General features: G+C 73.3%; 48 protein-coding genes. 28 read left to right on the plus strand and 20 right to left on the minus strand.

From position 1 onward, the window contains the following. Positions 1 to 775: 775 nt before the first annotated feature. Positions 776 to 1,168, minus strand: a complete 393-nt coding sequence (locus CHF16_RS30520) for a hypothetical protein (protein WP_089329618.1) — start codon at positions 1,166 to 1,168, stop codon at positions 776 to 778. 146 nt (positions 1,169 to 1,314) lie between these two features. Between CHF16_RS30520 and CHF16_RS30525 the strand changes: the two genes are divergently transcribed. The 3 genes from CHF16_RS30525 (at position 1,315) to CHF16_RS30535 (ending at position 3,816) form a co-directional block, all read left to right on the plus strand. Further along, positions 1,315 to 2,550 (plus strand): sensor histidine kinase, encoded by a 1,236-nt coding sequence (locus CHF16_RS30525; RefSeq protein WP_089329619.1) that lies wholly within the window; start codon positions 1,315 to 1,317, stop codon positions 2,548 to 2,550. Next, positions 2,535 to 3,197 (plus strand): response regulator transcription factor, encoded by a 663-nt coding sequence (locus tag CHF16_RS30530; protein WP_089329620.1) that lies wholly within the window; start codon positions 2,535 to 2,537, stop codon positions 3,195 to 3,197. Before CHF16_RS30525 ends, CHF16_RS30530 begins: the two co-directional genes overlap by 16 nt. Positions 3,198 to 3,288: 91 nt before the next feature. Continuing rightward, positions 3,289 to 3,816 carry a DedA family protein gene (locus CHF16_RS30535; RefSeq protein ID WP_218826917.1) on the plus strand — a complete coding sequence of 176 codons (528 nt, stop codon included), beginning with the start codon at positions 3,289 to 3,291 and terminating at the stop codon, positions 3,814 to 3,816. A gap of 111 nt (positions 3,817 to 3,927) precedes the next feature. Here CHF16_RS30535 and CHF16_RS30540 read toward each other — a convergent pair whose 3' ends face one another. Further along, entirely contained in the window at positions 3,928 to 5,457 is a 1,530-nt protein-coding gene (locus tag CHF16_RS30540) for a PucR family transcriptional regulator (RefSeq protein ID WP_089329621.1), read from the minus strand. 158 nt (positions 5,458 to 5,615) lie between these two features. Here CHF16_RS30540 and CHF16_RS30545 point away from each other — a divergent pair, with 158 nt between their 5' ends. Genes CHF16_RS30545 through CHF16_RS30555 form a run of 3 tightly spaced genes read left to right on the plus strand, consistent with a single transcriptional unit; the run spans position 5,616 to position 8,592 of the window. After that, on the plus strand, positions 5,616 to 6,869 hold the full coding sequence (locus CHF16_RS30545; RefSeq protein WP_089329622.1) for an NAD(P)/FAD-dependent oxidoreductase: 1,254 nt from the start codon (positions 5,616 to 5,618) through the stop codon (positions 6,867 to 6,869). Between the two features lie 52 nt (positions 6,870 to 6,921). Then, the gene (locus tag CHF16_RS30550) at positions 6,922 to 7,926 is read left to right on the plus strand and encodes a DUF2637 domain-containing protein (protein WP_179271767.1); all 1,005 of its coding nucleotides are present in this window, start codon (positions 6,922 to 6,924) and stop codon (positions 7,924 to 7,926) included. Positions 7,927 to 7,983: 57 nt separating this feature from the next. Further along, positions 7,984 to 8,592 (plus strand): hemerythrin domain-containing protein, encoded by a 609-nt coding sequence (locus CHF16_RS30555; protein WP_245869553.1) that lies wholly within the window; start codon positions 7,984 to 7,986, stop codon positions 8,590 to 8,592. Between the two features lie 111 nt (positions 8,593 to 8,703). On the opposite strand, the gene lpdA is transcribed toward CHF16_RS30555, so the two are convergent. Continuing rightward, entirely contained in the window at positions 8,704 to 10,107 is a 1,404-nt protein-coding gene (gene lpdA, locus CHF16_RS30560; RefSeq protein ID WP_089329624.1) for a dihydrolipoyl dehydrogenase, read from the minus strand. Positions 10,108 to 10,400: 293 nt separating this feature from the next. Here lpdA and CHF16_RS30565 point away from each other — a divergent pair, with 293 nt between their 5' ends. Further along, a complete protein-coding gene (locus CHF16_RS30565) occupies positions 10,401 to 11,054 on the plus strand; it encodes a hypothetical protein (RefSeq protein ID WP_089329625.1) in 654 nt (217 codons plus the stop codon). A 110-nt stretch (positions 11,055 to 11,164) separates the two neighbouring features. Continuing rightward, positions 11,165 to 12,562 (plus strand): MFS transporter, encoded by a 1,398-nt coding sequence (locus CHF16_RS30570; RefSeq protein WP_245869554.1) that lies wholly within the window; start codon positions 11,165 to 11,167, stop codon positions 12,560 to 12,562. Between the two features lie 358 nt (positions 12,563 to 12,920). Here the strand turns inward: CHF16_RS30570 and CHF16_RS41025 are convergent, their stop codons facing one another. Beyond that, complete coding sequence (locus tag CHF16_RS41025) at positions 12,921 to 13,802, minus strand: hypothetical protein (protein ID WP_218826918.1); 882 nt, start codon at positions 13,800 to 13,802, stop codon at positions 12,921 to 12,923. A 181-nt stretch (positions 13,803 to 13,983) separates the two neighbouring features. Between CHF16_RS41025 and CHF16_RS30580 the strand changes: the two genes are divergently transcribed. The 4 genes from CHF16_RS30580 to CHF16_RS30595 are packed head-to-tail and all read left to right on the plus strand — an operon-like array spanning position 13,984 to position 19,730. Beyond that, entirely contained in the window at positions 13,984 to 15,429 is a 1,446-nt protein-coding gene (locus CHF16_RS30580) for a family 2B encapsulin nanocompartment shell protein (RefSeq protein ID WP_089329626.1), read from the plus strand. Further along, the gene (locus tag CHF16_RS30585) at positions 15,426 to 16,940 is read left to right on the plus strand and encodes a family 2B encapsulin nanocompartment shell protein (protein WP_245869557.1); all 1,515 of its coding nucleotides are present in this window, start codon (positions 15,426 to 15,428) and stop codon (positions 16,938 to 16,940) included. Before CHF16_RS30580 ends, CHF16_RS30585 begins: the two co-directional genes overlap by 4 nt. A gap of 17 nt (positions 16,941 to 16,957) precedes the next feature. Further along, a complete protein-coding gene (locus tag CHF16_RS30590) occupies positions 16,958 to 18,052 on the plus strand; it encodes a family 2 encapsulin nanocompartment cargo protein polyprenyl transferase (RefSeq protein ID WP_245869559.1) in 1,095 nt (364 codons plus the stop codon). A gap of 19 nt (positions 18,053 to 18,071) precedes the next feature. Beyond that, positions 18,072 to 19,730, plus strand: a complete 1,659-nt coding sequence (locus tag CHF16_RS30595; RefSeq protein WP_089329627.1) for a serine/threonine protein kinase — start codon at positions 18,072 to 18,074, stop codon at positions 19,728 to 19,730. A 49-nt stretch (positions 19,731 to 19,779) separates the two neighbouring features. Here the strand turns inward: CHF16_RS30595 and CHF16_RS30600 are convergent, their stop codons facing one another. Next, a complete protein-coding gene (locus CHF16_RS30600) occupies positions 19,780 to 20,937 on the minus strand; it encodes an ABC transporter substrate-binding protein (protein ID WP_218826919.1) in 1,158 nt (385 codons plus the stop codon). Positions 20,938 to 21,347: 410 nt separating this feature from the next. On the opposite strand from CHF16_RS30600, the gene CHF16_RS30605 reads away from it, so the two are divergent. The 5 genes from CHF16_RS30605 (at position 21,348) to CHF16_RS30625 (ending at position 27,055) form a co-directional block, all read left to right on the plus strand. After that, entirely contained in the window at positions 21,348 to 23,936 is a 2,589-nt protein-coding gene (locus CHF16_RS30605; protein ID WP_179271768.1) for a sensor histidine kinase, read from the plus strand. A gap of 6 nt (positions 23,937 to 23,942) precedes the next feature. Beyond that, the gene (locus tag CHF16_RS30610; protein WP_089329630.1) at positions 23,943 to 24,320 is read left to right on the plus strand and encodes a DUF742 domain-containing protein; all 378 of its coding nucleotides are present in this window, start codon (positions 23,943 to 23,945) and stop codon (positions 24,318 to 24,320) included. After that, complete coding sequence (locus CHF16_RS30615) at positions 24,301 to 24,948, plus strand: GTP-binding protein (RefSeq protein ID WP_089329631.1); 648 nt, start codon at positions 24,301 to 24,303, stop codon at positions 24,946 to 24,948. The genes CHF16_RS30610 and CHF16_RS30615 overlap by 20 nt, the downstream gene beginning before the upstream one ends. A gap of 55 nt (positions 24,949 to 25,003) precedes the next feature. Then, positions 25,004 to 26,044 carry a galactose-1-phosphate uridylyltransferase gene (gene galT / locus CHF16_RS30620; RefSeq protein ID WP_089329632.1) on the plus strand — a complete coding sequence of 347 codons (1,041 nt, stop codon included), beginning with the start codon at positions 25,004 to 25,006 and terminating at the stop codon, positions 26,042 to 26,044. A 102-nt stretch (positions 26,045 to 26,146) separates the two neighbouring features. Next, complete coding sequence (locus CHF16_RS30625; protein ID WP_089329633.1) at positions 26,147 to 27,055, plus strand: WD40 repeat domain-containing protein; 909 nt, start codon at positions 26,147 to 26,149, stop codon at positions 27,053 to 27,055. Between the two features lie 16 nt (positions 27,056 to 27,071). Here CHF16_RS30625 and CHF16_RS30630 read toward each other — a convergent pair whose 3' ends face one another. Continuing rightward, the gene (locus CHF16_RS30630) at positions 27,072 to 27,968 is read right to left on the minus strand and encodes an aldo/keto reductase (protein ID WP_089329634.1); all 897 of its coding nucleotides are present in this window, start codon (positions 27,966 to 27,968) and stop codon (positions 27,072 to 27,074) included. A gap of 103 nt (positions 27,969 to 28,071) precedes the next feature. Here CHF16_RS30630 and CHF16_RS30635 point away from each other — a divergent pair, with 103 nt between their 5' ends. After that, on the plus strand, positions 28,072 to 28,971 hold the full coding sequence (locus tag CHF16_RS30635) for a helix-turn-helix transcriptional regulator (protein WP_089329635.1): 900 nt from the start codon (positions 28,072 to 28,074) through the stop codon (positions 28,969 to 28,971). A 48-nt stretch (positions 28,972 to 29,019) separates the two neighbouring features. Here CHF16_RS30635 and CHF16_RS30640 read toward each other — a convergent pair whose 3' ends face one another. The 9 genes from CHF16_RS30640 to CHF16_RS30680 all read right to left on the minus strand — a co-directional run bounded on the left by CHF16_RS30640 (position 29,020) and on the right by CHF16_RS30680 (position 39,390). Then, a complete protein-coding gene (locus tag CHF16_RS30640) occupies positions 29,020 to 29,955 on the minus strand; it encodes a LamG-like jellyroll fold domain-containing protein (protein WP_089329636.1) in 936 nt (311 codons plus the stop codon). Between the two features lie 61 nt (positions 29,956 to 30,016). After that, positions 30,017 to 32,110 (minus strand): PQQ-dependent sugar dehydrogenase, encoded by a 2,094-nt coding sequence (locus tag CHF16_RS30645; RefSeq protein WP_179271769.1) that lies wholly within the window; start codon positions 32,108 to 32,110, stop codon positions 30,017 to 30,019. Between the two features lie 126 nt (positions 32,111 to 32,236). Next, a complete protein-coding gene (locus CHF16_RS30650) occupies positions 32,237 to 33,499 on the minus strand; it encodes a purine-cytosine permease family protein (protein ID WP_089329637.1) in 1,263 nt (420 codons plus the stop codon). Then, a complete protein-coding gene (locus CHF16_RS30655) occupies positions 33,496 to 34,299 on the minus strand; it encodes a sugar phosphate isomerase/epimerase family protein (protein ID WP_245869561.1) in 804 nt (267 codons plus the stop codon). The genes CHF16_RS30650 and CHF16_RS30655 overlap by 4 nt, the downstream gene beginning before the upstream one ends. Before the next feature lie 32 nt (positions 34,300 to 34,331). Next, positions 34,332 to 35,417, minus strand: a complete 1,086-nt coding sequence (locus CHF16_RS30660) for a dihydrodipicolinate synthase family protein (RefSeq protein WP_245869578.1) — start codon at positions 35,415 to 35,417, stop codon at positions 34,332 to 34,334. A gap of 35 nt (positions 35,418 to 35,452) precedes the next feature. Then, the gene (locus CHF16_RS30665) at positions 35,453 to 36,598 is read right to left on the minus strand and encodes a Gfo/Idh/MocA family protein (protein WP_089329640.1); all 1,146 of its coding nucleotides are present in this window, start codon (positions 36,596 to 36,598) and stop codon (positions 35,453 to 35,455) included. A 29-nt stretch (positions 36,599 to 36,627) separates the two neighbouring features. Then, positions 36,628 to 37,434: an ABC transporter ATP-binding protein gene (locus CHF16_RS30670; RefSeq protein WP_245869563.1), complete on the minus strand. Its 807-nt coding sequence runs from the start codon at positions 37,432 to 37,434 to the stop codon at positions 36,628 to 36,630. A 20-nt stretch (positions 37,435 to 37,454) separates the two neighbouring features. Continuing rightward, positions 37,455 to 38,477 (minus strand): ABC transporter substrate-binding protein, encoded by a 1,023-nt coding sequence (locus tag CHF16_RS30675; RefSeq protein ID WP_089329642.1) that lies wholly within the window; start codon positions 38,475 to 38,477, stop codon positions 37,455 to 37,457. Between the two features lie 43 nt (positions 38,478 to 38,520). Beyond that, the gene (locus CHF16_RS30680; RefSeq protein WP_179271770.1) at positions 38,521 to 39,390 is read right to left on the minus strand and encodes an ABC transporter permease; all 870 of its coding nucleotides are present in this window, start codon (positions 39,388 to 39,390) and stop codon (positions 38,521 to 38,523) included. Between the two features lie 140 nt (positions 39,391 to 39,530). Between CHF16_RS30680 and CHF16_RS30685 the strand changes: the two genes are divergently transcribed. Beyond that, positions 39,531 to 40,586 carry a LacI family DNA-binding transcriptional regulator gene (locus tag CHF16_RS30685; protein ID WP_089329643.1) on the plus strand — a complete coding sequence of 352 codons (1,056 nt, stop codon included), beginning with the start codon at positions 39,531 to 39,533 and terminating at the stop codon, positions 40,584 to 40,586. 74 nt (positions 40,587 to 40,660) lie between these two features. Here the strand turns inward: CHF16_RS30685 and CHF16_RS41975 are convergent, their stop codons facing one another. Continuing rightward, positions 40,661 to 40,786 carry a hypothetical protein gene (locus CHF16_RS41975; protein WP_281259416.1) on the minus strand — a complete coding sequence of 42 codons (126 nt, stop codon included), beginning with the start codon at positions 40,784 to 40,786 and terminating at the stop codon, positions 40,661 to 40,663. A gap of 203 nt (positions 40,787 to 40,989) precedes the next feature. On the opposite strand from CHF16_RS41975, the gene CHF16_RS30690 reads away from it, so the two are divergent. Together CHF16_RS30690 and CHF16_RS30695 are read left to right on the plus strand one after the other, a co-directional pair. Beyond that, the gene (locus CHF16_RS30690; RefSeq protein WP_089329644.1) at positions 40,990 to 41,523 is read left to right on the plus strand and encodes a riboflavin biosynthesis intermediates N-glycosidase; all 534 of its coding nucleotides are present in this window, start codon (positions 40,990 to 40,992) and stop codon (positions 41,521 to 41,523) included. A 56-nt stretch (positions 41,524 to 41,579) separates the two neighbouring features. Next, a complete protein-coding gene (locus CHF16_RS30695; protein ID WP_089329645.1) occupies positions 41,580 to 41,942 on the plus strand; it encodes a hypothetical protein in 363 nt (120 codons plus the stop codon). A 4-nt stretch (positions 41,943 to 41,946) separates the two neighbouring features. Here the strand turns inward: CHF16_RS30695 and CHF16_RS30700 are convergent, their stop codons facing one another. Both CHF16_RS30700 and CHF16_RS30705 read right to left on the minus strand, forming a co-directional pair. Next, positions 41,947 to 42,900, minus strand: a complete 954-nt coding sequence (locus CHF16_RS30700) for a hypothetical protein (RefSeq protein WP_089329646.1) — start codon at positions 42,898 to 42,900, stop codon at positions 41,947 to 41,949. Further along, a complete protein-coding gene (locus tag CHF16_RS30705; RefSeq protein WP_245869565.1) occupies positions 42,897 to 43,508 on the minus strand; it encodes an RNA polymerase sigma factor in 612 nt (203 codons plus the stop codon). The genes CHF16_RS30700 and CHF16_RS30705 overlap by 4 nt, the downstream gene beginning before the upstream one ends. 219 nt (positions 43,509 to 43,727) lie before the next feature. Here CHF16_RS30705 and CHF16_RS30710 point away from each other — a divergent pair, with 219 nt between their 5' ends. Then, the gene (locus CHF16_RS30710; RefSeq protein WP_179271772.1) at positions 43,728 to 47,258 is read left to right on the plus strand and encodes an nSTAND1 domain-containing NTPase; all 3,531 of its coding nucleotides are present in this window, start codon (positions 43,728 to 43,730) and stop codon (positions 47,256 to 47,258) included. Positions 47,259 to 47,324: 66 nt separating this feature from the next. Here the strand turns inward: CHF16_RS30710 and CHF16_RS30715 are convergent, their stop codons facing one another. Continuing rightward, the gene (locus CHF16_RS30715; RefSeq protein WP_089329649.1) at positions 47,325 to 49,484 is read right to left on the minus strand and encodes a terpene synthase family protein; all 2,160 of its coding nucleotides are present in this window, start codon (positions 49,482 to 49,484) and stop codon (positions 47,325 to 47,327) included. 125 nt (positions 49,485 to 49,609) lie between these two features. Here CHF16_RS30715 and CHF16_RS30720 point away from each other — a divergent pair, with 125 nt between their 5' ends. The 5 genes from CHF16_RS30720 to CHF16_RS30740 all read left to right on the plus strand — a co-directional run bounded on the left by CHF16_RS30720 (position 49,610) and on the right by CHF16_RS30740 (position 55,515). Next, positions 49,610 to 49,984: a phage holin family protein gene (locus CHF16_RS30720; protein WP_089329650.1), complete on the plus strand. Its 375-nt coding sequence runs from the start codon at positions 49,610 to 49,612 to the stop codon at positions 49,982 to 49,984. A 96-nt stretch (positions 49,985 to 50,080) separates the two neighbouring features. Further along, entirely contained in the window at positions 50,081 to 50,623 is a 543-nt protein-coding gene (locus CHF16_RS30725; protein ID WP_245869567.1) for a 2Fe-2S iron-sulfur cluster-binding protein, read from the plus strand. Further along, positions 50,620 to 51,600: an FAD binding domain-containing protein gene (locus CHF16_RS30730; RefSeq protein ID WP_089329652.1), complete on the plus strand. Its 981-nt coding sequence runs from the start codon at positions 50,620 to 50,622 to the stop codon at positions 51,598 to 51,600. Before CHF16_RS30725 ends, CHF16_RS30730 begins: the two co-directional genes overlap by 4 nt. Next, on the plus strand, positions 51,597 to 53,702 hold the full coding sequence (locus CHF16_RS30735) for a xanthine dehydrogenase family protein molybdopterin-binding subunit (RefSeq protein WP_089329653.1): 2,106 nt from the start codon (positions 51,597 to 51,599) through the stop codon (positions 53,700 to 53,702). Before CHF16_RS30730 ends, CHF16_RS30735 begins: the two co-directional genes overlap by 4 nt. A gap of 100 nt (positions 53,703 to 53,802) precedes the next feature. Next, positions 53,803 to 55,515 carry an L-lactate permease gene (locus tag CHF16_RS30740; RefSeq protein ID WP_245869569.1) on the plus strand — a complete coding sequence of 571 codons (1,713 nt, stop codon included), beginning with the start codon at positions 53,803 to 53,805 and terminating at the stop codon, positions 55,513 to 55,515. Positions 55,516 to 55,563: 48 nt separating this feature from the next. On the opposite strand, the gene CHF16_RS30745 is transcribed toward CHF16_RS30740, so the two are convergent. Then, positions 55,564 to 55,809 carry a DUF2630 family protein gene (locus CHF16_RS30745; protein WP_089329654.1) on the minus strand — a complete coding sequence of 82 codons (246 nt, stop codon included), beginning with the start codon at positions 55,807 to 55,809 and terminating at the stop codon, positions 55,564 to 55,566. An 85-nt stretch (positions 55,810 to 55,894) separates the two neighbouring features. On the opposite strand from CHF16_RS30745, the gene CHF16_RS30750 reads away from it, so the two are divergent. Next, positions 55,895 to 56,347, plus strand: a complete 453-nt coding sequence (locus CHF16_RS30750) for an STAS domain-containing protein (RefSeq protein ID WP_089329655.1) — start codon at positions 55,895 to 55,897, stop codon at positions 56,345 to 56,347. Positions 56,348 to 56,591 lie beyond the last annotated feature (244 nt).

Genomic DNA, 56,591 nt, shown 5'->3' on the forward strand with positions numbered 1-56,591 from the left:
GAGGCTTCAATCGCTTTCACGAACTCCACATGGACCTGCGACGCCTGTGGATATGTGGATAACACCCTGACGGTCAGGCTAATTTAACGGCATTGTTCCATGGTGGACGCGGCATCAGGATCACCCGCAATCAAACTCATGCATCTATCATATCTGGCCGGACGCTGTGTTGCGCTTTCGAGGCGAAATTCGACCATGATTCTTTCTGGATTCAGTGATCGCCATCGACTGTTCTCGCACATGCCTTATTTCGGGCATTTAGCTCCTCTGTCCTGTGGGCTGCGGATCGCCGGTTGTGCATTCCCCTATGGGTTGATCGAGCGAAGGGAAGTCGGAGCAGGCGGTGTGGACAACGCCCAGCTGCTCGCAAGTCAGGCTCTCCTAGGCGGCGAATGCGCGATCGCCCAGCTCGAGAACACTCGAGAACTGGCGAATCCTCCGCAACCCTGCGGCGGCCCCAGCCGGCCCGGCGGATTCGTCCAAGGCCATCGCCGTCCAACAGGACTACGAAGCCACCCCCTGACGATATGCAGCCCCAGATCCCCGCCCACCGCTCCGCCGACAGCCGCCGCCCCGGCAACTGATCCGACTTTCTCGAATGGCCCGCGCCACTCCGGCGTCAGATCGCTTGCCTCAGAGAGCGCGGCGACGAGCCGGGCCGACAACTCCACCGCATCGGCCACGGCAGTGCTCCCTTCTCGAAGGCGTCGCTCCTCATCGAAGTCGAGTAGTGACGGCACGGACAAGGCGGCGATGGGGACACGTGCGGGGCGGGTCAGTGCTCGCTGGAGAAGGCGGCGCGGGTTGCCGGGCGGTGGAGGGTCAGGGCGGTGTGCAGGACGGGCAGCATGCAGGCGGTCTGCATCGCCGCGTACCAGGGTGGGCAGACGCCGGGGATCAGATCCACGCCGATGATGGCCATCGGCGTGACCACCGCGATGGTGCGGAGGCGGTCGAAGGCGCGGTGCGAGCCGGACGACGCGGAGACGGCCATCCGGTAGACGGGCACGGCGACCACCGGCAGCAGCACCGCCCGGACCCACATGAACGTGTTCACCGTGTGGCCCGTGCTCGCCGCCACGATGACCGCTGCAAGGGCAACGATGCTGAGGGCGCCGTAGACCTTGATGCCTTTTCCGAAGGCCGGGATGCGCGTGTTCGTTTCCATGCTCGGTGACGCTACGAAGCGCCTGGTCCGGACGGTATCTGGCTAGACGCACGGGTGGGTGGGGCTAGACCCACTCCTTGGGGGTCGGACGCATCGCACTGCTCTTTTCGGTGCACGCTGGAACCGTCCAAAGAGAGGGGTGAGTCATGCGGCAACCGGGTGCCTGGGCATCGCGCGTCGGCGTGGGGTTCGTCCGGGCCTGCCTGGCGGCGGGCGTCACCATGCTGGTTCCCGCCGTGTGGGCCCTGGCCGCGGCGTGGGCGATCTGGTGGGGACCCGCCAACCCGTGGTCGTGGCTGGGGCCGATCGTGCTGGTGTGCGTCGGCACGCTCGGGCTGGCCCGGCCCGTCTGCCGCATGGTGCGCTTCCTTGTCGCGCGGTGGACGGGCACCGTGATCCCGGACGGCTACCGCGAGGCCGGGCCGGTGGTGCGGATGTCCACCGGGTACTGGTGGAACGGCTTCTCCTACGAGCGCACCCGCCGCGACGCCCTCATGGACCAGAAGTGGCGGATCCGGTGGCGCGACCCCGCCAACTGGCGTGACCTGCGGTTCGTCGCGATCGCGCCGTTCGCGGCGGGTCTGCCGGCGTGCGTTCCGCTGGCCGGGGTGGGCGCGGCGGCCGTGTTCTGGCCCGCCGGGGTCGCCGGCCTGGTCGTGGCCGTCGCCGCCGCCCCCTACGCCTGGCGACCCCTCCTGCCCGCGGCCGTCCGGTACCTGGGGCCGTCGCGGGCGATGGCGCTGGCCGACCGCGTCGAGGAGCTGGCGGGCCAGCGCGCGGACGTGACGATCTCCCAGGCCGCCGAGCTCCGCCGGATCGAGCGGGACCTGCACGACGGCGCCCAGGCCCGGCTCGTCTCGCTCGGGCTGTCGCTGGCCACCGCGGAAAAGCTCATGGAGACCGACCCGGCGCGGGCCAAGGCGCTGATGCGGGAGGCGCGCGGTGGCGCGGCGGCGTCGCTGGCCGAGCTCCGCGAGCTGGTCAGGGGGATCAACCCGCCGGTGCTGAACGAGCGGGGCCTCGTGGACGCCGTCCGCGCGCTGGCCCTGGACACTCCACTGGACGTGACCGTCAGCGCCGCCGCCGGGCTGCGCCTGGAGCCGCCGATCGAGTCCGCCGTCTACTTCGGCGTCGCCGAGCTGCTCGCCAACGCGGTCAAGCACGCCAGGGCGAGCGCCGTGCAGATCACTCTCGGACGGGACGAGACGGGAGTCGTCGTCCAGGTCGAGGACGACGGCGCGGGCGGGGCCGGGGCCGTCTCCGGCGGCGGGCTGGACGGCCTGCGCCGCCGCATGGCCGTCTTCGACGGCACGCTGGACATCGCCAGCCCCGCCGGCGGCCCGACCCGTGTGCGGATGGCGGTGCCATGCGAATCCTCGTAGCCGAAGACCTCTACCTGCTGCGCGACGGCATGATCCGGCTGATCGAGGCGTACGGGCACGAGGTGGTGGCGACGGCGGCCACCGGGCCCGAGACGCTGGAGGCGCTGCTCGCCCAGCGTCCCGACGTGTCGGTCATCGACGTCCGCATGCCGCCGAAGCAGTCGGACGAGGGCCTGCGCGCCGCGCTCGCCGCGCGGGCCGAGGTGCCGGGGCTGCCGGTGCTGATCCTGTCGCAGCACGTCGAGCAGCTCTACGCCCGGGAACTGCTCGCCGACGGCTCCGGCGGCGTCGGCTACCTGCTGAAGGAGAGCGTGTTCGACGGCGACCAGTTCATCGACGCCCTGGAACGCGTCGCGGGCGGCGGCACCGCGATGGACCCGGCCGTGATCGCCCGGCTGCTGTCCGGCACGTCCCCGAGCCGGGGCCTGGAGCGGCTCACCGAGCGCGAGCACGCGGTACTGGCCCTCATGGCCGAGGGACTGTCCAACCAGGCCATCGGCCGCCGTCTCTTCCTCAGCGACAGCGCCATCGGCAAGTACACGACGTCCATGTTCGGCAAGCTCGGCATCGGCGACGACGATGACACCAACCGCCGCGTCCGCGCCGTCCTCGCCTATCTGAACCAGGCCCATCTGAACGACCAGTAGCCGCCTGGTGAGCGCCGGATTGGCGCGTGTGTGCAGGGTACGTGTGCGCGGGGTAGAGGAGCACCAGGCTTCGGGTTGGGGGCGCGGAGTGGTGTTCGACTCGGTCACGTCCTGGTTGGGGAACCTGTCCGGGCCGGTCGTGTACGGGGTCGTCGGCGGCCTGGTGTTCTGCGAGGACGCCCTGTTCTTCGGTTTCGTGCTGCCCGGCGAGACGGCCGTCGTCCTCGGCGGGGTCCTCGCGGGCCAGGGCCGCGTCTCGATCGTCTGGCTGTGCGCGACCGTCGTCGTCGCGGCGATCGTCGGGGACTTCGTCGGCTACATGATCGGCCGCCGGGCCGGTCCGGCGATCCTGGGCTCCCGCCCGCTCCGTCGGCACCGCGACCGCGTCGACAAGGCCCGGGACCTGATCCGGCGCCGGGGCGGCGTCGCGGTGTTCCTCGGGCGGTTCATCGCGTTCTTCCGCGCGATCATGCCCGCGCTGGCCGGGCTGTCGCACATGCCCCGCCACGTCTTCCTGCTGTTCAATGCCGCGGGCGGCCTGGTCTGGGGCGTGGGCTTCGCGCTGCTCGGCTACTTCGCGGGGAACGCCTACGGCCGCATCGAGCATGAGGCCGGGTAGGCCGTCGCGATCGCGGTCGCCGCCGCGGTCGTCGTCGCCGTCGTCGTCTGGCGGGTGCGCCGCAGGCGGGCGCAGCGCGACGCCGGACGAGACTCCGACCCGGACCGCTGACTACGGGCGTGTGCCGAGAGCGGCCAAGTCGAGAGCGGCCAATTGGAGGCGCAAGGCCAGGCGGGTCTGCGACGACGACAGGTCCAGCGGCGTCACCTCGGCCATGCGCCGCAGCCGGTAGCGGAGCGTGTTCGGGTGGACGGACAGGGCCTCGGCCGTCCCCTTCGGGTCGCCGTAGTGGTCCAGCCAGGCGGCGAGGGTCGCGAGGAAGGCGGTCCCGTGCTCCTCGTCGTGGGCGCGGAGGGCGGGGAGAGGGCCGCCCAGCAGGCCCGCTTCGACGCGGGTCGCCCTGCGGGCGCGTTCGACGACGACGGCGTCCCAGGCGTCCTCCAGGACGAGCAGGCCGGGTGCGAGGCGGCCGGACGCGATGAGGGCGTCGAGTTCGGCGGCCTCGGCGCGGGAGCGGGGAAGGTCGGCGGGGGAGCGGGCCGGGCCGCCCGCCGCCGCGTACAGGGTGCGGTCGTGGGCGCGGACCTCGCCGAGGACGGTCCGCAGCCACGGCGTCGACCCGGCCTCGCCCCGCGTCCCGGACGAATCCGTGAGCAGGGCGAACAGCGCGCCGTCCAGGTCGGTGAGGAGCGGGCGGTGCCAGCCGAAGCGGTGGGTGATCGCCTCCCAGAGGTCGAGGCGGCGGCGGAGGTCGTCGCCGCCGCCGAGGATCACCGCCCGGTACGGCAGGTCCGCCGGGACGGGCGTGCCGTCGCGCAGGGCCGTGCGGAGCTGGTCGGCGGAGACGCGGCGCGCGACGCCCGCCTCCGCGCGCAGGCGCAGGAGGTGCAGGGCGACGACGGACGCCAGGTCGGTGAGCCGCCGCACGCGGTCCCGCGGGACGGGCGTCCGCGCCACCACCCAGATCGAGCCGAGCCACTCGCCCCCGGCGCGCACCGGGATGACGAGGCGGGGCAGCATGTCGTCCGGCCCGGCGGGGACGAGGATCGGGTCCGCCGAGCGGGCCAGCCTCCGGAACACCCCGCAGGCGCGCAGATGTGCGATGACCTGCGGCGGGACGCGGCGCCCGACGATCGTGGAGACGCGCGCCGGGTCGGTGGTGTCCTGGCGGCCGGAGTAGGCGAGGACGCGGGAGCGGGCGTCCTCCAGGGTGACGGGCGCGTCGGCGATCTCGGCGGCGGTGTCGGCGAGCGCGAACAGGTCGTCGTGCGTGCCGGACGGCTGCGGCGCGTAGGCGCGGTCGATGGCGCCGCGCACCAGCCAGATGACGTGCGTCCAGGACGTGTCGGGCTGGAGTTCGATCAGCGCGGGCTTCAGCCCGGCGGCGGCCTCGGCGACCTCCGGCGCGACGGGCGCGCGCAGCACCACGCCCTCCGCCCCGGCGGCGTCGGCCCGCCGGAGGAGCGCCACCGCCTCGGCCGGGCCGGTCACGCCGACGGCGAGGACGATCTCGCCGGGCTGCCCGGCCGGTTCGCCCGGCTCGGCCAGCACCACGTCGTGGACCTGCCCGCCGCGCCCCGGTGTCACCACCCGGAGCAGCCCCAGCGAGTCGACGAGATCGGCCACGTCGAGCTGCACCATGCGTCCATTGTGCCGTTCGCACGATGAGCCCCGCCCGGATTGGCCGATCGCGACAGAGACGACGGCCGTGGCGCGACGCACCATCGAAGTGTCACGCATATCAACACGTGTCACGCATACGCGTGTGGCACGCATCAGCAGCGAGGAGAGGAGTCGCCATGGCTCTCGACGCAGCGCCGCGCCGAGTCGCCGTCGTGGGCGCCGGCATGGTCGGGCTGTCCACCGCCTGGTTCCTGCAGGAGCACGGTGCCGATGTCACCGTCTTCGACCGCCGGGACGTCGCCGCGGGCGCGTCCTGGGGCAACGCCGGGTGGCTCACCCCCGGCCTGGCGACGCCGCTGCCGGAGCCGGCCGTCCTCTCCTACGGTATCCGGGCGGTGCTCAGCCCGTCCTCGCCGGTCTACGTCCCGCCGAGCGCGAACCCGAGCCTGCTGCGCTTCCTCGCCGGGTTCGCCCGCAACAGCACCGCCGCCCGGTGGCGCCGCGCCATGGAGTCGCTCGTGCCGATCAACGGCCGCGCGCTGCCGAGCTTCGACGCGCTGCTGGACGGCGGCGTCCGGGCCGAGACGAACGAGGCCGGGTCCTTCCTCGCCGCGTACCGGACGGCCGCCGAGCGGCGCGTCCTGCTGGAGGAGATCGAGCACATCCGCGCCGCCGGGCAGGAACTGGAGTACGAGGCCCTCACCGGCGACCAGGCCCGCGCCCTGGAGCCCGCCCTGTCGGACGAGATCGGCGCCGCGATCGTGCTGCGCGGCCAGCGGTTCATCAACCCGGGCGCGTTCGTGCACGCGCTCGCCGACTCCGTCCGCGACCGGGGCGGCAAGATCCGCACCGGCGCGGCCGTTACCGAGATCGGCCACCAGCGGGGGAGCGTCTCCGTCCGCACCACGGGCAGCGACTTCGAGCGGTTCGACACGGTGGTGCTCGCGAGCGGCGTGTGGCTCGGCGACCTCGCCCGGCAGTTCGGCGTGCGGTCCCTCGTCCAGGCGGGCCGCGGCTACAGCTTCAGCGTGCCGATGGACCGCGTCCCGGACGGCCCCGTCTACTTCCCGGCCCAGCGGGTCGCCTGCACCCCGCTCGGCGACCGGCTCCGCGTCGCCGGGATGATGGAGTTCCGCCGCCCCGAGGCCCCGCTCGACCCGCGCCGGATCAAGGCGATCGTCGAGGCGGCCCGGCCGCTGCTGCGCGGCGCCGACCTCGGCGACCGGCGGGACGAGTGGGTCGGCTCCCGGCCCTGCACCCGCGACGGGCTCCCGCTGATCGGCGCGACCCGCTCGCCGCGCGTCTTCGCCGCCGGCGGCCACGGCATGTGGGGTATCACACTCGGCCCGGCGACCGGGCGGCTGCTCGCCGAGCAGATCGTCACTGGTCGGCGGCCGGTGGAGCTCGACCCGTTCGACCCCCTCCGCTGACGACTGGGGGATATTGCCGGTTTCGTCCGGGATGGCGCGCTACCGTCTCGGGGTGATCTCGACACCCCGTGACGGGAGGGACGCGATGGACCGGACGACGATGCCGCTGACCCGGGCCCAGCGCGTGCTGGCCGGGGTCGGCGGCGTCTTCTTCGCGGGCCTCGCCGGGCTGGGCGGGTACGGCTCGTTCGCGTCCGTCCGGGACGTGGCCGAGCCGTGGTTCGGGGACGAGGCGTGGATCGTCCCGGCCGGGGTCGACCTCGGCATCCTCGCCCTCGTCGCCGTGGCGCTGCTCCTGGAGTGGCTGGCCATGCCCATGCCGGCCCTGCGCTGGATGGCGTTCGCGTTCACCGCCGCCACCGTCTGGCTCAACGTCTCCGCCGCCCACGGCGACGTCACCGGCATGGTCATGCACGCCGCCATGCCCGTGCTGTTCATCACGTTCATCGAGGCCGTCCGGCACGCCATCCGCCGCCGCGCCGGGATCGCCGCGGGCATCGTCCGCGAAGGCATCCCCGTCGCCCGCTGGCTGCTCGCGCCGTTCTCCACGTTCCGCCTGTGGCGCCGCATGATCCTGTGGCAGATCACGTCCTACCCGGACGCCCTCCAGGCCGAGCAGCGCCGCCGCCACGCCCTCGCCCTCCTGGACGCCCACTACGGCCGCAAGTGGAAGGCGAAGGCCCCCGCGGACGTCGTCTGGATGCTCAAGGACGGCGTCATGCTCGACCAGGCCCTCGACCGCGTCACCGCGCTGACGGCCCCGCCCGAGCCGGAGCCCGCACCCGCACCCGCGCCGGAACCCGCGCCCGAGCCCCGGACCCAGCACGAGCCCGAGCCCGCGTCCGCGTCCGGCCCGGCGCCGAAGCCGAAGCAGCCGAGGCAGCGGAGGGCGAGCGTCCCGCGCAGCGTCGCGACCGACAACGAGGCCCGCGCCCTCGCCATCCTCGACGCCGAGCCCGGCATCTCCGGCGCCGAACTCGGCCGCCGCCTCAACATCAGCTCCCGCCAGGGCCAGCGCCTCCTGAGCCGCCTCTCCAGCCCCGCCCCCACGTCCTGAGAGGGGTCACGTTCCTCTCCCAAGATTCGTCTATGGAGAAACGAAAGGGGAGAGAACGTGCCCACCTACGACTGGACCGCCATGTACGTCATGCACGACGCGCTGCGGAGGGAACTGGAGCAACTCGCCAAGGTCGCCGCCCGCCCGGACGGCGAAGCCCGCCGCATCCTCGCGGAAGGGCAGGGCTGGGACCTGTTCAAGACGGCCCTGCACGTCCACCACACCGCCGAGGACGAGGCGCTGTGGCCGCCCATGCGCGAGGCCCTCGCCGACCGCCCGGACGGGCTCGCCCTCATGGACGCGATGGAGGCCGAGCACGCCGCCATCGACCCCGCCATCGAGGCGATCGACGCCGGAACCGAACCCCTCGGCCCCCTCGCCGAGCGTCTGGCGACCGCCCTCACCGCCCACCTGAAGCACGAGGAGGAGGACGCGCTCCCGCTGATCGACGAGGTCTTGGCGCCCGAGCACTTCGCGAACTTCGGCCAGGTGCACGCCGCGAAACTCGGCCCGAACGGCCCCCGCGTCATCCCGTGGATGCTGGACGGCGCCGACCCGGAACGCGCCGCGAAGATGCTGGCCTTCCTCCCGGAGCAGGCCCGCACCGCCTACGAGACCGCGTGGCGCCCCGCCTACGCGTCCCTCGACCTCTGGACCGTCACCTGACCCCAGGGCCGGGAACGCACCCGCGTCCGGCCGGGCCCGCGGCCGCCGCCCCGCCCTCTCGGGGGCGGGGCGTGTTCGCCTCGTAGGGGGAGGCGAACACGCCGGGCGGGGTCAGAGGTTGATCATGTGGCCGGCCAGGCCGTGGACGGCCTCCTTCATGGCCTCGCCCAGGGTCGGGTGGGCGTGGACGTTGCGGGCGACCTCGTTGACCGTGAGGTCCCACTGCTGGGCCAGGGTCAGCTCGGGGAGCAGCTCGGTGACCTCGGGGCCGATCATGTGGGCGCCGAGGATCTCGCCGTACTTGGCGTCGCTGATCACCTTGACGAAGCCCTCGCCCTCGCCCATGCCGAGCGCCTTGCCGTTGGCGCTGTAGGGGAACTTCGCCGTCTTCACGTCGAAGCCCTGCTCCTTGGCCTGGGCCTCGGTGTAGCCGAAGCTCGCGATCTGCGGCTGGCAGTAGGTGGCGCGGGGGATCATGATGTACTCGAGTTCCATCGTCTCGGCGTCCGCGATGGTCTCGGCCGCGACGATGCCCATGGCCTCGGCGGCGTGCGCGAGCATCAGCTTCGCGGTGACGTCGCCGATCGCGTAGATGTGCGGGACGGACGTGCGGCAGCGGCCGTCGATGTCGATCGCGCCGCGGTCGGTCAGCGCCACGCCGGTCTTCTCCAGGCCGTAGCCCTCCACGTTCGGCTGGAAGCCGATCGCCTGCAGGACCTTGTCGGTCTCGATGACCTGCTGGGCGCCGTCCTTGCCGGTGACGGTCACCTTGACCTTGTCGCCGGAGTCGTCGATCGCGTCCACCCGGGTGGAGGTCAGGACGTCCACGCCGAGCTTGCGGTAGCGCTTGGCGAGCTCCTTGGAGACGTCGGCGTCCTCGTTCGGGGCGATCCGGTCGAGGAACTCGACGATCGTGACCTTCACCCCGTAGTTGTGCAGCACGTAGGCGAACTCGACGCCGATCGCGCCCGCGCCGGCGATGACGATGCTCTCCGGCAGCTCGGAGCTGAGGATCTGCTCCTCGTAGGTGACGACCCGCTCCGACAGGGACGTGCCCGGCAGCAGCTTGGTGTGCGCGCCCGCCGCGATGATGCAGTTGTCGAACGTCACCGTCTCCGACGAGCCGTCCGCGCGGGCGACCTGCAGGGTGTTCGGGTCGGTGAACGTGCCCCGCCCGTCATAGGACGTGATCTTGTTCTTCTTCATCAGGAACTGGACGCCCTTGACGAGCTTGTCCGACACCTGCCGGCTGCGCTGGAACGCGGCGCCGTAGTCGAAGGACACGCTGCCCTCGACGGTGATGCCGAAGGTCTCCCGCTCCTTGGTGAAGATGTGCGCCAGCTCCGCGTTGCGCAGCAGCGCCTTCGACGGGATGCAGCCGACGTTGAGGCACACCCCGCCCCAGTACCTCTCCTCGATGATCGCCGTCTTCAGCCCGAGCTGAGCCGACCGGATCGCGGCGACATATCCACCCGGGCCCGCGCCGAGGACCACGACGTCAAAGTGTTCGCTCATGTCAAAGGACGATATTCGGCGCGACCAGGTGTTCGCATCCCGGCCGCGAGCCGCCCGCCGCCGCAGCGGCCCGTGTCACGTACAGTTGATGTTTCGGACGGCCTCGCCGCGGTCAGCATGAGTCGGAGGCGCGTCCGGAGCAGCAGGGCGGCGCGCCGGTGGTGCGGGTGCGCGCCCCGGACCGTCCCGGCCGCGTAGCCCGGCGGTGCATCCGAACGAAGCGGCGGCGCGGTGCCGGGGGAACCGCCGCGCCCCGGCCGCCGCCACCCCGAGCCGAGTGGAGGAGTCGCCGAGTGAGGATCCCCAAGCGCGTCAACGCCGTCCTCGACTGGATGGAGGAGCACTTCGTCGCGCTTGCCGTGGTCGTCGCGCTGGTCGCCGTCGCGCTGGTGGCCACGCTCGCGCCGCCGGCGGTCGGCTTCCCCGCCGCCGGGTTCATCCTCGGCGCGGCGGTGGGCGGGTTCCTCGTGCACGTCCGGCTGAGCCGCCGCATCGCGCGGGCCCGCTCCGACGTCGACAACCTCCTGCGGGAGAACGGCATGCTCCGGCACCGCAACAACGTCCTCGCCAGCGGTGTGATCAGCCGGGAGGCGGTGGAGACGCAGGCGCTCGTGTCCATCCCGGAGGACGACCTCCTGGAGGAGGAGCTGCTGACGGGCGAGCCCGTCGCGGACCCGAACCGCACCGCGGACCCGAACCGCACCGCGGACCCAAACCGCACCGCCACCCTCGACGAACTCCTCGACGGCGACCCCACCCGCACCGACGAGCTCCCCGGCGGGGCCGTGGACGAGCAGCCCACCACCGCCCTGCCGGCGCTCCCCGACGACGAGGGCGGGCATGAGATCGACGGGGACGAGATCGACGGGGACGAGATCGACGAGGACGAGGACACCCGTCCGGCGCGGGCGTCCCGGGGCGCCGCGAACCGGTCCGGGAGGGCGTGAGCCGGCCCGGGAGGGCGTGAGCCGCACCGTCCGCCGAGCCGCCTGCCTCCGCTGAGCAGCGCCGCCGTGACCCGGCGTTAGCTTCGCCGATCTTCGGGCAGAGGTAGCGCGTGAACGACGACCCTGACGGCACCGGCGCGGCGGGCGGGCCGGCCGACCCCGGTGCGAGCCTGCCGGAGGACCGGGGCGGCGTCGGCGCCGTTCACAAGGCCGTGATCGCGTCCGCGATGGGGAACTGCATCGAGTGGTTCGACTTCGGCGTGTTCAGCGCCGGGGTGATGACCGCGATCATCGGCACGAAGTTCTTCCCGGAGGAGGCGGCGGGCAGCGCGTCGCTGCGCTCGTTCGCGCTGATCGCCGCGGCGTTCCTCGCCCGCCCGTTCGGCGGGCTGTTCTTCGGCCCGCTGGGCGACCGGCTCGGCCGCAAGCGGGTGCTGGCCACCACGATCATCCTGATGTCCGGCTCGACGTTCGTGATCGGGATCCTGCCCGACTACAACACGATCGGGATCATCGCGCCGCTGGCGCTGCTCGCCGTCCGCCTGGTCCAGGGCTTCTCGACCGGCGGGGAGTACGGCGGCGCGGCCACGATGATCGCCGAGTACGCGCCGACGCACCGGCGCGGGTTCTTCGGCAGCTTCCTGGAGTTCGGCACGCTGACCGGCTATATCCTCGGCGCCGGCCTCGTGTTCATCATGGACCTGGCGCTCAGCGAGGGCGCCATGGACAGCTGGGGCTGGCGCATCCCGTTCCTGGTGGCGCTGCCGCTCGGCGTCGTCGGCCTCTACGTCCGCACGAGGATCGAGGACACCCCGACGTTCCAGGCCATGGAGCAGGAGGGCAAGAAGGCCCAGTCGCCGCTGAAGGAGACCCTGGAGCACTACTGGCGCGTCATCGTGATGCTGATCGGCATCGTGTTCCTGCTGAACGTCGCGGACTACACGCTGCTGACGTTCATGCCGTCCTACCTCGTCGACTTCCTCGACATGAACGACGACACGGCGCAGCTCATCACGATCGGCGTGGAGTTCGCCATGATGGCCGTGATCCTTCCGCTCGGCCACCTGTCGGATCTCATCGGCCGCAAGCCGCTGCTGAAGGCGTCGGCGATCGGCTACCTCTTCCTGTCGTGGCCGGCGTTCGCGCTCATGCAGAGCATGAACATGCTCGGCGTCGCGGCCGGGTACGCGATCGTCGGCGGGCTGCTGGTGCTGATGCTGGCGGTGATCGGCGCGACGTTCCCGGCGATGTTCCCCACGAAGGTGCGGTACGGGGCGTTCGCGATCGGCTACAACATCTCGACGTCGCTGTTCGGCGGGACGGCGGCCGTGCTGGTGGGGTCGCTGATCGACGTCACGGGCTCCAACTACATCCCGGCGTACTACCTGATGATCGCCGCGGCGGTGGCGCTGGTGCCGATCTTCAAGATCCCGGAGACGGCGGGGGTGCCGATCGAGAAGGCCGGGAACGAGCGCGCCCCGGAACCGGCGGGTTCCGGGGCGGCGTGACACGGTGCGCCGGCACGGTGCGCTGAGACGGGTGCCGCGCGGGTGCGCGGCGGCCGCTCAGCGGGCGCGGCGGAAGCGCCGGTGGGCCCAGCCCGCCAGCGAACCCGCGATCACCAGTGCGGTGCCCGTCTCAATGGCCAGTGCTGTCCAGACTGCGGTCACTGGGAGCCTCCCCTCCGGTTCGCCGGGCCCGTCCTGATCCGGGCCCGCTGTTCCTCCCGTACAACACCAGGATGCGGTAGGTCTTTCCTTGCCGAAGCCCGCGAAGGCGGTGATGTCCCTCACGTGGCACCGCGCTGACCTGCGGCGAAACCTCACTTGCGAGTAAAAAGCGCTGGTCGTCCGTGCGCGCCGGCGCTCACTCGGGGTGGGCCTTGTCCCAGGCGTTCTCGAACTCGGCGGCGGTGATCCGATACTGGAGGTACTGCGGGTCGTAGAGGTCGAGGGGCGGGTTGATCGGCCAGTCCTCCGCGCTGGACCGGACGGGGTGCTCGCCGGGCCGGATCTCCACCTGCCGCGTCCAGCGCCCGTCCGGGCCGAACTCGGTCAGCCACATGACGCGCTCGTCGTCCTCGTCCCGCATCCGCAGGTGGACGCGGTCGTGCCCGACCAGTTCGCCGTAGCCGGGCTTGTCGCGGTAGGACGAGCGCTGGTCGCGCAGGTGCGCGAGCGCCGAATCCGGCGGCAGGCGGTCGAGGACGACCTCCTCCAGATCGCCCCAAGAGCGCGCGCGCCGGATGATGTCTGGGTCGTCCATCACCTCGACCTCGGCGCAGGCGTCGACGATCTCCTCCGCGGAGTCCGCCCACACCCACCACCACAGCCCGCCCATGCCGTAGTCGTGCTGGACGAGGAAGCGCGACTTGCCGAGCAGATGGGCGTGTACGGCGTCGATGACGGTCCAGCCGTCGATCTCGACGCTCGACCAGAAGTCCTCACCGCGTCCCACGGCGATGTCGAGCAGCGCGCGGACGACCCTGGGCCGGTGCAGGTTGAGGACGACGTCGTCCTCGGCGCGGTACACGCTGCCGCTGTGCGTGTAGGGGCCGCCGTCCGGGACGATCCGCCCCGGCCCTTCGCGGAAGACGACCGTGACCCGCCCCGGGCGCCCCTCCCGGCGCAGGAGCAAGGTCTCGCGGCAGTCGAGGAGGCGCCGCCCGTCCCGCGTGTGCTGGTGCCCGACCCGCCAGCGGTAGGCGTCCGGCCCGACGAGGAGCCTGCGGTAACGGCGTCGTCCCATGTCACCCGCTTGCGTGGAAGGTCTGCTTTGCCGTGGCACACCCTAGCCAGCGGGCGCCCGCGGCCGGATCCGGGCAGTGGCGCGCGAGTGCGAGTTCTATGGCGATCTGGCAATCCGATGGCTCATTGCGACGTGACAATTACGTTCAGTAGCGTCACCGTTGGCCGGAAGACGGCCGCTCATGACGGACCTTCGACGAATCGGTGGTGTGGACGTGACCGAACAGCAGCAACAGCAGTTGAGCCTCGGTACCGCGGCGGCGCGCAATCTGGCGACCACGACCAAGTCCGTCCCGCAGATGCAGGGCATCACCTCCCGGTGGCTGCTGAAACTGCTCCCCTGGGTCCAGGCGGCCGGCGGCGCCTACCGCGTCAACCGGCGCCTCACCTACACCCTCGGCGACGGCCGGGTCACCTTCGTGACCACCGGCGCCGACGTCCGGGTCATCCCCCGCGAGCTGGGCGAGCTGCCCCCGCTGCGCGGCTACGACGACGACCTGACGCTGGACGCCATCGCCGGCCGGTTCACCCAGCAGGAGTACGAGCCCGGCGACGTCATCGTGGAGCGCGGCCGGCCGGTCGACCGGGTCATCCTGGTGGCGCACGGCAAGCTGAGCAGGATCGGTGCGGGCGAGTACGGGGCCGACGCGGTCCTCGGCACCCTCGCCGACGGCGACTTCTTCGGCGAGCAGGCCCTGCTCGCGCCCGAGGAGGGCGAGGAGCGGCCGACATGGGAGCACACGGTCAAGGCCGTGACCGCGTGCACCGTCCTCAGCATGAACGACGCCGACTTCCAGGAGACGCTCGGGCAGTCCGCGTCCCTCCAGGCCCATCTGGCCGAGTACCGGACGAGCCCCGACCGGCCGAGCAACGCGCACGGCGAGGCGGCGATCGAGGTGGCGTCCGGGCACGAGGGCGAGCCGGTCCTGCCCGGGACGTTCGTCGACTACGAGGCGTCCCCGCGCGAGTACGAGCTGAGCGTCGCGCAGACCGTGCTGCGCGTCCACACCCGCGTGGCCGACCTCTACAACCAGCCGATGGACCAGGTCGAGCAGCAGCTCCGGCTGACCATCGAGGCGCTGCGCGAGCGCCAGGAGCACGAGCTCATCAACAACCGCGACTTCGGCCTCCTGCACAACGCCGACCTGTCCCAGCGCATCCACACCCGGTCCGGCCCGCCCACCCCGGACGACATGGACGACCTGCTCACCCTCGTCTGGAAGGAACCCGCGTTCTTCCTCGCGCACCCGAAGGCGATCGCCGCGTTCGGCCGCGAGTGCAGCGCGCGCGGCGTCTACCCCGGCAGCGTCGACGTCGGCGGCCACAAGGTCCCCGGCTGGCGCGGCGTGCCGATCTTCCCGTGCAACAAGATCCCGGTGAGCAGGACCAAGACCAGCTCGATCCTGCTGATGCGGACCGGTGAGGCCGCGCAGGGCGTCATCGGGCTCCACCAGGTGGGGCTGCCCGACGAGTACCAGCCGGGGCTGTCCGTCCGGTTCATGGGCATCGACGAGAAGGCGCTCATCAACTACCTGGTCAGCGCGTACTACTCGGCGGCCGTCCTGGTTCCGGACGCGCTCGGCATGCTGGAGTCCGTCGAGATCGCGCACGGCGGTGCCGACGCGTGACGGAACCCACCACGGGCCAGACCGCGGAGAACGGCCCGGCCGGTCCGGCCGGGCCCACCGGGCGGCCGCGGCTCGCCCTCGGCACCGGTGCCGCCCGCAACCTCGCCACGACGACCAAGTCCGTCCCGCAGATGCAGGGCATCACCCCGCGGTGGCTGCTGCGGCTGCTGCCCTGGGTGCAGGTGGACGCGGGCACCTACCGGGTGAACCGGCGCCTCACCTACCAGGTCGGCGACGGCATCGTCAGCTTCGTCAACGACGGCGCCGACGTCCGCGTGGTGCCGCCGGAGCTGGCCGAGCTGCCGCCGCTGCGCGGCCTGGCCGACCCGGCGGTGGTGGAGGGCCCGGCGGTGCTGGAGGGGCTCGCCGCGCGGTTCGAGCAGCGCGAGTACGCGCCCGGCGAGACGATCGCGGCGGCGGGCCGACCGGTCGACGGCGTCCACCTGATCGCGCACGGCAAGGTCGAGGAGACCGGTCCGGGCCGGTACGGCGGCGAGGCGAGGGTCCGCATCCTCGCCGGCGGCCGGTTCTTCGGCGAGGGCGCCCTGCTCGGCGCCGTCGCCGGGGAGGGCGGGGAGAGCGGGGAGAGCGGGGAGGGCGGGGAGGGCGGGGAGGGCGGGGAGGGCGTGGAGTGGCCGCACACCTTCCGCGCGCTGACCCCGTCCATCGTGCTGACACTGCCGCTCGCCGCGATCGAGGAGCTGACCGAGCGGTCCGGCGCTCTGCGCGCCCACCTGGAGGAGTACCGCGACACGCCGCCACCGCCGCAGACCCGGCACGGCGAGGCGGCGATCGAGGTCGCGTCCGGGCATGACGGCGAACCCGTCCTGCCCGCCACGTTCGCCGACTACGAGACCTCGCCGCGCGAGTACGAGCTGAGCCTCGCCCAGACGATGCTGCGCGTCCACGCCCGCGTCGCCGACATCTACAACGGGCCGATGGACCAGGTCGAGCAGCAGCTCCGCCTCACCGTCGAGGAACTGCGCGAGCGCCAGGAGCACGAACTGGTCAACAACCGCGACTTCGGGCTGCTGCACAACGCCGACCTGCGGCAGCGCCTGCAGACGAGCGGGGGCCCGCCGACCCCCGCCGACATGGACGAGCTGCTGTCGCGGCGGCGCAAGTCCCGGTTCTTCCTCGCGCACCCCAAGACGATCGCCGCGTTCGGACGCGAGTGCACCCGGCGCGGGGTGTACCCGTCCTGCGTGGAGGTCGAGGGACGCCGCGTCCAGGCGTGGCGCGGCGTCCCCATCTACCCCTGCGACAAGATCCCGATCACCCCGGCCGGGACCAGCTCGATCCTGGTGCTGCGCACCGGCGAGGACGACCAGGGCGTCATCGGGCTGCGCCGCACCGGGCTGCCCGACGAGGTGGAGCCGGGCCTGTCGGTCCGCTTCACCGGCGTTGACGACCGGGCGCTGCTGACGTACCTGGTCAGCACCTACTACTCGGCCGCCGTGCTGGTCCCGGATGCGCTCGGCGTCCTGGAGAACGTCGAGATAGCCCGCTGAACAAGGGGAGGACCGCCATGCCCGCCATGCCCGCCTGGAAGGACGACCCCGCCGTCGTCGGCTGCGACCACCGCCCGGACCCGCGCGACCGCCCGGACCCGCGCGCCCGGTCGGCGGCCGACATCCTGCGGTGGAGCCGGAGCCTGCTCGACCCCGCCCTGCGGGACGCGGTCGCGGCCATGCCGGAGACGGCCCGCCGCGTCGCCGAGTACCACTTCGGCTGGCGGGACGAGCGGGGCCGGCCCGCCGAGGGGCCGGCGGGCAAGGCGGTCCGCCCCGCGCTGGCGATGCTGGCGGCGCGGGCGGCCGGCGGGACGGCGGACGCCGCCCTGCCGGCCGCCGTCGCGGTCGAGCTGGCGCACAACTTCTCCCTGCTGCACGACGACGTCATGGACGGCGACACCACCCGCAGGCACCGCCCCACCGCCTGGACGGTCTTCGGGACGAACGCCGCGGTCCTCGCCGGGGACGCCCTGCTCGCCGCCGCCTACGAGGTGCTCGCCGCGGGCGACTCCCCGGCGGTCGCGCACGGCGTCCGCGTCCTCGCCCGGTCCGTCCTCGACCTGGTCGAGGGCCAGTTCGCCGACCTCGCCTTCGAGGACCGCACCGACGTGGCGCTCGACGAGTGCCTCGCGATGGCGAACCGCAAGACCGGCTCGCTGATGGGCGCCGCCTGCGCCCTCGGCGCCCTGTACGGCGGCGCGTCCGCCGCCGGGGCCGCGCGGATGCGCACCTTCGGCGAGCAGGTCGGGCTGGCCTTCCAGCTCGCCGACGACCTGCTCGGCATCTGGGGCGACCCCGCCGCCACCGGCAAGCCCGTCCACTCCGACCTGCGCAACCGCAAGAAGTCGCTGCCGGTCGTCGCGGCGCTGACGTCCGGTACCCCGGCCGGCGCCGAACTCGCCGCGCTGTACTTCAAGGACGGGCCGCTCACCGGTGACGACACCGCCCGCGCGGCCGAGCTCATCGAGACCAGCGGCGCCCGCGCCTGGGCCGCCGCGCACGCCGACACGCTCCTCGTCGCGGCCCGCACCGAGCTCGCGGGCGCGGCCCCCGACGCCGCCGCGGAAATTCTCACACTCGTCCGGATGACCACCCGGCGGGATCGCTGACGCGCCTACACTGCTGGGCGTGCAGCCCCTCGAACCGGACGACCCGCGCCAGATCGGTGCCTACCCGGTCACCGCGCGGATCGGTGAAGGCGGGCAGGGCGTCGTCTACTTAGGCACCGCCGAGGACGGCGCCCAGGTCGCGGTGAAACTGTTCCACGCGCACCTGAGCAGCGACCTCGGCACCCTGAGCGCGCTCGACATGTTCACCCGCGAGCTGGAGGCCGCCAAGCACGTCGCGCGGTTCTGCACCGCGCAGGTCCTCGACTCCGGCACCGCCGGGAACCGGCGCTACATCGTCAGCGAGTACGTCGACGGGCCGCCGCTCAGCCGGGTCGTCACCGAGCAGGGCCCGCGCTCCGGCAGCGCCCTCGACCGGCTGGCCGTCGCGACCGCCACGGCGCTCGTCGCCCTGCACGACGCCGGCATCATCCACCGCGACTTCAAGCCGCACAACGTGCTCATCGGCACCGACGGCGCGCGCGTCATCGACTTCGGCATCTCGCGGGCGCTGTCCGGCGCGCAGACGATGGTCAGCCGCGCCGTTGGCACCCCCGCCTACATGGCGCCCGAGCAGCTCGAACCCGGCGAGCTGACGCCCGCCGCCGACGTGTTCGCGTGGGCGTCCACGATGGCGTTCGCCGCGACCGGGCGGCCGCCGTTCGGCAACGAGTCCGTGCCGATCGTGTTCAACCGCATCGCGAACGCCGAACCCGACCTGCGCGGCGTGGAGGAGCCGCTGCGCGGCCTCCTCGTCGAGTGCTTCGCGAAGGACCCGGCGCGCCGGCCGTCCGCGCAGGACGTCCTCGACCGGCTCGTCCGCCCGGGGCGCGCACCGTCCCCGCCCCCGCCGGGCACCATGCGCCCGCCCGTCCCGGCCGCCGCGCTCCTGCCCCCGTCCGTGCCCTCGGCCGGGCCGCCCTCCCCGCCTGCCTCCCCGCCCGCGTCTTCGTCCCCGGCTGCGTCTGCGTCCCCGGCTGCGGACCAGTCACCGGCCGCAGCGCCGCCCCCGGCGGGGGAGAGCACCGTCCACACGCCGCCCGCTGCCGCCGCGCCGGGTCCTCCGGCTCCGCCCGCCGCCGGACGCGTCGACTCGGTCACGGCGCCGCACGGGGGCGGGCGGCAGGCCAAGATCGCGCTGATCGGAGGCGGAGCGGCGGTCGCCGCGGTCGTCGCCGTCGTGTTCGGCGTGGCATGGCTGTCCCGCGACGAACCGGCGAAACCGGACGCGAGCGTCGCGGTGAACGGCTCGGCCGCGCCCGCCACCACGCAGCCCGGTGCGCCGGTCGAGGCGGGCAGCGGCGCCGGGACGCGGTCGCCGAGCCCCAGCGCGAGCACGAGCGCCGGTCCGTCGCAGCCGGGGTCCGAGCGGTCGCCGTCGAAGTCGGCGGGCCCGTCGCGGGCGCCGTCGGCCACGCCGAAGCGCTCGCCGAAGCTCGTCCGGGTCGAACTCGGGCCCGGCCGGTTCACCGCGTACTGCGTGGAGCTCGGCTGGGAGTGGGTCGAGTACCGCGAGACGCCGAGCCCCGGCGCGTACTGCGTCATGCGCAAGGGCGACACCATGAAGCTGTCGGCGGCGCAGCTCGACGCCGGCTGCCAGTGGCGGTACGGCGACAGCCGGGCCCGCCACTTCTTCAAGGGCAAGTCGAACTACTGCTACGCCATGAAGCCCGCGTCCTGAGCGGCTTCCGGGCCGCGGCTCCCGGCTGCGCCTACCCTTTGATCTGCGCCTACCCCTTGATCTGCGTCCAGGCCTGGGCCCAGCGGTCGTAGGGGACGCACTTGTCGCCGCGGTCGTCGCCGCAGTCCTTGGCGGGCGTCTTCCAGAACGCCAGGCGCCGGTAGAACTCCGGGTCGCCGACGTGGTACGTCGAGCAGAAGCCCTTCTCGGTGTAGCGGCACGCCTTCGGGTTGGCGGGCGCCTCACCGAACCACTGCGCGACCTCGGCCTGCACCTTCGGCGTGGTGATCCAGTTCATCCACTTGTACATGCAGGTGGGATGCTGGGCCTTCGACGAGATCATCCAGGTGTCGGACCAGCCGGTGGCGCCCTCCTGCGGGATCGTCGTCGCCACCGGGGCCTTCTCCGCCAGCGCCAGGTTCGCGGTCACCTGCCACGCGGTGCCCGCGTAGTTGTAGCCGCTCTTGAACGACTGGAGTTCGTCCAGGTAGTTCGACCAGTACTGGTTCACGTTCGGGCGCTGCCGCTTCAGCAGGTCGACCGCCGCCTGGAACTGCTTCTCGTCCAGCGCGTAGACGTCCTTGATCTTCAGGTCGGGGCGGTGCGTCTTCAGGTAGAGGGCGGCGTCCGCGATGTAGATGGGCGAGTCGTAGGCGACGACGTGCCCGGCGGCGGGGGAGTCCTCGTCCCACACGACGCTCCACGAGGTGGGACGCTGCGGGATCTTGTCCGTCCGGTACATCAGCATGTTGGCGCCGTAGCCGTGCGGGACGCCGTACATCTGCCCGTTCACGGAGTTGTACGGCTGGTTCTTCAGGTACGCGGCGATGTCGTCGTAGTTGCTGAGCAGGCCGGTGTTGACCGGCGCGACCAGCCCTCCGTAGACGAGCCGCAGGGACGCGTCGCCGGACGCCGAGACCCCGTCGTAGCGGCCCGTCCGCATGAGGGCCACCATCGCGTCGGAGGTGTCGGCGACCTTCGTGTGCACGCGGCAGCCGGTCGCCTTCGTGAACGGCGTGACCCAGTCGACCTTGCGGTCGCTGGAGCCGTCCTCGGCGTAGCCCGTCCAGGCGACGAGGTCGAGGCGGCCCTCGGGTGTGCCGAGTGTGCGCATCATCTCGATGTCGGGCGGCGCGGCGGAGCCCGAGGCGTCGCTGCACCCGGCGCCCAGGGCGGCGGCCGTGACGAGGGCGGCCGCGGCGAGCACGGCCCGTGACCTGCGGCTTCGGACGGGTGACCGGCCGGAATCCGTCGCGTGGCGAGAACGATCCATCACGCTGAGGCATCGTAGGGGTATTTGCTGCCTTCTGTGCACACAAAACGTGATGATCCGGAAACTGTCGACACATGGCGGCGCGCGGTCTTAGGCTTCTCATCCGTTCCGGGCGTCCCGGTCGGTGCCGCGGCCCTGTCCGTTTCGCCGTCCGGCCCACCGGCCCGTCGGCCGCCCGCGAGCCCGCCAGACCGTCCCCGACACACCACCCGCAAGCCGTCCGCCCGAGGGAAAGTTCAGCCGCAGTGCCAAAACGAGGCCGCACCACCACGGACTCAGCCGCCGGTCACCGGAGGACCCCCAAGGCAGCGCGATTCCGCTCCATCCGCTTCAAGGTCGTCCTCATGGTCACCGTGTCGGTGGTCTCGCTGGGCGTGCTGTGGGCCTTCGCCGCGAGCATCGCCCTCGGCGAGGGGCTCAACCTGCGGCACGTCAAGACCGTCCAGGACCACTACGGCTACCCGTCCGGCGCGCTCGGCAGCGCGCTGCAGGCCGAGCGGCGGCTGTCGGTCGTCTACCTCGGCAGCCGCGCGGAGGGCGACCGGGCCGCGATGGAGTCCGGCCGGCTCGTCACCGACCGGCAGGCCGACCTGTTCCGCCGGCTCGCCGAGTCCGAGCAGGTGCAGGGCGTCGCCCCGGCGGACGCGCGGCGCATCGCCGGCAAGATCCTGGGCGAGCTGGACGGCCTGGCCGAGCGCCGCCGCGCCATCGACGCCGGCCGGATGGACCGGGCCCGCGCGTTCGCCGACTACACGACGCTGCTCGGCGACGTCGGCGCGCTGCAGGGCTCGCTCGCCACCCTGGACAACTCCGAGGTCGCCAAGGACGCCCGCAACGAGGCGTCGCTGGCGCGCGCCCGGGAGGTCCTCGCGCAGGAGGACGCGCTGCTCGCCGGCGCGCTCGCCGCCGGACGGATGACGCCCGCCGAGCACGCCCAGTTCGTCAAGCTCGTCGGGACCCAGCGCGCCCTCTACCTGTACGCGGCGGACGAGCTGCGCGCCCCCGACCGGACCTACTACCAGCGCGTCGCCGGGATGCCCGAGTACGAGCGGCTCCGCGCGCTGGAGGACCGCTTCGTCGCCACGCCCCGGCGGGTGCAGCGGTCCGGCGAGGCCGGGGTGCTGTGGAAGACCACCGCCGACTCCAACCTCACCCGGCTGCGCGGCCTCGAACTCGCCGTGTCCGCGGGCGCCGAGAAGCGCGCCGAGCCGATCGCGGACGGCATCATCACCCGCGTCGTGCTCGCCGGCGCGCTCGGCCTCGTCGCGGTCGTCGCCTCGCTCGTCCTCGCGGTGTGGGTCGCCCGGTCGGTCATCCGCGAGCTGGCCCGGCTGCGCCGCGAGGCGATCGACCTCGCCGACGTCCGGCTGCCCGGGGTGATCCGCCGGCTGCGCCGCGGCGAGGAGGTCGACGTGGCCGCCGAGGCGCCGCCGCTGGCGTTCGGCACCCGGGAGATCGACCAGGTCGGCGAGGCGTTCAACGCCGCCCGCCGCACCGCGATCCAGGGCGCGGTCGAGGAGGCGACGCTGCGCCGCAACGTCAGCGAGGTGTTCGTCAACCTCGCCCGCCGCAGCCAGACGCTGCTGCACCGCCAGCTCAAGCTGCTGGACTCGATGGAGCGGCGCATCGAGACCCCCGACGACCTGGAGGACCTGTTCCGGGTCGACCACCTCGCCACCCGCATGCGGCGGCACGCCGAGGGCCTGATCATCCTGTCCGGGCAGGCGCCCGGCCGCGGCTGGCGCAGCCCCGTCGCGATCGTGGACGTCGCCCGCGCCGCCGCGTCCGAGGTCGAGGACTACACCCGGGTCAACGTCGCGCCGATGAGCCGCGCCGCGATCGTCGGCCCCGCCGTCGCCGACGTCATCCACCTGCTCGCCGAGCTGATCGAGAACGCGACCGTGTTCTCGCCGCCGCACACGACGGTGCAGGTCCACGGGCAGGCCGTCTCGCACGGCTTCACGCTGGAGGTCGAGGACCGCGGCCTGTCCATGGACGAGCCGAGCCTCGCCGCCGCCAACGAGCGGCTCGCCACCGCCGCCGAGTTCGACCTGTCCGACAGCGCCCAGCTCGGCCTGTTCGTCGTCGGCCGCCTCGCGCGCCGGCACGGCATCAAGGTCACGCTGCGGACCTCCCCGTACGGCGGCATGACCGCGATCGTGCTGCTGCCGGAGAGCCTCGTCGTGCCGGACGAGGGCGACACCGCGCCGGGCACGCCCGCGCTCACCACCCGCCGCGCCGAGGACGCGCTCGTCCCCGTCGGCTCGGTGGTCGGCGGCCGGGCCCGCGAGCCGCGCCACGAGCCGGGCGGCGGCTCGGTGCTGCGGCTCCCGGCGGGACGGCACGCCGCCGCGCCCGCGCCGGCGCCCGAGGAGCCGCCCGGCACGCGGACCGGGCCGCTCCCGGTGTTCGGGGAGCCGGCGCCTTCGTCGACGTCCAGCGGGGCGTGGGGGATCGTGCCTCCGCAGCCGTCCCCGCCCGCGCCGTCGCCGTGGGGGGACCCGCCGTCCGCGTCGCAGCCTGAGCCTGAACCTGAGCCTCGGCCGGAGCCCGCGGCCGGGCAGGGCGGGCCGGAGCCGGGCGGGCCGGAGCCGGGCGGGCCGGAGCCGGGCGGGCCGGAGCAGGCCGGGCCCGAGGAGCCGTCCGCGTCCGCCGCGCCGCCCGGCAGGCCGGGGATCCCGCGCTCGCCGCGGGAGGTCAGGCGGCGGCCCGCCGACGGGTCGGGCGGGGGCGGGCGGCCGCCGCTGCCGCGCCGCGTCCGGCAGGAGAACATGGCGTCCCAGCTCCGCGAGGACCCCACCGTCACCTCGCCGCGGCCCGCCGCGCCGCGCCGCCCGATCCGGTCGCCGGAGGAGCTGCGGTCGATGATGTCGTCCATCCAGCAGGGCACCCGGCGCGGCCGCGCCGAGGCCCTCGACAACGAGGAATCGTGACGGGCCATGACCGGTCCTGGCAGCGAATGGCTCGATGACGAGGCGGGCCCGATCGTCCGGTCGTACGCGCTGACGCGCGGGCGCGCCCGGCCCGCCACCGGCGAGCCCTTCGACATGATCACGATCGTGGCGACCGCGGCGCGGCCCCGGTCCGGCTCGCCCGGCATCGGCCCCGAGCACCTCGAGATCCTGGAGATGTGCGTGCAGCCGCAGCCGGTGGCCGAGATCGCGGCGCGGATACGGCTGCCGCTGGTCGTGGTGCGCGTGCTGCTCGGCGACCTGCTGCACCACCGGCTCATCACCGTCACCCGTCCCCAACAGGAGAGCCCGCTCTCCAAGGAACGTCTGCTGAGGGAAGTGCTCCATGGTCTCCAAGCCCTCTGAGTCCGCGGCGAACGCCGAGCCGGGCGAGGGATCACCGGCGGAGGGCGGCGCGGCGGTGCCGGTCGCGGTGAAGATCCTGATCGCCGGGGGGTTCGGCGTCGGCAAGACCACCATGGTCGGCGCGGTCAGCGAGATCCGCCCGCTGCAGACCGAGGAGCTGCTCACCGACCGGAGCGTCGGCGTCGACGACACCGCGGGCGTCGAGCAGAAGACCACCACAACCGTCGCGATGGACTTCGGCCGCATCACGATCCGCGACGGCCTCGTCCTGTACCTGTTCGGCACGCCCGGCCAGGACCGCTTCTGGTTCATGTGGGACGAGCTGTCCTACGGCGCGCTCGGCGCCGTCGTCCTCGCCGACACCCGCCGCCTCGCCGACTGCTTCCCCGCCGTCGACTACTTCGAGAACCGCGGGCTGCCGTTCGTCATCGCGGTGAACTGCTTCGACGACGGCTACGACTACACGGCCGAGGAGATCCGGGAGGCGCTGGACCTGCGCCCCGACACCCCGATCGTGCTGTGCGACGTGCGCGAGCGCGCCTCCGGCAAGGAGGTGCTGACGACGCTGGTGCGGCACCTGCTGAGCCTGCACCGGGACCAGCGCCCGGCGGGCGCCCCCACCGGCTGATCAAGCGCTTGCCGGTCGGGGGCCCGTTGATCACGGAGGGGTAGGCTGCCGGGTCATGTTCCGGACACGCGCGCGGCTCTCCGACGGCCGCGAGATCGTCTACTACGACGAGGAGCCGGGCCGGGCGCCCGCCCCGGACCCGCGCGGCCTCGCCCCGGTCGAGCCGGTCTGCGAGACCCGCCGCGACCCGCTGACCGGCGACCCCGTCACGATCACCGCGCACCGCAACACCCGGACGTTCCTGCCGCCCGCCGACCAGTGCCCGCTGTGCCCCGGCGGGCCCGCGTCGGAGATCCCCGACCCGTCCTACGCCGTGGTGGCGTTCGAGAACCGGTTCCCGTCCTTCGACGTCCGCACCCCGCCCGTCCCGCCGGAGATCGACGGCGTGGAGCGGGCCCGCGGCGCCGGGCGCTGCGAGGTCGTGTGCTTCACCGACGACCACTCCGCGTCGGTCGCGGGGCTGCCGGTGTCCCGCCTCCGGACGATCGTCGACGCGTGGGCCGACCGGTCCGCCGAGATCGCCGCGGTCCCCGGCGTCCGGCAGGTGTACGCGTTCGAGAACCGCGGCGTCGAGATCGGCGTGACGCTGCACCACCCGCACGGCCAGATCTACGGGTACCCGTTCGTGACGCCCCGCACCGAGCGCATGCTCGCCATGGCGGCGGCGCGGCCCGGCCTGTTCGACGAGGTCCTCAAGGCCGAGCGGGCGGGGAGCCGCGTCGTGCTGGCGGGGGAGCACTGGACGGCCTACGTCCCGGCCGCCGCCCGCTGGCCGGTGGAGGTGCACCTCATGCCGCACCGCCACGTCCCCGGCTTCACCGCGCTGGACGGCGGCGAGCGCGACGAGCTGGCCGTCCTCTACCGCGACCTGCTGCGCCGCTGCGACGCCCTCTACGGCAGCCCGCTCCCGTACGTCGCGGGCTGGCACCAGGCGCCCGCCGGAGACGACTCGCTCCGGCTGCACCTGGAGCTGTTCTCCGTCCGCCGCGCCCCCGACAAGCTCAAGTACCTGGCGGGGTCGGAGTCGGGCATGGCCGCCTGGATCAACGACGTCCCCCCGGAGGACGTCGCGGCCCGGCTCCGCGACGCGGGCTGACCGGCCCCTTGACAGCGCCGCGGCGGCCGGAGACGTCACGCGGGAGGCGAGTTTCCGCAAGTCCGTGGTAGCGGCCCGTCCGGGTGCCCTACTCTCCGTCGCATGCCGGAAAGTGTGCTGGCAGAGCCGCTGGCGCAAGGATGCTTCGACGGCGTCGCCGTCACCGCCGAGGGCGCGCCGCTGGCGTTCGCGTCCCTGGCGGCGCGGGGCGCGAACGCGGGTCAGCTCTGGGACCTCGCCTCCGGCGCGGCGCTCGGCGCGCCGATCCCCGGCTTCCCCGCCGACACCGCCGCGTGGGCGTTCGGCGTCCCCGCGGGCGCGCCCACCGTCGCCTGGACGTACCGCGACCGCGTCCACGTCCACGACCTCGCGACGGGCCATGAGGCGGTGATCGACGGCGAGCCCGACCTTCTCGGCCTCACCGTCCACCACGGGCACGCCGCCGTCGTCACCGTCTTCGGTCCCGCCAGCGACGCGAGCGTGGCCGTGTGGGACGCGCTCACCGGCGAGCGGCTGACCGAGTCCAGCGTCTGGCTCGGCCACGGGACGGCCATCGACCGCTGGATCCTGCACGCCGCGCCCGCCACCGGCCCCCTCGTCGGCCTGCCGGGCGACGCCGGGGTCACCGTCCTGGACGTCGAGCGCGGCGAGGAGATCGCCGCCCTGCCGGGCGGGTACGCGGTGCTGTCGCCGTCCCCCGACGGGCTCGTCCTCGTCCAGCCGGGGCCCGCCGGGCTGCGCGTCACCGGCCTGGACGGCGAGGCGCTCGCCGTCCTGGAGACCCCGGGCCCAAGCGACCGGGTCGCGGCGTCCCTCGTCGACGGCAGCCTCATGGTCGCCGCCGCCCTCCGGGACGAGCCCGGCATCATCCTCGCCTGGGACGCCGCGTCCCTCGCCCCGTCCCATCGGGTGAAGGTCCCGGCCCCGGTCAACGACCTGGCCCTGGCCCCGGACGGCACCCTGGTGGTCGCCACCGACGAAGCCCTCCAGACGGCCCGCCTCTGCGGCTAGCCGGTTCCGCCGCCCGTCAGAAGCCCGGTGCGGCGACGTGGGCGACGCGGTCCAGGACGGCCAGGTCGCCGTCGTCCAGCTCGATGGCGTCGACGGCCAGGTTCTCTTCGAGGTGGGCGATCGAGCTCGTCCCCGGGATCAGCAGCATGCGGTCGTAGTGGGCGAGCAGCCAGGCGAGCGCGATCTGCGACGCCGAGGCGCCGTGCTTCGCGGCCACCTTCGCGATCGCCGGATCGGCGGCGAGCGCCCGGGGCCCGCCGGTGAACGCCGAGCCCAGCGGATAGTAGGGGACGTAGGCGATGCCGTTCTCGCGGCACAGGTCGACGACCGGCTCGTCCGCGCGGTTCGCGATGCCGTAGGCGTTCTGCACCTCGGCGATCGGGGTCGTCTCCAGCGCGGCCTGGACGATGTCGGCCGGGACCGTCGACAGGCCGATGAGGTCGAGCTTCCCCTCGTCGCGCAGGTCGGTCAGGGCACCGAGCTGCTCGGCGAGCGCGACGGCGTCCGGTTCGGGGCCCCCGACCTGGAGGCGCAGGTTCACCAGGCCGATCCGGTCGAGCCGCAGGGTCCGCAGGTCCCGCTCGACGGTCGCCCGGAGCTGCTCCGGACGGGACGCCCGGACCCAGCCGCCGCGCCCGTCGCGGGCGCCGCCGACCTTGGTGGCGATGACGAGGCCGTCCGGATAGGGATGCAGCGCCTCGGCGATCAGTTCGTTGACGACGTCGGGCCCGTAGACCTGCGCGGTGTCGATGTGGTCGACGCCGAGCTCGACGGCGCGGCGCAGCACCGCGCGGGCCGCGTCCGGGTCCTTCGGCGGGCCGAACACGCCGGGTCCGGCGAGCTGCATCGCGCCGAAGCCGATGCGCCGCACGGTCTTGTCTCCGAGAGCCGATGTGCGAGTGATGGTGGTCATGCGGTCCACCCTGCGGCCCGTGCCGCGCCCTCACCAGTGACGGCGCCAACCTCGGACGCACAGACCCACCCAAGTCGGGCTCCCGCTGCCTACCGTTGGAGGCATGGCCAAGAACGGTGAGCTGCGAGAGTTCCTGCGCACGCGGCGGGCGCGCGTCCGGCCCGAGGACGTGGGCCTCCCGGCCGGCGGGCGCCGCCGGGTCCCGGGACTGCGGCGCGAAGAGGTCGCGATGCTGGCCGCGGTGAGCCTCGACTACTACGCCCGCATGGAGCAGGGGCGGCCGTTGCAGCCGTCCGACCAGGTGCTCGACGCGATCGCCCGCGCCCTGCGGCTGGCCGAGGTCGAGCGGCTGCACCTGCACCGCCTCGTCCGGTCGGCCGCCGCGGAGACCGGGACCGGCGAGCTGCACGTCGCGCCCGTCGACGCGGGCCTGCGGACGATGCTCGACGGCCTCCGGGTGCCCGCGATCGTCATCGACTCGCGCGGCGACGTCCACGCGATGAACCGCATGGGACGGGCGCTGCTGGTGGGGCTCGAACCGATGCCGTCCGAGGCGTCCAGCCACCCGCGCTGGCTGTTCCTCCGGCCTGCGGCGCGCGAACTCCACGTCGACTGGGAGATGAACGCGCGCGTGAGCGTCGGCGTCCTGCGGCGGACCGCGGGCCGTTACCCGAACGACGGGCGGCTGCACGCGCTGGTCGGCGAGCTGTCCGTCGCCAGCCCCGAGTTCCGGAACTGGTGGGCCGAGCACGACGTCGAGGTGCCGTGCCGGGGCCCGAAGCGGTTCCGCCATCCCGTCGTCGGCGACCTCACCTTGCAGGTCGAGGCCATGCAACTGCACGACGGCGAACGCTGGATCTACGCCTACGCGGCGGACCCCGGCTCACCGTCCGAGGAGGTGCTCCGCCTCCTGGGCACGTGGGCCGCGACCCAGGACGCCGAGCAGGCGGGCGAGCGGGAGACGGCCGATCAGAAGGACGGCGCGGAGATGACCCGCCGGTAGAAGGCAACCGCCGGCGCCCGCACGAAGCGGACGCCGGCGGCGCGAGGGTCACTTCTGGGCGAACTTGTACTGGATCGCGGCCTCCTTGGGGGTGATGGCCCGGTCGAGGAACATCAGGCCGTCCATGCGGCAGTTGCAGGGGTTCCGTTCGAGGTTGTTCTGCGGGAAGCTCCCGCCGATCTTGATGCCGCGGGGGTCGGTGGCGGACGTGACGTCGGGCTCGGGCTCGCCCTCGACGCCCCACGGGTCACCCGCCACGGTGTAGAAGCCTGGCAGCGGCTTCCCGTTCTTGTAGAGCGCCATCCGCCCCGTGTCGTAGTCGAACGTCGCGGCGAGGTGCACCCACGTGTTCTGCGGGAGGACGTTCTGCCAGTCGTCGCTCGCCGCGAACGTCTGCGAGCTCGACCCGTCCACGCGGCGGCCCAGCGCGACGACACGCAGGGTGCCGGAGACGTCGATGACCTCCAGCAGGGCGCGCACGCCGTGCCCATCGGAGTCGCCGGTGAGCAGGCCCGACAGCCCGATGGCGTTGTACACGTCGTCGGGGTTCGCGGTGACGGTGTTGGGGCTGGGGTTGGTGCCGGTCATCTTGAACCAGCCCATCAGGGTCGCGCCCTTGACGGCGTTGAACGCGTGCAGGGACGGGACCCCGGTCGCCGAGTAGACCCCGGCCTTCCAGTCGTCGTTCCCGTTCGCGACCGGGTCCACCTGCTTGAGCTGGATGGCGTGCCGCCGCGCGCCGTCCCTGACCCGCATGGCGGCGCCGCCGTTGATCAGGTCGATCGCGGTGCCGGACCGGCCGCGGTCGGCCTCGCGGGACGGGTCGCCCGGCACCGGGTGCTCGAAGTCGTAGTAGGAGATCAGGTTCTTCTGCAGGGGCGGGAAGACGCCGCCGGTGGACGCCCGGGCGGGCGCGGCGGCGACGGTGAGGGAGGCGCCGAGCAGCACGGTGGCGAGCGCTGCGGGGCCGCGGCGAATCAGCATGGGCACTCCTCGATGCCCTCCGGGCGGGCTCCGGGGCCCGTCGCCCGCCCGGAGGAGGCCGTTACTTCGCCGGGGTTCCGCGGACCGTCAGGTCGCGGAGCCGGCCGATGTTGTCGAACGAGCCGAAGCCCACCCGGCCGGAGCCGAGGGTCGTGTCGCGCGCCGTGAACACCGGGCGGGACGAGCCGTCCACGTAGACGGCGGTCTCGCCGGTCTCCGCGCAGCGGTCCACCCGGACGCCGTGCCACGCCTCGTCCGTGATGGACGGCGGCGCGCCGTGCGACCGGTTCGCGTTCCACTGCTGGTCGATGCGCTGCCGGTCGGCGCCGTTCACCAGGAAGATCCCGTTGTGCGGGTAGATGGTGTTGTCGCTGGACAGGTGCGCGTAGTAGAAGTGCGTGTCGTCCTGGTAGCCGAAGACGACGATGACGTCCCGGTTGCTGACCGGCACCGGCGTGTCCAGCCGCACCTGCGCCTCGATCCGCGTCGAACCGAGCACCGGGCCCTTGGTGAGCACCGCGTACTCGAACGGGCGGCGCGGGCCGGGCCGCTCCTCGCCGGCCTCGGCGAGGACGACCTCGCCACCGGTGAACTCCCACTTCGACGGTGTGACGGGCGCCCAGCTCCCGGCGTCGGCCGCGTGCTTGACCTGGACCGGGCCCGCCTTGCAGGACGCGACGCGCTTCGTCCCGACGACCTTCCAGATCTTGCCGTTGGCCTTGGCGAGCAGGTACGGCTCGCCCGCGGCGTCCATGCCGTAGCGCAGGTCGACGCGCTCGTCACCGGCCAGCTCCCGCATCGTGACGGGCTTGCCGGTGGTGTCGTAGGCGGCCAGCTCGTAGATCTGCGCGCGGTTCTTGCCGGACGCGTCGTGCTTCATCTCCGACTCTTCGGTGTACATGAGCCGGCCGTCGACGATGTCGGTGAACAGGTACTTGCCGCGCAGCGCGGGCAGCTTCGCGCCCCGGTAGACGTAGCCGCCGGAGATGGCGTGGCCGACGTCGCTGCTGCAGTTCCAGTCCGGCGGCGGGTCGTGGTCGTAGGCCGCGAGCGGGTACTCGTAGTCGTACTTGCCGTCGTCCGCCGGCAGCGGGTACAGGTGGCAGCGGTCGTCCTTGCGGAAGGTGAACGCGCCCTCCCGCTCGCTCCAGCCGATGTTGGCGCCGGGGTAGAGCTCGTGGATCGACTCGATCTCGTGCTCGCCGATGTGCGCGAGGAACATCCGGTGCGTGCCGCCGGTGTCCCAGCTGAACCGGTGCGGGTCGCGGAAGCCGTAGGCGTAGATCTCGCCGAGCTTGCCGGGCTGCCCGGCGAACGGGTTGTCGGCGGGGACGCCGTACTTGCCGTTCGCGCTGTTGTTCCCCGCCGGGTCGATCCGCAGGATCTTGCCCTGCGGGACGGCGAGGTTCTGCGGGTCGCCGCCGTTGTCGCCGACGTTGCCGTTGCCGCCGTCGCCGACCGTCAGGTAGAGCTTGCCGTAGTCGGCGTCGCCGGGACGGGCGTTGGGGTTGAAGTCGATCTGCTGGAGGTTGTGGATGCGGCCGGAGAACCCGATGCGCAGGAGCTCGCGGTGCGTCCCGGAGAACGTGCCGGCCTTCGGGTCGGTCGCCGTCCACTCGTCGACGACGCCGTGGTAGCCGGTGTTCGGCTGCGGCGTGAGGTCGGGCGTCTTGGTCTTCAGCGCGTCCCCGGCCTCGACGTGCGCGGTGTAGAACTTGCCGTTCCGGCGGAAGTCGGGGTGGAACGCCACGAACCCGAAGCCCTGCCCGAGCCCGGCCTGGGAGAAGAAGTCGGGCGCGAACGTCGCGCCGACGTCCAGGTAGACGTGCGGGGTGCGGGTCTTCTTGTCCAGCAGGTACAGCTTGCCGTTCAGGTCGGGCACGTACAGCCGGCCCGACCGGTCGGGGACCTCGCCGACGTAGTTGATGCGGTTCCACCGCATCAGCCGGGGGTCGGTGGGGGTCCCGGACGGCTTCGACTGCGGGAGCTGCGCGACCTCCTGCAGGACGAGGCCGAGGCCGGAGGGGGCGGGGTCTTCGGGGATCGGATCGAGGATCGGCGCGTCGTCCCGCGCCTGCGCCGCCGGGGGTACGGCGAGCAGGGGCAGCAGGAGCGCCGCGAGTGCGAGGAGACACCAGGGGAGTCTTCGATGCATTCCGGCCGTCCAAAGGGGGGTTGTACGGGGCAGGAAAGCGCTTTCTGGAAGCGCTTTCTCGAACGTACGACCGGCCCCGCCCGGCGTCAAGGACGAATTACGGACTTGTCACATGTCCACATCGGGTCACGCCTTCCGAGGCCCGCGGGGCACCCGGCGCCGCCACGCGTGCGCGAGCGTCCCGGCGGCGGAGACGAGCAGCCCGGCGGGGGCCGCCGCCGCGTACCCGGCCAGGGTGAGCGCCACGGCCACCGCGGCGCCCGGCGCCCAGATCCAGGTGGCGACGGGGCGCGCCTCCCGCCCGCGCCGCCGCCGCGCCGCCTCCGCCGCCATCGGCGGGACGAGCGCGGGCAGCGCCGCGGCCAGCACCGTCAGCCAGTCGAGCAGCATCCGGTCGACGCGCAGCGCGGCGAGCACCGCGCCCGGCACGGCGATGGCCAGCACCGCCACCGCCTGCCGCGAGCGCGGCAGCCGGAAGGCGCCCCGGCCATCGGCGGACGCCTCGGCGGGAAGGAAGCGGCGGACGGCGAGGGCCCCGGAGTGCACCGCCGCCAGCGTCGGGGCGATGACCGACGCGGCCACGAACAGGTTCGCGGCCGGCAGCCCCTCCGGCCCGGCCAGGACGGCGACGACATCGGTGGAGCCGCTCGCCGCCGCCACCCCCGCGCCCACGACCGAGGCCGCGAGCGCCGGGACGACCAGCAGCGCGACGCACGCCGCGAGGTCGCCGCGCCCGCGCAGGCCCACCGTGAAGTCGGGGGCCCGCACCGCGAACACCGACACGTACCCGATGTATCCGGCGAGGTCGGCGGCGAGGACGCCCGGCGGCCCGTCCCGCGCGAGCGACACCGGGGACGCCGGCGGCGCCAGCTTCACCGCGACGATGGCGATCAGCGCGATCGCGGTCAGCGTGGTCACGACCGCGATCGCGTTCCACCGCCCGCCGCCCGCGATCAGCACCGCGACCAGCGGGACCGCCAGCGCCGTGACGCCCACCGCGTCCGGGACGCCGCCGAGCGCCGCGGCCGCCGCGCCGCCCAGGCCGAGGTTGAACCCGAACCAGCCGACCATCGCGACCGCGAGCAGCGCGGTGAACGCGCGCTCGGCGACCGGCGGCAGGTAGCGCGGCGCCAGCTCGGCCATGCCCGCGCCCTCCCCGGCGGGCGGGCGCAGGCCGAGCCGCCCCTGCGCGAGCAGCAGCACCGTCATGACGGTGCCGCCGGCCACCAGGACCAGCAGCGGCAGCGCGCCGCCGTGCCGCCCGCCGACCTGCGCGCCGAGGACGAGCGCGCCCGGCGCCGTGCCGATCCCGAGCCAGGCGCCGGACGCCGCCCGCCACGTCCGTCCCCCGTCCCCGGACGTGTGCGGGCGGGCCGGAGCGGACGTCACGCGACGTGCTCCTCGTAGCGCGCCAGCGTGAGGGTGAGCGCCTCCGCGCCGGGCATGGCCCACAGCGCGTCGTTGAAGATCTCGACCTCGACCGGCCCGGTGTAGCCGGTCGCGTCCACGGCCTCGCGGAAGCGCCGCAGCTCCACGCACCCGTCGCCGAGCATGCCGCGCCCGGTGAGGACGCCCTCGGGCAGCGGCGTCACCCAGTCGGCGACCTGGAACAGCGAGATCCGGCCCTCGGCGCCCGCGCGCGCGATGCCCGTCCAGGCGTCCGGGTCCCACCACAGGTGGTAGGTGTCGACCATGACGCCGACCTGGGCGGCCGGGAACGGCGCGGCCAGGTCGAGCGCCTGCGCGAGGGTGGAGACCACGCAGCGGTCGGAGCAGTACATCGGGTGCAGCGGCTCGATCGCGAGTTGCACGCCGTGCTCGCCCGCGTAGGGCGCCAGCTCTGCGAGGAGGTCGGCGACGCGTGCGCGCGCGCCGTCCAGGTCACGGGAGCCGTCCGGCAGGCCGCCGCTCACCAGGCACAGGGACGGTGCGCCCAGTTCGGCGGCCTCCTCGATGGCGCGCCGGTTGTTCTCCAGTGCGTCCGGCTCCTGGAAGAAGCCGCCTCTGCACAGGGAGGTCACCGTGAGCCCGTGGTCGCGCATCAGCTTGCCGGTGCGCGCCAAGCCGTACTCCGCGACGGGCTCGCGCCACAGGCCGACACCCGTCACACCGGCCGCGACGCAGCCTTCCGCCAGGTCGGGCAGCGGCCAGTGCCGGGTCGTCCACTGGTTGAGACTGAACCTCGTCACGCGGCTCGTGCTCGTCATACGGCTCGTGCTCGTCATACGGCTCCTTGGACGGTCAGCCAGGCCCGCATCCGGTGCGCCGCCAGGCCGGGGTCGGGGAAGAGCCCGGCGGCGTCGGCGAGCTGGAACAGGCGGACCATGTGCGGCACCGGACGCGCGGACTCCAGCCCGCCGACCATGCGGAAGTGCCGCTGGTGGCCGGTCAGCCAGGCCAGGAACACCACACCGGTCTTGTAGTAGTAGGTGGGCGTCTCGAACAGGTGGCGCGACAGCGGGACGGTCGGGGCGAAGATCTCCTCGTAGGAGGCCAGGTCACCGCCGTCCAGGGCCCGCAGGGCAGCGGCGGCGGCGGGCGCGATCGGGTCGAAGATGCCGAGCAGCGCGTCGCTGTGCCCCTCGGCGTCGCCCCTGATCAGCTCCGGGTAGTTGAAGTCGTCGCCCGTGTAGAGCCGCACCCCGGGCGGCAGCCGCCGCCGGAACGCGATCTCCCGGCCGGCGTCCAGCAGCGAGATCTTCACCCCGTCGATCCGGGACGCGTGCTCGCCGATGAGGGCGAGCAGCGCGTCGGCCGCCGCGTCGAGGTCGGGGGAGCCCCAGTAGCCGTCCAGTGCGGGGTCGAACATCGGCCCCAGCCAGTGCAGCACGACCGGCCGCTCCACCTGCGCGAGCAGCCGCCCGTAGACGTCGGCGTAGTCCTCCGGGCCGCGCGCGGCGGCGGCCAGGTGGCGGCTCGCCATCAGCACCGCGACGGCCCCGGCCGACTCGATCACCGCGAGCTGCTCGGTGTAGGCCGCGACGATCTCCTCCAGCGTCGCGGGGCCGGGCGGCAGCTGGTCGGTGCCCGCGCCGCAGACGATCCGGCCGCCGACTGAAAGCGCTTCCCGACTGCTCCGCACGATGAGCTCGCGGGTCGCCGCCCAGTCCAGCCCCATGCCGCGCTGCGCGGTGTCCATCGCCTCCGCGACGCCGAGCCCGTACGACCACAGGTGCCGCCGGAACGCCAGCGTCGTGTCCCAGTCGAGCGAGTCGCCGGACGGGTCGGGCACCACGTGCGCGGCGGCGTACGCGACCCGCGCCGTGCTCGGCCCCGGAGGCGGCTCGTAGGTGCGCGGCTCGCCCATCGTGTAGGGCGCGAGCGAGCCCGGCAGGTCGATCTTCACAGCTCCGGAACCTCCAGGCGGCGGCCCTCCCGCCAGGACCGCAGCCCCAGCTCGGCGAGCTGCACCCCGCGCGCCCCCGCGTAGAAGTCCCACGGGAACGGGCCGTCGCCCGCGACGTGCCGCAGGAACATCTCCCACTGGGTCTTGAACCCGTTGTCGAACTCGGCGTTGTCCGGGATCTCCTGCCACTGCGAGCGGAAGTCCTCGGTGGCGGGCAGGTCGGGGTTCCACACCGGCTTCGGCGTCATCGACCGGTGCTGGACGCGGCACCGCCGCAGCCCGGCGACCGCCGACCCCTCCGTCCCGTCCACCTGGAACTCCACCAGCTCGTCGCGGAACACGCGGGTCGTCCAGGACGAGTTGACCTGCGCGACGATCCCGCCGTCCAGCTCGAAGATGCCGTAGGCGGCGTCGTCGGCGGTCGCCTGGTAGGGCTTGCCGTCCTCGTCCACCCGCTCGGGGATGTGCGTCGCCCCGAGCGCCTGCACGGACCGGACCGGCGCGACCACCCCGTCCAGCACGTACCGCCAGTGGCAGAACATGTCGAGGATGATCCCACCGCCGTCCTCGGCCCGGTAGTTCCAGCTCGGCCGCTGCGCCTCCTGCCAGTCGCCCTCGAACACCCAGTAGCCGAACTCGCCGCGCACCGACAGGATGCGGCCGAAGAAGCCGCCGTCCACCAGCCGCTTCAGCTTGAGCAGGCCCGGCAGGAACAGCTTGTCCTGGACGACGCCGTGCTTCACGCCCGCCTCGTCCGCGAGCCGGGCCAGCGCGAGCGCGCCCTCCAGGTCCTCGGCGAGCGGCTTCTCGGTGTAGACGTGCTTGCCCGCCGCGACGGCCGCCCGGATCGCGTCGACCCGCGCGCCGGTGACCTGCGCGTCGAAGTAGACGTCGATGCCCGGGCGCGCCAGCGCCTCGGCCAGGTCCGTCGTCCACGCGGTCAGCCCGTGCCGCTCCGCGAGGTCGCGCAGCTTGGCCTCGCTGCGCCCGACGAGCACCGGCTCGGGCCACAGCACGGTGCCGTCGCCCGTGCGCACCCCGCCCTGCTCGCGGATCGCGAGGATCGAGCGGAGGAGGTGCTGGCGGTACCCCATCCGGCCGGTGACGCCGTTCATGACGATCCCGATGGACCTGCGTTCCATCCCGTTCCTTCCCAACCTGTGGTCGTGTGTCAATCGGCCGCGGCACCCGCGCCGAGCAGACCTCGGACGCGGCCCGTGACGCGGGCGAACTCGGGGCGTGCCATGGTCGCGGCGTAGTCGCGCTCGGCGGGCAGGCCGACGTCGATGACCTCCTCGATCGTGCCGGGGCGGTCGCTCATCACCACGACCCGGTCGGCCAGGTACGCGGCCTCCGCGATCGAGTGCGTGACCAGCAGGATCGTCGTGCCCGTCTCCCGCCAGATCCGGTTCATCTCGACGTTGAGCTGCTCGCGGGTGAGCGCGTCGAGGGCGCCGAACGGCTCGTCCATCAGCAGGACGGGCGGCTCGTGCAGCAGCGCCCGGCACAGCGCGACCCGCTGCTGCATGCCGCCGGACAGCTCGTGCGGCAGCGCGTCCTCGAACCCGGTCAGGCCGGTCATCTCGATCAGCTCGGCGGTGCGCCGGCGGGCCTGCTCGGCCGGCATCTTGCGCATCTCCGCCTGGAGCAGGATGTTCTTGCGGGCGCTGCGCCACTCCAGCAGCGCGGCGCGCTGGAACACGTAGCCGATGTCGTGGCGCGGCCCGGTGACCTTGTCGCCGCGCAGCAGAACGTTCCCGGACGACGGCTTCAGCAGGCCCGCGACCAGCTTCAGCATGGTGGACTTGCCGCAGCCGGACGGCCCGACGATGGCGACGAACTCGCCCATCGCGACGTCCAGCGACACCTCGCGCAGGGCGGTGACCTCGCGCTTGCGGGTGCGGAACCGGACCGCGACCCCGTCGAGGCTGACGGCGGTCTCCCGCCCGGTCTCCGCTCGCGCCGCCGATTTGCTCATGGTCTTCATCGCTCGTCCCGTCATGCCTGCGGCGCCGCCGACGCCTGCCAGTACTCGGCCGGCGCCTGCGCCTTCTCGATGACCCCGGCCTCGTGGAAGGTGGCGATCGTCGTCTTCCAGTCCTCCTCGGCGTTCACGCCGGGAGCCTTGCCCTGCGTCGCGGGGGTGTGCAGCAGGGTCAGCGTGGTCTTGAACTGCTCGGTGATGACCTTCTCCGGCGGGAGCTGTTCGGACGCGCCGGCCATGCTCGCGACGGCGCCCGCCTGGTCGCCCTCGGCCGCCGTCCACGACTCGCTCGTGGCCGCGACCATCTTCTTGACGAGGTCGGCGTCGCTCTTCAGCTTCCGCTCGCCGACGATCAGGCCGTTGGAGAAGAAGTTCAGCCCGAAGTCGGCGTACCGCAGGTACGACACGTCATTGCCGGACTTGTCGGCCATCGTGGGGCCCTGGTCGTTGGCGAAGCCCATCAGCCCGGCCGTCTTGCCGGACAGCACCGCGGCCATCTTCCCGGCCGGGTCGGTGTTCTGGACGGGCACCTCCTTCGGGTCGATGCCGTTCTTCTGCAGGAACACCGGGAAGGTGCGGGCGAGCGCGTCCCCGGCCGTCCCGGCGATCTTCTTGCCCTTCAGGTCGGCGGGCTGCTTGATCCCCGACGCGGTGAACGACTGCACCGACGCGGGCGTGGTCTGCAGGAACACCCCGATGCTCTTGACCGGCATGCCCTTGTCGACGGCGGCGAGCAGCGCGGGCGTGTCGGCCCAGCCGAAGTCGGTCTGCCCGGCGGCGGCCGCCTGGACGGTCTTCTGCGAGCCCTGCCCGGCCTTGATCTCCAGGTCGATGCCGTGCTTCTCGTAGATGCCCTTCTTCTTGCCGTAGTAGAACGGCGCGTGCTCGCCGTAGGGGTACCAGTTCAGGGTCAGCGTGACCTTGGTCAGCTTCTTGCCCGAGGCGCTGGTGGTCTCCCCGGAGTCCCCGCCGCAGGCGGTCCCGGCGAACGCCACGACCGGGGCGAGGACGGCGATGGCGAGAGTGCGGAGTTTCATGTCGGACGGCCCTCCGTTGTGGGGTGGAGTTGCGGCGGGGGGGTCAGTAGGTGGTGGTGACGGCTTCGCCGCGGCGGCTGGCGTGCCACGGCAGCAGGAGCTTCTCCGCGACCTCGACGACGACGAACAGCACGACGCCGATGGCCGACATGACCAGCAGCCCGGCGAACAGCATCGGGGTGTCGAGGTTGCCGTTGGCCTGCAGGATCACGTAGCCGAGCCCCTCGTTCGCGCCGACGAACTCGCCGACCACGGCGCCGGTGACGGCGAGGGTGACCGCGACCTTCAGGCCGGAGAACAGGTGCGGCAGCGAGGCGGGCAGCCGGATCTTGGCGAACGTGGCCAGCCGGCTCGCGCCCATCGTGGCCGACAGCTCCAGCATCTCCGGGTCCACTGCCTTCAGCCCGGCCACCATGGAGATCACCACCGGGAAGAACGCGATCAGCACCGCGACGACGATCTTGGGGCCGATGCCGAAGCCGAGCCACACCACGAACAGCGGGGCGATCGCGATCTTCGGGATGACCTGTGCGAACAGCAGGATCGGGTAGAGGGTGCGCTCGACCGTCGCCGAGTACACCATGACCACCGCGGCCGCGACCCCGATGAGCACCGCGAGCGCGAAGCCGATCAGGGTCTCGTACGTGGTGACCCACGTGTGGTGCCAGATGTAGCCCCACTTGTCGCCCATCAGCCGCAGCGTCGCGCCGGGCGAGGGGACGAGGTACTCCTCGACCAGCTTGAACGCGCTGACGGCCCACCAGGCCGCGAAGCACGCCAGCAGCAGCGCGACCGGCCGCCACGACCGCTCCAGGCCGTCGCGCAGCCGCTCGCCGGCGCCGGGCCGGCCGCGTTCGACGACGCCGGGCGCGTCCGCTGGGGACGGCGCGGTCGTCGTGCCCTGACTCACCATGGGGTCCTCCGGGACGGGTGCCTGTGAAAGCGCGTTCAGAAAGCGCTTTCTGATGTACCGTAGGAAGCGACGCGCACCGCGGTCAAGAGGGTCTTCGCCGGGACCCGCCGCGCCGGGCGGCGTCGGCGGAGGGGGCGTTGATGACCGAAGCGGCCGAGGAGGAGCGCTCCGGCCGGGCCTACGTGACCCTGCAGGACGTGGCCCGCGACGCGGGCGTCTCCCTCGCCACCGCGTCCCGCGTCCTGAACGGCACCTCCCAGGTCCGCGCCGACCTCCGCGAGCGCGTGCTCGCCTCCGCCGGGCGGCTCAGCTACACCCCGAACGCGCACGCGCAGGCGCTGGCCAGCGCGTCCAGCACGTCCGTCGGGGTGATCTGCCACGACGTCAGCGACCCCTACTTCGCCGCCGTCGCCCGCGGCGTGATGCGCACCGCCGCCGACCACGGGATGCTGGTGATGCTCGCCAGCACGTTCCGCGACCCGGCCCGCGAGATCGAGTACGTGGCGATGCTGCGCGCCCAGCGGGCCCGCGCGATCCTGCTGATCGGCTCCGGCTTCGAGGACCGCGACTGGGAGCGCTCGATGGCCGCCGAGCTCGACCCCTACCAGCGCACCGGCGGCCGCGTCGCCGTGCTCAGCCGGCACCGCAGCCTGAAGGTCGACGCCGTGCTGCCGCAGAACCGGGAGGGGGCCGCCGCCCTCGCCCGCGCGCTGCTCGACCTCGGCCACCGCGACTTCGGCGTGCTGACCGGGCCGCGTGCCCTGACCACCGTCTCCGACCGGCTCGGCGGCTTCGCCGACGCGCTCGCCGACGCGGGCGTACGGATCCCGGCCGAGCACATCGTGGAGGCCGCGTTCACCCGCGACGGCGGCTACGCGGCGGCGACCGAGCTGCTGCGCCGCCCTACCCGGCCCACCTGCGTGTTCGCCGTCACCGACGTGATGGCGATCGGCGCCCTGGCCGCCTTCCGCGACCACGGCCTGTCGGTCCCCGGCGACCTCTCCCTCGCGGGCTTCGACGACATCCCGATCGTCCGCGACCTGACCCCGCCGCTCACCACCGTCGCGCTGCCGCTGGAGACGATGGGGGAGCGCGTCATGGGGCTCGCCCTGCGCGAGCCCTCGGCCCGCCGCAGCCGCATCGAGCGCGTCGCGGGCGAGGTCGCGCTGCGCGCCAGCACCGCCGCGCCCCGCTGAGCAGCTGAAAGAGGGGGCCGGGACGCGAAGAACCCGCCCGGTTCCACCGGACGGGTTCCCGATCTATGCGCTGATCAGCGTGCCGCGAGATCCTCGCCGGCCTCGGCCTCGGCGGGACGCTCCGCGTCCGCGTCCACCGGCCGCCGCTCCGGCCACGAGTCGATCTTCGTGCGACGAGGGTTCGCCAGGGCGTTCTCCATCGGTTCTGCAGTCCTCCCAGTTCGAGCCGGGGCGTAATCAGCAAATGGTCCCGGCCACCGGCCCGCTTTCGCAAAATGGTCTAGACCGCGTCCCTCCCCCGAGCAGGGACGCGGCGGGATGCGTAACGCCGGGAATTGCCGATCCATTCCCGGCAGCGGAAAACCGGATGGCCGCCGCGCCCCCGTCCTGGCACGCTTCTGCCATGGACGCAGCCGAACTGGCCCGCATGCAGAACGAGCGCGCCCGCCTGAAGTTCCTGTTCTTCTGGGGCCATCGGACCCCTGGCCGGGGCTATCTCAGCCAGTGGTGGCCGTCCCCCTTCACCGTGGACGGCGTCACCTATCAGACGGCGGAGCACTACATGATGGCGGGGAAAGCCCGCCTGTTCGGCGATGAGGAAACGGCCGCCGCGGTCATCGCCGCGTCCCATCCCCGCCGCGCGAAAGACCTCGGCCGCCGCGTGCGGAACTTCGACGAGGAAACATGGCGGAACCATCGTGTGGCGATAGTCACACGGGCCAACGAGGCGAAGTTCGGGCAGCACGGGGAACTGCGCGACTACCTCCTCGGCACCGGCGACCGCGTCCTGGTCGAGGCGAGCCCCCTCGACCGCGTCTGGGGCATCGGCCTCGCCGCCGACGATCCCCGCGCCGAGCAGGTCGCGTCCTGGCGCGGCGAGAACCTCCTCGGCTTCGCCCTGATGACCGTCCGCGAGTCGCTGCGGGACGCCGGGTAGCGCCGCTACCTCCGAGGTAATCGCCCCATGCCGCCGGCCCTGGCAGGGTCGGCGGCATGGAACGCGCGATGGAGATGTTGGCGGGCGGCCGGGTCGCCTGGGGGGCGCTGGCGCTCGCCGCGCCCGGCCTCAACGTGAGGCTGGCGGGCATGGGCTCGCGGGACACCCCCGAGCTCCGGTACCTGATCCGGGTCTTCGGTAGCCGCGCCGTCGCGCTCGGCGCCGGCTACCTGATGAGCGACCCGGCGGCGCGGCGCCGGTGGCGGCGGCTCTGCCTGCTGGTGGACGCCTGCGACACCGCCGCGGGCCTGGTCCATCTGGCCCGCGGCGATGTGCCCCGCGGTGCGGCGGCCGGGCTGGTGTCGATCACCGGCGCCTACGCGGTCATCGACGCTCTCGCCCTCAGCCGGGGCGACTGAGCCGTCAGCCGGTGGGGCCCTGGCTGGGAGGGGCCTGGACCGATGCGGGCTGCTCCTTGGGGGTCTTGCCCACGAACAGGAGGACCTGGCCCTTGGCCCAGGGGACCGCGTCGTGGACGTACCACGAGTCCGGGACCTGGCCCGGGTACAGGGTCTTGCTCTCGTTGCCGTCCATGTAGCGGTACTCGGGCACCGAGACGTGTCGCTTCTTCAGGGCGGCCAGCACCTCGCCCACGCGGTGGCCCCGGAAGGTCATGCCGTGCATGGCCTCGCCCGGCGCGGTGACCGGCGCGCTGCTGTTGTACTGCTCGCCGGGACGGGCGGCCCGCGCGAACACGATCGCGGCCGTGCCCTTGTAGCTGGTGCGGACGCGGACGCCGACAGGGCAGACGTCGCCCCCGCCGCCGGTCTCGCACTCGCCCTTCGCGGTGATGGTCTTGAGGTCGTCCGGCTTGGTGCCTTCGCTCGTGTCCATCATGACGACGGTGCCGACGATGGACGGCGACCCGGCCACGAACGACAGCTTGACCTTGAGGCCGTGCTGGGCGAACTCCTCCCGGTACCGCTGCGGGTCGGCGAGCGGGTCGCGGACCTTCACGTCGATGTAGCCGCCCTTGCGCGTGAAGGACAGAGCCGCCACGAGGGAGACGTTCGGGTTCGGCTTCGCGGTGGCGGCGGACGGCGCAGGGGCCGGCCCGCCGCCGCCGGAGGGCAGGGCGGCGACCGCGACGGCGGCGCAGGCCGCGCCCGCCGTGGCGAGGGGGAGGCCGAAGACCAGCAGCGGTGAGCGCCGCCTGCGGGGCGCCGCCGGTGCGGGGCCGGGGGCGGCGGCGGTGATGCGTCCGGCCAGGTCGGCGGCGGCGTCGTCCGGCAGCAGCCGCGCGGCCTGGGCGTCGGTGACGGTGGCGAGCCCGGCGATCCGGGCGTCGGCGTCCTTGGTGGCGGTGTCGCGGTTCATGCGTGTTCTCCGTTCGGGATGCGCGCGGCGGCGGGCAGGACGGGCGCGTCGGCGGCGGGCCGGGCGGACGCGTCCGCGGCGGGACGGGCGGACGCTTCCGCGCCGGCCAGCGCGCGGGCGAACCGGCGGCGGGCGCGGTGCAGGCGGATCCGCACGGCGTTGCGGGAGCAGCCGAGGACGGTCGCGATCTCGCCGTGGTCGAGGCCCTCCCAGCCGACCAGGGACAGCAGTTCCCGGTCGCGCTCCGGCAGGGCGCGGAACGCGGCGGCGACGTCGGCGAGGCCCGCCGCGTCGGGGGCGTCGGGGGCGGTGCGGAGCCGGGCGCCGAGGTCGGCGGCCAGCGCGGACCGGCGGCGCTCGCCCCGGTGGTGGTTGGCGAGCACCCGGCGCGCCGTCCCGTACAGCCACAGCCGCGCCCGCCCGTCCGGCGGGACGTCGTCGAGCCGCCGCCACGCCGTCAGGAACGTCTCGGCGAGGACGTCGGCCGCGTCCTGCGGGTCGGCGGTGCGGCGCATCGCGTAGCCGAGGATCTGCGCCCGGTGGGCCGCGTAGATCTCCTCGAAGCGGCGCCGCCGGTCATCGGGCGGATCGTCGAAAGGGGATGGCAATCCCGCTCCTCTCGTCGCGCGCGCCGGAGCGCGGCGGTGGGCATCTGACATCCCTCACATGTCCGTACGGGGCCCAGCATTTCGCCGGGGTCCCGCCCTTTCGCCGCCCGGCGGCGGCGCGGCCCGCAAGTAGCATGGCGGGGTCGGGTGATCATCGAACTCGGGGCCGGAGGGCGGCGGATGGGGCGTCAGCGGGGTCCAGTGTTTCCCGGATACCTGATGATCCTGCTGGTGGCGCTGCTGGGCCTGGCCCTGCAGGTCTCCCCGCAGACCACCCACGCGGTGCAGGAGTGGGCGCTGCCGGTCATCGTGCTGTGCATGCTGCTGATCCCGCTCGTCCTGGCCTGGGAGAAGGCGCAGGAGCGGCGGGCCCTCGCGCGCCCGGTGTGGCAGGCCGACCGGTCGCCCTACCCGGGTCTTGACGCGTTCACCGAGGAGGACGACGGCGTCTTCTTCGGCCGCGACGCGGAGGTCCACGAGCTGCTGGAGCGGCTGCGGCCGGGCGGCGCGGCCCGGCCCGGCGGCACGGTGCGGGCCGTCGCGGTGACCGGGCCGTCCGGGGTCGGGAAGTCGTCGCTGCTGCACGCCGGGGTGCTGCCCCGGCTCCGGCAGCAGCGGGGATGGATCGTGCTGCCGCCGCTGACCCCCGAGGACGACCCGTTCCGGTGCCTCGGCTACGCGCTCGCGGACGCGGCCGGCGCGCTCGGCGACGCCGAGCGGATCGCCGCGGACCTGCGCGACCGCCCCGGTGACCTGCGCCGCCACCTCGACGCGCTGCGCCGCGGCCGGCGGAGCCGGTCGCTGCTGGTCACGGTCGACCAGGCCGAGGAGCTGCTGACCCTCACCGACCCGGAGCGGAGCCGCGCGTTCCTCGGGATGCTGCGGGACGCGCTCGACGCCGACCCGAGGCTGTGGGTCGTGCTGGTGTTCCGCGCCGAGTTCCTCACCCCGTTCCTGAGCGGCGAGCACGCCGTGCTGTTCCGGCATCCGTTCACGGTGACTGCGCTCGACCGGGCGGCGCTGCGGACGGTGATCCGGGAGCCGGCGGAGCGGGCGGGCATCGCGTTCGAGCCGCCGGAGCTGGTCGCGCAGATGGCCGACGACACCGGCGACGGGACGGCGCTCCCGCTGCTCGCCTACCTGCTGCACGAGCTGTACCTGCGGGTCGGGCGGGACGGCACCATCACCGCCGAGCACTACCGCCGGACGGGCGGCGTCGACGGCGCCCTGACCCGCCGCGCCGACCGGGTGATGCGCGAGCTGGAGGCGCTGGAGCCGGCGCCGCCGGTGCTGGAGACGCTGCTGCGGTTCGTGCGGTTCACCGAGGGGCGGCCGACGCGCCGCCGGGTGCGCGCGGGCGAGCTGGACGCCGCGGGCCGCCTGGTCGTGGACGCGTTCGTCCGGGAGCGGCTGTGCACCAGCGGCGAGGACGGCGACCAGGCCGTCTTCGACGTCTCGCACGAGGCGCTGTTCTCGGCGTGGGCGCCGCTGCGGCAGACGATCGCGCTGCACGCCGAGACGCTGCGCCGCCTCGCCGACCTCGCGCAGTGGGCCGCCGAGTGGGACCGCTACGGCCGCCAGGAGGCGTACCTGCTGCGCGGCGAGCGGCTCGCGGCGGCGCGCAAGTGGCTCGCCGAGGCCGAGGGGCTCGCCGCCGCCGAGCCGCTGGTCACCGAGTTCGTGGAGATCTCGCACCGGTCCGACGGGGTCGCGATGCGGCGGCTCGCCGACTCGATCGCCCGGCAGGCGCTCACCGGGTTCCGCACCGACCCCGAGCACAGCCTGCTGCTCGCGCTGGCCGCGCACGAGGAGTGCGCGCCGACGCCGCTGGCCCGCCGGGCGCTGTCGGCGGCGCTCGCGGTGTCGCGGGTGCGGGGCGTGCTGCGCGGCCACGAGGACCGGGTCTGGGCGGTGGCGTGGTCGCCGGACGGCGCCCGGGTCGCGACGGCGTCCTCGGACCGGACGATCCGCGTGTGGGACGCGGCGGGCGGCGAGGTCGCGGTGCTGCGCGGGCACGAGGCCCCGGTCGTCGGCATCGCGTGGTCCCCGGACGGGCAGCGGCTCGCGTCCGCGTCCGACGACGGAACGGTCCGGGTCTGGGACACGGCCGCCCGCACCCGGGTCGCGCTGCTGCGCGGTCACGGCGACATGGTGTGGGGCGTGGCCTGGTCGCCGGACGGCACCCGGCTCGCCTCCGCTTCCCGCGACGGCGACGTCCGCGTCTGGGACCCGGCGGACGGCACCGCCACGGCCACGCTCAGCGGCCACGACGGCTGGGTCCGCGACGTGGCGTGGTCGCCGGACGGGACGCGGCTGGCCAGCGCGTCCGACGACCGCACCATCCGGATCTGGGACGTCGCCGAGGGCCGGGAGGCCGCCGTGCTGGCGGGCCACGAGGACACCGTCCGCACGGCCGTCTGGTCACCCGACGGCGCCCGCATCGCCAGCGGTTCCTACGACCGCACGGCGCGCGTGTGGGACGTGGCGACCGGCGCGTCCGGGCCGGTGCTGACCGGGCACGCCGACATCGTCTGGTCCGTCGCGTGGTCGCCGGACGGCGCGCGGCTCGCCACCGCGTCCCACGACCGGACGATCCGGCTGTGGTCCAGCGCCGAGGGCACCGAGCTGGCGGTGTTCCGCGGGCACGCCGAGGCGCTGCGCGCGGTGGCGTGGTCGCCGGACGGCGCCCGCCTCGCGACCGCCTCCAACGACCGCACCGTCCGGTTCTGGGACGCCGAGCGCGCCGCCGAGGTCGCGGTGATGCGCGGGCACCGGCGCGCGGTGTCGGCGGTCGACTGGTCTTCGGGCGGGATCGCGTCCGCCTCGCACGACGGCACCGTCCGGATCTGGGATGCGGCCGGAACGGGAGGTGCCGGTACGGGAGGCGGCCCGCGGGTGCTGAGCGGGCACGGCGACGAGGTGTGGGACGTGGCGTGGTCGCCGGACGGCACCCGCCTCGCGACGGCGTCCCGCGACCGCACCGTCCGCGTGTGGGCGGCGGACGGCGCCGAGGAGCACGTGCTCGACGGGCACGCGGACTGGGTGCGCGCGGTGGCGTGGTCGCCCGACGGCACCCGGCTGGCCAGCGCGTCCGACGACCGGACCGTACGGGTGCAGGCGCCGGACGGCTCCGCGCCCCTCGTACTGACCGGCCACGAGGACACCGTGCGCGCCGTCTCCTGGTCGCCCGACGGCGAGCGGATCGCCACCGGGTCGCAGGACGGAGCGGTCCTGGTCTGGGAGGCGCGGACCGGCCTGCGGGTCACCGCGCTGACCGTGCCGCAGGGCGCCGTCCGGGCCGTGGCGTGGTCGCCGGACGGCGCGCACATCGCCGCCCTCTCCGGCGACCGCGCGGTACGGGTGTGGAACGCGGCGGAGGGCGCGGAGGTGGCGGTGCTGTCCGGCCACGACGGCTGGCTGTGGTCGGTGGCGTGGTCGCCGGACGGCCGGGTGCTGGCGACCGCGTCCGCCGACCGGACCGTCCGGCTCTGGGACGCGGTGGACGGCCGGGAGCTGTCGGTCGCGGCCGTCCACGACGACGAGATCTGGGACGTGGCGTGGTCGTCCGACGGCGCCCGCGTCGCGACCGCCTCCGGCGACCGGACGGTCCGGGTCTGGGAGGTCGTCACCGACGGCGCGGCGCTCGTCGAGCGGGCCCGGACGCGCGTGTTCCGGCGCCTGACGCCCGACGAGCGCCACACCCTCATGATCCCGGCGCCGCGCCCCGCCCCCGAGCCCGCCGACGCCTGAACCGGGCGGCCGCGCCGGTCGCGGGGCGGGTCACATTGCTGAGCACGGGGCCGGTCACGGGGCCGGTCACGGGGACACGGGGTTCCCGAGGCCGCCCCGGCTGAACAGGTAGAACGCCGACGTACCGATGCCCCCCGGCTTCGGCAGGACCGGGCCGCGCTCGTCGTAGCGGTCGGTCTCGCGGTGCCACTTGAGGATGCCGGCCATCCAGTCGCGGAGCTCGCCGACGTAGGCGTCCAGGGACGCGCGGGCCGTGGCGTCCAGGTCGAGGTCGTCGGCGAGCGCCGGGAGCTCGTGGGCGACCAGGTGCTCGAACTGGCGGCGCCGGGACGTGATGAGGTCGTTGACGATCGGCAGCGCCTCGTCGCGCCCGCAGCCGAAGAAGTTCTCGATGGCGAGGACGCCGTTGTTCAGCTCGCCCTCGTACTCGATCTCCTTCTGGTAGGAGAAGCAGTCGTTCAGCAGGCAGGCGACGTCCATCACCGACACGTCGATCTCGCGGAGGGTGCGGCTGGCGAACACCTCGGGCGGGATCTCGTGGGAGTGGTCGATCCGGCACAGCGCCATCGTCATCTCCGACCCGAACGTGTGCCGCCGCATCTCGACGTAGTCGACCGGGTCGGGGATGCGGGACTGGAGGTGGTTGTTCAGCTCCCAGACCCAGCTCTCCACCATGTGCTCGACGGCGGCGCGGAACTCGCGGCGGCCCCGGTCGTCCATGGGCAGGGCGGTGCGCGGCCACAGGTCGGCGAGGGCGGCCTCGAAGGCGTTCTCCGGCGGGGGAGTGGAGCCGCAGTCCAGCGGCATGAAGCTCGCGGCGCGGGCGTTGAACAGCTTCGCCCCGGCCATGTCGCGGTCGCGGTTGTAGATGGCGGGGAAGAAGTCGTCGCCGTAGGTGCCGAACGCCAGCCACTGGGTGGCGAGGTCGAGTCCCTCGGCGCTCGCGTCCGGGTTCAGCGACGCCGCGCAGACCTCCAGCGCCATCCCGGTGAGCCGCTCGGCGGACCACACCGAGACCGGCAGCCGCGGATGGGGCGAGAACATGCCCATCTCGCGGGCCCACGTGACGACGTTGCGCCCGGCGGCCTCGCGGTGCGGGTTCACGCGCGGCGGGTACGGGATGTCGAAGTCCGGCAGCGGCGTCGGCCCGACCTTCTGGAACGGGACGTGCGGCAGGCTGATCCGCGCCGACTTCAGCAGCGCCGGGATGCGCGCCGCCGACATCCCCAGCGACTTCTTGTTCATGTAGCGGCTGGAGCGCATGTGCCACTCCTGGCCGCCGGACTGCCAGTCCTGGAGGGCCTTGACGTAGGCGGCCACGCTCGCCTGCTCGGCCGGGTCGAGCGCGTGGTCGGCGACGATGTGCGGCAGCTCGGTGAGCGCGGTGTTCTCGAACTGCCGGAGCCGCGAGGTGAGCAGGTCGTTCACCGTGTTCGCGGCGATCTGCGGCGCGACGCCGAGGAACCGCTCCATCACCAGCACGCAGTTGTTGACCTCGCCCTCGGACTCGGTCTCGCGCTGGTAGGAGAAGATGTCGTTGCGCAGGTGGACGCCGTCGGAGAAGGTGTCCTTCAGCACGCGGAGCGGCCGCGTCCCGACGACGCGTTCGGGGATCTCGACCCCGGCGGCGTGCTCGGCGAGGTCGGCCGACCAGGGCGCGCCGCCCACCTTGCGCCGCATCTCGATGTACTCGACCGGGTTCGGGACGCGCCCGGTGCTGATGTTGGACAGCTCCCACAGCGACTCGCGCAGCAGGTTCACGGTGCTCACCGAGAAGCGCTCGCGCCAGGCGTCGGACTTGGCCGGGACGGTCCGCGCCCACAGGTCGGCCAGGCCGCGCTCGACGGCGTTCGTCGCCTCGGGCGGATCGAGCGACATGAACAGCGGCAGGCGGTCGAGGTAGGCGCGCGCGCCCTCCTGGTCCTGGGTCTTCTTGAACACTTCGAGGAAGTGGTCGTCGAAGTAGAACACCCAGACGTACCAGTCGGTGATGAGGTCGAGCTCGGGGCCGTCGCAGTCGGGATGGGTGTAGGCGCACAGGAGCGCGTAGTCCATCGCCTCGAGCGCCGGCTCGTCCCAGATGTCGGGGGTGCCGGGGTCCCGGTCGTCGTCCAGCATCTTCATCTCGCGGGCCCACCGCATCGTGTGCTTCCGCGCGCCCTCCAGGTGCGGGTTCAGCCGGGCGGGATACGGGACGTAGAAGTCGGGCAGCTCGAACGGTTGCATCGACCGGCCTCTCTGTCGGCTCCGGGGCGTGGTCCGGCTAGGAAACCTAGTGCAATCACCAAGTGACCGAGGGTGACACTTTGCTCTCCGGAATTCTTCGCCCTTCCGCGGGTAAGCCGGAGGTCATGACGGAGTCGAGCGAACCCGCGGAGGTCGGCGGCTCGCTGGAGCAGAACCTGGAGCTCGCCCGGCGGGTGGTCGACGCCGCGCAGCGGGAGATGGCGGAGAAGGCGCGGCGGCGCGTCCCGGCGGTGCGGCTCGGGGCCGTGGCCGGCGCCTTCGGGGTGCTCGCGACCGCCGCGACCTACCGGATGAACGTGCTGCTGCTGGAGAAGAAGCTGCCGCCCGAGCTGGCGTCGTTCGTCGCGGCGGCGGTGTACGGCGGCGGGGCGGGCGCGGCGGCGTTCGCCGCGTCCCGCAAGTGGCGGGGGCTGCCGCCGCCGCTGCCGTCCGACACGGCCCGGCAGGTGGTGGAGATACTCTCCGACTCCGGCGATTGACGGTAGGGATCGACGGTAGGGATTGACACGGTAGGGGGCGTCCGCGGGCCCGGCGGGGCGCGACTCACCCCGGCGGTTCCGGGTAGGGGCCGCAGCATGGACACGCCAATGCACGCCGACATCACCCTGGTCGTGAACGGCACGGAGCACCGGCTGACCGTCGACACCCGCGCGTCCCTGCTGGACGTCCTGCGGGAAGACCTCGGGTTGACGGGGTCCAAGAAGGGCTGCGACCACGGCCAGTGCGGCGCCTGCACGATCCTGCTGGACGGCCGCCGGGCGAACGGGTGCCTGGCGCTGGCCGTGGCCCACGACGGGGCCGACATCGTCACGGTCGAGGGGCTCGAAGAGGACGGGCGGCTGAGCCCCGTCCAGGAAGCCTTCATCGAGCAGGACGCCTTCCAGTGCGGGTACTGCACGCCGGGGCAGCTCTGCTCGGCCACGGCCGTCCTCGCGGAGGCCGAACGCGGCTGGCCCAGTGCCGTGACCGGGGACCTGGGGTCCGATCCCGTCCTGGACGACGACGAGCTCCGCGAGCGGATGAGCGGCAACCTGTGCCGGTGCGGCGCCTACGCGCACATCGTCGCCGCGGTGCGGCAGGCCGCCGCCGCTAGGGCGAGGGAGGCGGCGCAGACATGAGGCCCTTCACCTACGAGCGCGCCACCAGCGCCGAGGACGCCCTGGAACGGCACAACGGCGGAGCCGTCTACTTGGGCGGCGGGACCAACCTCGTGGATCTGATGCGTCTCGGCGTCGAGGAGCCGGGCCGGGTCGTGGACGTCGCGCACCTGCCGTACGGCGAGGTCGAGCTGCGCCCGGACGGGAGCCTCGTCATCGGCGCGGCGGTGAGCAACAGCGACCTCGCCGCCGACCCGACCGTCCGGGAAGGGCACCAGGTGCTGGCGCAGGCCGTCCTCATGGGGGCGTCCGGGCAGATCCGCAATCTGGCCACCGTCGGCGGCAACCTCCTTCAGCGCACGCGGTGCTCGTACTTCCAGGACACGGCCAAGCCGTGCAACAAGCGGAACCCGGGGAGCGGGTGCCCGGCCAGGGAAGGCGAGCACCACAACCTGGCGATCCTGGGGCACTCCCCGGCATGCGTGGCGACGCACCCGTCCGACATGGCGGTGGCACTGGCCGCGCTGAACGCGTCCATACGCATCAGGGGGCGCGCGGGGGAGCGGACCATCCCCATCGAAGACCTCCACCGGCTACCCGGTGACGAACCGCAGCGTGACACCACCCTGGAGGACGGCGACCTCATCACCGCCATAGAAGTTCCCGCGCTCGGTATGCCGTCGCGGTACCGCAAGGTCCGGGAGCGCGCGTCGTTCGCGTTCGCGCTCGTCTCCATAGCGGCGGCCCTGGACGTGCGGGACGGCCTCGTGCACGACGTCCGGCTGGCCCTGGGCGGCGTCGCCCACAAACCCTGGCGGGCCTGGCGCGCCGAGGAGGCGCTGCGCGGCGCCGAGGCGACCGAGGAGGCGTTCCAGCGCGCCGCCGAGGCGGAACTGGAGGCCGCGGAGCCGCTGCGCGACAACGGCTACAAGGTGCCGCTCGCCCGCAACCTCATCGTCCGGACGCTGGCGGAACTCGCGGGAACGGGGGAATCATGACCGAGCGCTTGGAGAGCCGCGAGAAGGTCACCGGACGTGCACGGTACGCGTTCGAGTACCAGATCGAGAACGTCGCCTACGCCTCGGCCGTGCAGGCGAGCGTGGGCAAGGGCGAGGTCAGGTCGGTCGACACCGAGGCCGCGCTGCGGATGCCCGGTGTCATCGCCGTCCTGTCCTGCGAGAACGCCCCGGCGCTCAGTGACACCTCCGATGGCGAACTGGCCCTGTTCCAGTCGCGGACCGTCGCCTACCGGGGCCAGTTCGTCGCGGCGGTGGTCGGCGAGACCCTCGAAACGGCGCGGGAGGCGGCCCGCCTGGTCAAGGTCGAGTACGCGGAAGAGCGACCCGACTTCACGCTCCGCACCGACCACCCCGGCCTCTACAAGCCGGACAAGGTGAACCCCGCGTTCCCCACCGACACCGAGCAAGGCGACCCCGAGGACGCGTTCGGCAGGTCGGCCGTCCGTGTGGACGTCACCTACAGGACCCCGGCCGAGCACAACAACCCGATGGAGCCGCACACCACGCTCGCCCAGTGGAACGACGACGGCTCCCTCACCCTCTACGACTCCACGCAGGGCGCGTCGGCCGTGCAGGCCACCATCGCGAAGATATTCGGCCTGGAGCCGTCCCAGGTGCGCGTGGTGTCGCCTCACGTGGGCGGCGGATTCGGCTCCAAAGGGCAGCCCAGACCGAGCGTGGTGCTCGCGGCGATGTGCGCGCGCGCCGCAGGGCGTCCCGTGAAGTTCGCCGTCCCCAGGCAGCAGATGTTCGCCACGACCGGCTACCGCACGCCGACCATCCAGCGGATGCGGCTCGGCTGCGACGAGAACGGCCGGCTGAACGCCGTCCTGCACGACGTGTTCGAGCAGACCTCCACGCTCCGCGAGTTCGCCGAGCAGACCGCCACGCCCACCCGCGTCATGTACCGGGCACCGCATCGCCGCACGTCCCACCGCGTGGTGCGCCTGGACGTGCCCACACCGTCCTGGATGCGCGCCCCGGGCGAGACGCCCGGCATGTACGCGCTCGAATCGGCGATGGACGAGCTGGCCGTCGCCGCCGGCATCGACCCCGTCGAGCTGCGCGTCCGCAACGACACCGACCGCGAGCCCGACAGCGGCCTGCCGTTCAGCTCCCGCAACCTGGTCGCGTGCCTGCGGGAGGGCGCCGACCGGTTCGGCTGGGAGCACCGCGACCCCACCCCCGGCGTCCGCCGGGAGGGGCGCAAGCTGATCGGTACCGGCGTCGCCGCGGCCACCTATCCCGCCTACCTGCGGCCCAACCGGGCGACGGCGCGCGCTGAGCCCGACGGGACGTTCACCGTCCGGATCGCCGCCGCCGACATCGGCACCGGCGCCCGCACCGCCCTCTCGCTGATCGCCGCCGAGACGCTCAAGTCCGACCTCGACCACGTCAGGGTCGAGATCGGCGACAGCTCGTTCCCGCGCGCGTCGGTCGCGGGCGGCTCGGCCGGGACGGCGAGCTGGGGGACGGCCGTCGTGCGCGCGTGTGAGGCCCTGCGAGGGAAGCTCAACGGCGTGGTTTCCGGGGGGAGTGGGGGGTCGTCCCCCCACACAGGGCACGGCGAAGTGCCGCCTGAGGGGTTGGAGGCGTCCGTGGACACCAGCGAGGAGGTCGACGGGCGGGACGAGTACGCGCGGCACGCGTTCGGCGCGCAGTTCGCCGAGGTCGAGGTGGACGCCGACACCGGCGAGACCCGCGTGCGGCGCATGCTCGGCGTGTTCGCCGCCGGGCGGATCATCAACCCGACGACCGCCCGCTCCCAGTTCATCGGCGGCATGACGATGGGCATCGGCATGGCGCTGATGGAGGAGAGCGTCATGGACCCCGAGTTCGGCGACTACCTCAACCGGGACCTCGCCCAGTACCACGTCCCGGCCTGCGCGGACGTGCGCGACATCGAGGCGGTGTGGCTGGAGGAGTCCGACCCGCACCTGAACCCGATGGGCGCCAAGGGCATCGGCGAGATCGGGATCGTGGGCGCCGCCGCGGCCGTCGGCAACGCCGTCCACCACGCGACCGGCATCCGCGTCCGCGACCTGCCCGTCACCCCGCCGAAACTGCTCCACCACCTCTGAACCCTTTCACCACCTGACTTCACCGGCTCTGACTTCACCGGCTCTGACCGGCGGGGAAGGCCCTGACCGGGCTTGACCAGTTGAAAAGTTCACTATCAAGGTGATCTACGTCACGCTGCTGGGTATCGATCATCTGCTCGGGGGCGCTCCCTACCGCGAGGTGGTCGCCGTGTACCAGCAGGTCCTCGATCCCGTCGCCGACTCGCTCGGCTGGAGTTCACTGGTCGCCGCGCTGCCGCTCGCCGTGCTGTTCGTCCTGCTCGGCGGCGTCCGCATGCGCGCGTGGCTCGCGTCCCTCATCGCGCTGGCCGTCTCCCTGGCCGTCGCGATCTGGGCCTACGGCATGCCCGCCGGCCAGGCGCTCCTGGCCGGCACCGAGGGCGCCGCGTTCGGCTTCTATCCGATCCTGTGGATCGTCATCAACGCGCTCTGGGTCTACAACATCACCGTCACCACCGGGCACTTCGACGTGCTCCGCCGCTCGTTCGCGCAGGTCAGCGACGACCACCGGCTCCAGGCCGTGCTGATCGCGTTCTCCTTCGGCGCGCTGCTGGAGGCCCTCGCGGGCTTCGGCACGCCGGTCGCGGTCACCTCCGTCATGCTGATCGCGCTCGGCTTCCAGCCGATCAAGGCCGCCGTCCTCGCCCTCACCGCGAACACCGCCCCGGTCGCGTTCGGCGCGATGGCGACGCCGATCCTCACCCTCGGCAAGGTCACGGGGGAGTCCAGCGACACGCTCGGCGCCATGGTCGGGCGGCAGACCCCGATCCTCGCGGTGTTCGTCCCGCTCGTGCTCGTCGCCATCGTGGACGGGCGGCGCGGCCTGCGGGAGACCTGGCCGACCGCGCTGCTGTGCGGCGCCGCGTTCGGGCTCGCGCAGTACGTCACCGCCAACTTCATCTCGGTGCCGCTCGCCGACGTGGTCGCGTCCCTGGTCTCGGCCGCCGCGGTCGTGCTCGCCGTGCGGCTGCGCCCGCGGCCGGCGGCCCGGCCCGCCCCGGTCGCCGGCGGCGCCGCCGACGAGCCCACCCCCGAGTTCGCCGCCCGCGTCGAGAAGGGCGGCGAGCCGGACTCGCGCGCCGAGGTCGCCCGCGCCTACGCCCCCTACGCGATCATCATCGCGGTTTTCGTGATCTGCCAGATCGACCAGGTCAAGGAGCAGCTCGACAAGGCCACCCGGACGTTCTCGTGGCCCGGCCTGGACCTCACCGGCCCGACCGGGAAGCCGCTCACCCTGCCGACCTTCACGTTCAACTACCTGACGACGCCCGGCACGCAGATGCTCGTCGCCGGGCTGATCACCATGGCCGCGCTCGGTGTCGGCCTCGGCAAGGCCCTGCGCGCCTACTGGACGACGCTCGTCCAGCTCAAGTGGGCGATCATCACGGTGATGGCGGTGCTGGCGCTGGCGTTCGTGATGAACGCGTCCGGGCAGACCGTCACGCTCGGTACCTGGATGGCCGGGGCGGGCGGCGCGTTCGCGCTGCTGTCGCCGGTCCTCGGCTGGCTCGGCACGGCGGTGACGGGGTCGGACACCTCGTCCAACTCGCTGTTCGGCGCGCTCCAGGTGACGGCGGCGAACAAGGCGGACCTGTCGCCGGTGCTGATGGCCGCGACCAACAGCTCCGGCGGCGTCCTCGGCAAGATGGTGTCGCCGCAGAACCTCGCCATCGCGGCGGCCGCCGTGGGCCTGGACGGCCGCGAGGGCGACATCTTCCGCCGCGTCGTGCTGTGGAGCCTGCTGTTCCTCGCCGGGATGTGCCTGCTGTCGGGCCTCCAGTCGACCGGCGTGCTCGCCTGGATGGTCCCGTGATCCGGCACCGCTGATCCGGCACCGCTGATCAGGTCCCCCGGATCCGGGCTACTGCAGGTAGCCCTCGACCTCTCCGGCGGGGCGGACCCCGGCGTCGTCCGGGTTCTGCCCCGCCGCGAGCCGGGCCCGGCGCTGGCGCAGCAGGTCCCAGCACTGGTCGAGCGCGACCTCCAGCCGCCGCAGCCGGTCCTGCGCCTCGGCGCCGCTCGTCTCGCCCCGCTCGTGCGCCTCACGCAGGCCGTGCTCCTCCTCGATGAACTCGTTGATACGTTCCAGAATGGCCTTCTCGTCCATGAAATCCGCCCGGTTGGGTTCATAACGTGCCGACAGGTGAGAGCCTGACATACACGGGGCCGCGCACGGTAGCGGCGCCCCGTCCATGGGCGAGGTGCGCAACGACATGACGATCTGGCGGATCAGCGGCGGCGACGGCGGGCCCGGCTCCGGGGAGCACCCGGCTCCCCGGCCCGGCGAGGCGCCCCGCTGCGACGTCGTCGAACTCGACACGCCGCTCCTGCACATCGCCTCCGCCTCGTCCTCGCCCTGGCTCCGGATGGCCGGCGAGATCGACGTCTCCAACGCGCCGGACGTCGGCGCCGCCCTGCACGCCGCCCAGGCGCGCGTGCCGGGCGACCTCCACGTCGACCTGGCCGCGGTCGCCTTCATGGACGTTGCCGGTCTGCGCGCTTTCAACCTCGCGGCCCGGGATCTGCACGAGCACGGGCGCATGCTCGTCCTGCACGCGGTCCCGGCGCACCTCGACCGGCTGTTCAGGCTGATCGGCTGGGACGCGACTCCGGGCCTGGCGATCCACTGCCGCCCCCGCGGCTGACCCTGGCCCCGTCCGGCGCACCGCCCTCCGGAGACGCGCGGCCCCCCTCCGGCACGTGGCCCTCCGCCGCCGCTAGGGCCGCCCCGCGACGCGCCAGAAGGTCAACCAGACACCATGCCCGCGTCGAGATCCGGTAAACGTGGCGCCATCCGCCCGGCTTATCCCTTCTATCCCGCTTCGTGGCAGTTTGACTGCTCAAACCACGGTTAGGAGGGGTTCTACAGCTCTCCGATTCCGGAGGAGG

Origin of the sequence: Actinomadura meyerae, assembly GCF_900188445.1 — a bacterium.
In the GTDB taxonomy this organism is placed as follows: Bacteria; Actinomycetota; Actinomycetes; order Streptosporangiales; family Streptosporangiaceae; genus Spirillospora; species Spirillospora meyerae.

Bases quoted from the DNA above. Each gene is read 5' to 3' on its own strand.
- CHF16_RS30640 (WP_089329636.1), bottom strand. From the start codon at position 29,955: ATGCTGATTCGCCGCGGCCCCGCAGCGCTCGCCACCGTGCTGCTCGGC.
- galT (WP_089329632.1), top strand. From the start codon at position 25,004: ATGTTCCGGACACGCGCGCGGCTCTCCGACGGCCGCGAGATCGTCTAC.
- CHF16_RS30660 (WP_245869578.1), bottom strand. From the start codon at position 35,417: ATGGGCGAGCCGCGCACCTACGAGCCGCCTCCGGGGCCGAGCACGGCG.
- CHF16_RS30725 (WP_245869567.1), top strand. From the start codon at position 50,081: ATGGACACGCCAATGCACGCCGACATCACCCTGGTCGTGAACGGCACG.
- CHF16_RS30685 (WP_089329643.1), top strand. From the start codon at position 39,531: ATGACCGAAGCGGCCGAGGAGGAGCGCTCCGGCCGGGCCTACGTGACC.
- CHF16_RS30680 (WP_179271770.1), bottom strand. From the start codon at position 39,390: ATGGTGAGTCAGGGCACGACGACCGCGCCGTCCCCAGCGGACGCGCCC.
- CHF16_RS30580 (WP_089329626.1), top strand. From the start codon at position 13,984: ATGACGGACCTTCGACGAATCGGTGGTGTGGACGTGACCGAACAGCAG.
- CHF16_RS30530 (WP_089329620.1), top strand. From the start codon at position 2,535: ATGCGAATCCTCGTAGCCGAAGACCTCTACCTGCTGCGCGACGGCATG.
- CHF16_RS30625 (WP_089329633.1), top strand. From the start codon at position 26,147: ATGCCGGAAAGTGTGCTGGCAGAGCCGCTGGCGCAAGGATGCTTCGAC.
- CHF16_RS30615 (WP_089329631.1), top strand. From the start codon at position 24,301: ATGGTCTCCAAGCCCTCTGAGTCCGCGGCGAACGCCGAGCCGGGCGAG.
- CHF16_RS30735 (WP_089329653.1), top strand. From the start codon at position 51,597: ATGACCGAGCGCTTGGAGAGCCGCGAGAAGGTCACCGGACGTGCACGG.
- CHF16_RS41025 (WP_218826918.1), bottom strand. From the start codon at position 13,802: ATGGGACGACGCCGTTACCGCAGGCTCCTCGTCGGGCCGGACGCCTAC.
- CHF16_RS30525 (WP_089329619.1), top strand. From the start codon at position 1,315: ATGCGGCAACCGGGTGCCTGGGCATCGCGCGTCGGCGTGGGGTTCGTC.
- CHF16_RS30665 (WP_089329640.1), bottom strand. From the start codon at position 36,598: ATGGAACGCAGGTCCATCGGGATCGTCATGAACGGCGTCACCGGCCGG.
- CHF16_RS30695 (WP_089329645.1), top strand. From the start codon at position 41,580: ATGGAACGCGCGATGGAGATGTTGGCGGGCGGCCGGGTCGCCTGGGGG.
- lpdA (WP_089329624.1), bottom strand. From the start codon at position 10,107: ATGAGCGAACACTTTGACGTCGTGGTCCTCGGCGCGGGCCCGGGTGGA.
- CHF16_RS30605 (WP_179271768.1), top strand. From the start codon at position 21,348: ATGGTCACCGTGTCGGTGGTCTCGCTGGGCGTGCTGTGGGCCTTCGCC.
- CHF16_RS30590 (WP_245869559.1), top strand. From the start codon at position 16,958: ATGCCCGCCATGCCCGCCTGGAAGGACGACCCCGCCGTCGTCGGCTGC.
- CHF16_RS30715 (WP_089329649.1), bottom strand. From the start codon at position 49,484: ATGCAACCGTTCGAGCTGCCCGACTTCTACGTCCCGTATCCCGCCCGG.
- CHF16_RS30670 (WP_245869563.1), bottom strand. From the start codon at position 37,434: ATGAGCAAATCGGCGGCGCGAGCGGAGACCGGGCGGGAGACCGCCGTC.
- CHF16_RS30630 (WP_089329634.1), bottom strand. From the start codon at position 27,968: ATGACCACCATCACTCGCACATCGGCTCTCGGAGACAAGACCGTGCGG.
- CHF16_RS30700 (WP_089329646.1), bottom strand. From the start codon at position 42,900: ATGAACCGCGACACCGCCACCAAGGACGCCGACGCCCGGATCGCCGGG.
- CHF16_RS41975 (WP_281259416.1), bottom strand. From the start codon at position 40,786: ATGGAGAACGCCCTGGCGAACCCTCGTCGCACGAAGATCGACTCGTGG.
- CHF16_RS30710 (WP_179271772.1), top strand. From the start codon at position 43,728: ATGATCCTGCTGGTGGCGCTGCTGGGCCTGGCCCTGCAGGTCTCCCCG.
- CHF16_RS30540 (WP_089329621.1), bottom strand. From the start codon at position 5,457: ATGGTGCAGCTCGACGTGGCCGATCTCGTCGACTCGCTGGGGCTGCTC.
- CHF16_RS30720 (WP_089329650.1), top strand. From the start codon at position 49,610: ATGACGGAGTCGAGCGAACCCGCGGAGGTCGGCGGCTCGCTGGAGCAG.
- CHF16_RS30730 (WP_089329652.1), top strand. From the start codon at position 50,620: ATGAGGCCCTTCACCTACGAGCGCGCCACCAGCGCCGAGGACGCCCTG.
- CHF16_RS30635 (WP_089329635.1), top strand. From the start codon at position 28,072: ATGGCCAAGAACGGTGAGCTGCGAGAGTTCCTGCGCACGCGGCGGGCG.
- CHF16_RS30545 (WP_089329622.1), top strand. From the start codon at position 5,616: ATGGCTCTCGACGCAGCGCCGCGCCGAGTCGCCGTCGTGGGCGCCGGC.
- CHF16_RS30675 (WP_089329642.1), bottom strand. From the start codon at position 38,477: ATGAAACTCCGCACTCTCGCCATCGCCGTCCTCGCCCCGGTCGTGGCG.
- CHF16_RS30745 (WP_089329654.1), bottom strand. From the start codon at position 55,809: ATGGACGAGAAGGCCATTCTGGAACGTATCAACGAGTTCATCGAGGAG.
- CHF16_RS30690 (WP_089329644.1), top strand. From the start codon at position 40,990: ATGGACGCAGCCGAACTGGCCCGCATGCAGAACGAGCGCGCCCGCCTG.
- CHF16_RS30520 (WP_089329618.1), bottom strand. From the start codon at position 1,168: ATGGAAACGAACACGCGCATCCCGGCCTTCGGAAAAGGCATCAAGGTC.
- CHF16_RS30645 (WP_179271769.1), bottom strand. From the start codon at position 32,110: ATGCATCGAAGACTCCCCTGGTGTCTCCTCGCACTCGCGGCGCTCCTG.
- CHF16_RS30610 (WP_089329630.1), top strand. From the start codon at position 23,943: ATGACCGGTCCTGGCAGCGAATGGCTCGATGACGAGGCGGGCCCGATC.
- CHF16_RS30750 (WP_089329655.1), top strand. From the start codon at position 55,895: ATGGGCGAGGTGCGCAACGACATGACGATCTGGCGGATCAGCGGCGGC.